The sequence below is a fragment of the Pseudomonas sp. 22490 genome (assembly GCF_052044465.1).
Taxonomy (GTDB): Bacteria; Pseudomonadota; Gammaproteobacteria; order Pseudomonadales; family Pseudomonadaceae; genus Pseudomonas; species Pseudomonas aeruginosa.
The window spans coordinates 1-55,097 of the sequence record NZ_JBQENS010000013.1 but is presented as its reverse complement, the minus strand read 5'-3'; the positions used below and the strand labels follow the sequence as shown (position 1 = coordinate 55,097).

The 55,097-nt window shown below is 67.2% G+C and carries 54 protein-coding genes and 2 pseudogenes (1 of these 56 running past the window's edge); 15 read left to right on the top strand and 41 right to left on the bottom strand.

Features of this window, described 5'->3' with window-relative positions; all coding sequences use genetic code 11:
- The 6 genes from ACTJJX_RS16280 to ACTJJX_RS16255 form a co-directional block, all read right to left on the bottom strand.
- A protein-coding gene (locus tag ACTJJX_RS16280; protein ID WP_010793575.1) for a TonB-dependent siderophore receptor crosses the window boundary here: on the bottom strand, positions 1-982 show its 5' end (the start). 1,406 nt of this gene lie to the left of the window's left edge; the window shows 982 of its 2,388 coding nt (coding positions 1-982); it begins with the start codon at positions 980-982; its stop codon lies off the left edge, out of view.
- Between the two features lie 147 nt (positions 983-1,129).
- The gene (locus ACTJJX_RS16275; protein WP_009875671.1) at positions 1,130-2,125 is read right to left on the bottom strand and encodes a FecR family protein; all 996 of its coding nucleotides are present in this window, start codon (positions 2,123-2,125) and stop codon (positions 1,130-1,132) included.
- Positions 2,122-2,667 (bottom strand): RNA polymerase sigma factor, encoded by a 546-nt coding sequence (locus ACTJJX_RS16270; RefSeq protein WP_003112642.1) that lies wholly within the window; start codon positions 2,665-2,667, stop codon positions 2,122-2,124. Before ACTJJX_RS16270 ends, ACTJJX_RS16275 begins: the two co-directional genes overlap by 4 nt.
- Positions 2,668-2,863: 196 nt before the next feature.
- On the bottom strand, positions 2,864-3,814 hold the full coding sequence (locus ACTJJX_RS16265) for an adenosine deaminase (protein WP_016852323.1): 951 nt from the start codon (positions 3,812-3,814) through the stop codon (positions 2,864-2,866).
- Between the two features lie 104 nt (positions 3,815-3,918).
- The gene (locus tag ACTJJX_RS16260; protein WP_009875670.1) at positions 3,919-4,881 is read right to left on the bottom strand and encodes an oxidoreductase; all 963 of its coding nucleotides are present in this window, start codon (positions 4,879-4,881) and stop codon (positions 3,919-3,921) included.
- Positions 4,882-4,953: 72 nt separating this feature from the next.
- Positions 4,954-6,051 carry a BMP family ABC transporter substrate-binding protein gene (locus ACTJJX_RS16255; RefSeq protein WP_003118576.1) on the bottom strand — a complete coding sequence of 366 codons (1,098 nt, stop codon included), beginning with the start codon at positions 6,049-6,051 and terminating at the stop codon, positions 4,954-4,956.
- A gap of 238 nt (positions 6,052-6,289) precedes the next feature.
- Here ACTJJX_RS16255 and ACTJJX_RS16250 point away from each other — a divergent pair, with 238 nt between their 5' ends.
- Both ACTJJX_RS16250 and ACTJJX_RS16245 read left to right on the top strand, forming a co-directional pair.
- Positions 6,290-6,805 (top strand): nucleoside 2-deoxyribosyltransferase, encoded by a 516-nt coding sequence (locus ACTJJX_RS16250; RefSeq protein ID WP_003162250.1) that lies wholly within the window; start codon positions 6,290-6,292, stop codon positions 6,803-6,805.
- A gap of 121 nt (positions 6,806-6,926) precedes the next feature.
- Positions 6,927-7,553 (top strand): nucleoside 2-deoxyribosyltransferase, encoded by a 627-nt coding sequence (locus ACTJJX_RS16245; protein WP_003117212.1) that lies wholly within the window; start codon positions 6,927-6,929, stop codon positions 7,551-7,553.
- A 27-nt stretch (positions 7,554-7,580) separates the two neighbouring features.
- Here the strand turns inward: ACTJJX_RS16245 and ACTJJX_RS16240 are convergent, their stop codons facing one another.
- Together ACTJJX_RS16240 and ACTJJX_RS16235 are read right to left on the bottom strand one after the other, a co-directional pair.
- On the bottom strand, positions 7,581-8,633 hold the full coding sequence (locus ACTJJX_RS16240) for a nucleoside hydrolase (protein ID WP_003106723.1): 1,053 nt from the start codon (positions 8,631-8,633) through the stop codon (positions 7,581-7,583).
- A gap of 107 nt (positions 8,634-8,740) precedes the next feature.
- Positions 8,741-10,090, bottom strand: coding sequence for an 8-oxoguanine deaminase (locus ACTJJX_RS16235; protein WP_016561478.1), 1,350 nt, complete (start codon positions 10,088-10,090; stop codon positions 8,741-8,743).
- Positions 10,091-10,547: 457 nt separating this feature from the next.
- On the opposite strand from ACTJJX_RS16235, the gene ppk2 reads away from it, so the two are divergent.
- The gene (gene ppk2, locus ACTJJX_RS16230; RefSeq protein WP_003121626.1) at positions 10,548-11,444 is read left to right on the top strand and encodes a polyphosphate kinase 2; all 897 of its coding nucleotides are present in this window, start codon (positions 10,548-10,550) and stop codon (positions 11,442-11,444) included.
- Positions 11,445-11,523: 79 nt separating this feature from the next.
- On the opposite strand, the gene ahpF is transcribed toward ppk2, so the two are convergent.
- From ahpF to ACTJJX_RS16205, 5 genes are all read right to left on the bottom strand, one after another.
- Complete coding sequence (gene ahpF / locus ACTJJX_RS16225) at positions 11,524-13,089, bottom strand: alkyl hydroperoxide reductase subunit F (RefSeq protein ID WP_003083830.1); 1,566 nt, start codon at positions 13,087-13,089, stop codon at positions 11,524-11,526.
- A 144-nt stretch (positions 13,090-13,233) separates the two neighbouring features.
- Positions 13,234-13,797, bottom strand: coding sequence for an alkyl hydroperoxide reductase subunit C (ahpC, locus tag ACTJJX_RS16220; protein WP_003083828.1), 564 nt, complete (start codon positions 13,795-13,797; stop codon positions 13,234-13,236).
- Between the two features lie 164 nt (positions 13,798-13,961).
- Positions 13,962-14,888 carry an ABC transporter permease gene (locus tag ACTJJX_RS16215; protein WP_003083821.1) on the bottom strand — a complete coding sequence of 309 codons (927 nt, stop codon included), beginning with the start codon at positions 14,886-14,888 and terminating at the stop codon, positions 13,962-13,964.
- A 21-nt stretch (positions 14,889-14,909) separates the two neighbouring features.
- Positions 14,910-16,007: an ABC transporter permease gene (locus ACTJJX_RS16210; protein WP_003107144.1), complete on the bottom strand. Its 1,098-nt coding sequence runs from the start codon at positions 16,005-16,007 to the stop codon at positions 14,910-14,912.
- Positions 16,007-17,578, bottom strand: coding sequence for an ABC transporter ATP-binding protein (locus tag ACTJJX_RS16205; RefSeq protein ID WP_014833854.1), 1,572 nt, complete (start codon positions 17,576-17,578; stop codon positions 16,007-16,009). Before ACTJJX_RS16205 ends, ACTJJX_RS16210 begins: the two co-directional genes overlap by 1 nt.
- A gap of 1,110 nt (positions 17,579-18,688) precedes the next feature.
- Between ACTJJX_RS16205 and guaD the strand changes: the two genes are divergently transcribed.
- The gene (guaD, locus tag ACTJJX_RS16200) at positions 18,689-20,059 is read left to right on the top strand and encodes a guanine deaminase (protein WP_003142418.1); all 1,371 of its coding nucleotides are present in this window, start codon (positions 18,689-18,691) and stop codon (positions 20,057-20,059) included.
- 112 nt (positions 20,060-20,171) lie between these two features.
- Here the strand turns inward: guaD and bauR are convergent, their stop codons facing one another.
- Positions 20,172-21,089, bottom strand: a complete 918-nt coding sequence (gene bauR / locus ACTJJX_RS16195; RefSeq protein ID WP_003083805.1) for an HTH-type transcriptional activator BauR — start codon at positions 21,087-21,089, stop codon at positions 20,172-20,174.
- A gap of 134 nt (positions 21,090-21,223) precedes the next feature.
- Here bauR and bauA point away from each other — a divergent pair, with 134 nt between their 5' ends.
- From bauA to gabP, 4 genes are all read left to right on the top strand, one after another.
- A complete protein-coding gene (gene bauA, locus ACTJJX_RS16190) occupies positions 21,224-22,570 on the top strand; it encodes a beta-alanine--pyruvate aminotransferase (protein ID WP_003083801.1) in 1,347 nt (448 codons plus the stop codon).
- Complete coding sequence (bauB, locus tag ACTJJX_RS16185; protein ID WP_003083790.1) at positions 22,570-22,857, top strand: beta-alanine degradation protein BauB; 288 nt, start codon at positions 22,570-22,572, stop codon at positions 22,855-22,857. Before bauA ends, bauB begins: the two co-directional genes overlap by 1 nt.
- Before the next feature lie 83 nt (positions 22,858-22,940).
- Entirely contained in the window at positions 22,941-24,434 is a 1,494-nt protein-coding gene (locus ACTJJX_RS16180; RefSeq protein ID WP_003083788.1) for a CoA-acylating methylmalonate-semialdehyde dehydrogenase, read from the top strand.
- A 168-nt stretch (positions 24,435-24,602) separates the two neighbouring features.
- Entirely contained in the window at positions 24,603-26,030 is a 1,428-nt protein-coding gene (gene gabP, locus ACTJJX_RS16175; RefSeq protein ID WP_003083784.1) for a GABA permease, read from the top strand.
- Between the two features lie 81 nt (positions 26,031-26,111).
- Here the strand turns inward: gabP and ACTJJX_RS16170 are convergent, their stop codons facing one another.
- Complete coding sequence (locus ACTJJX_RS16170; RefSeq protein WP_003101229.1) at positions 26,112-26,453, bottom strand: zinc ribbon domain-containing protein YjdM; 342 nt, start codon at positions 26,451-26,453, stop codon at positions 26,112-26,114.
- 72 nt (positions 26,454-26,525) lie between these two features.
- On the bottom strand, positions 26,526-27,026 hold the full coding sequence (locus ACTJJX_RS16165; RefSeq protein ID WP_003112629.1) for an LEA type 2 family protein: 501 nt from the start codon (positions 27,024-27,026) through the stop codon (positions 26,526-26,528).
- A 100-nt stretch (positions 27,027-27,126) separates the two neighbouring features.
- Here ACTJJX_RS16165 and ACTJJX_RS16160 point away from each other — a divergent pair, with 100 nt between their 5' ends.
- The 4 genes from ACTJJX_RS16160 to ACTJJX_RS16145 all read left to right on the top strand — a co-directional run bounded on the left by ACTJJX_RS16160 (position 27,127) and on the right by ACTJJX_RS16145 (position 29,636).
- Positions 27,127-27,747 (top strand): hypothetical protein, encoded by a 621-nt coding sequence (locus ACTJJX_RS16160; RefSeq protein WP_003101226.1) that lies wholly within the window; start codon positions 27,127-27,129, stop codon positions 27,745-27,747.
- A 175-nt stretch (positions 27,748-27,922) separates the two neighbouring features.
- Entirely contained in the window at positions 27,923-28,150 is a 228-nt protein-coding gene (locus tag ACTJJX_RS16155) for a CopG family ribbon-helix-helix protein (RefSeq protein ID WP_003112628.1), read from the top strand.
- Positions 28,147-28,428 carry a type II toxin-antitoxin system toxin ParE gene (gene parE / locus ACTJJX_RS16150; protein WP_003121619.1) on the top strand — a complete coding sequence of 94 codons (282 nt, stop codon included), beginning with the start codon at positions 28,147-28,149 and terminating at the stop codon, positions 28,426-28,428. Before ACTJJX_RS16155 ends, parE begins: the two co-directional genes overlap by 4 nt.
- 299 nt (positions 28,429-28,727) lie before the next feature.
- On the top strand, positions 28,728-29,636 hold the full coding sequence (locus ACTJJX_RS16145; protein WP_016561475.1) for a LysR family transcriptional regulator: 909 nt from the start codon (positions 28,728-28,730) through the stop codon (positions 29,634-29,636).
- Between the two features lie 31 nt (positions 29,637-29,667).
- On the opposite strand, the gene ACTJJX_RS16140 is transcribed toward ACTJJX_RS16145, so the two are convergent.
- The 7 genes from ACTJJX_RS16140 to ACTJJX_RS16110 form a co-directional block, all read right to left on the bottom strand.
- On the bottom strand, positions 29,668-30,078 hold the full coding sequence (locus ACTJJX_RS16140; RefSeq protein WP_003101225.1) for an aegerolysin family protein: 411 nt from the start codon (positions 30,076-30,078) through the stop codon (positions 29,668-29,670).
- A 179-nt stretch (positions 30,079-30,257) separates the two neighbouring features.
- Positions 30,258-30,992 (bottom strand): GntR family transcriptional regulator, encoded by a 735-nt coding sequence (locus tag ACTJJX_RS16135; RefSeq protein WP_003117208.1) that lies wholly within the window; start codon positions 30,990-30,992, stop codon positions 30,258-30,260.
- Positions 30,993-31,092: 100 nt separating this feature from the next.
- A complete protein-coding gene (locus tag ACTJJX_RS16130; RefSeq protein WP_003083762.1) occupies positions 31,093-31,779 on the bottom strand; it encodes a FadR/GntR family transcriptional regulator in 687 nt (228 codons plus the stop codon).
- Positions 31,780-31,827: 48 nt separating this feature from the next.
- Positions 31,828-33,177: a C4-dicarboxylate transporter DctA gene (locus tag ACTJJX_RS16125; protein WP_003119513.1), complete on the bottom strand. Its 1,350-nt coding sequence runs from the start codon at positions 33,175-33,177 to the stop codon at positions 31,828-31,830.
- Positions 33,178-33,406: 229 nt separating this feature from the next.
- A complete protein-coding gene (locus tag ACTJJX_RS16120) occupies positions 33,407-33,994 on the bottom strand; it encodes a 2-hydroxychromene-2-carboxylate isomerase (protein WP_003119512.1) in 588 nt (195 codons plus the stop codon).
- A 24-nt stretch (positions 33,995-34,018) separates the two neighbouring features.
- Complete coding sequence (locus ACTJJX_RS16115) at positions 34,019-34,747, bottom strand: SDR family oxidoreductase (RefSeq protein WP_003083755.1); 729 nt, start codon at positions 34,745-34,747, stop codon at positions 34,019-34,021.
- A 256-nt stretch (positions 34,748-35,003) separates the two neighbouring features.
- The gene (locus ACTJJX_RS16110; RefSeq protein ID WP_003083753.1) at positions 35,004-35,477 is read right to left on the bottom strand and encodes a winged helix-turn-helix transcriptional regulator; all 474 of its coding nucleotides are present in this window, start codon (positions 35,475-35,477) and stop codon (positions 35,004-35,006) included.
- Between the two features lie 131 nt (positions 35,478-35,608).
- Between ACTJJX_RS16110 and ACTJJX_RS16105 the strand changes: the two genes are divergently transcribed.
- Positions 35,609-36,061 carry a GNAT family N-acetyltransferase gene (locus tag ACTJJX_RS16105; protein ID WP_440782011.1) on the top strand — a complete coding sequence of 151 codons (453 nt, stop codon included), beginning with the start codon at positions 35,609-35,611 and terminating at the stop codon, positions 36,059-36,061.
- Between the two features lie 39 nt (positions 36,062-36,100).
- Here ACTJJX_RS16105 and senC read toward each other — a convergent pair whose 3' ends face one another.
- The 5 genes from senC to ACTJJX_RS16080 form a co-directional block, all read right to left on the bottom strand.
- Positions 36,101-36,736 carry a cytochrome c oxidase copper chaperone SenC gene (senC, locus tag ACTJJX_RS16100; RefSeq protein ID WP_003083748.1) on the bottom strand — a complete coding sequence of 212 codons (636 nt, stop codon included), beginning with the start codon at positions 36,734-36,736 and terminating at the stop codon, positions 36,101-36,103.
- 25 nt (positions 36,737-36,761) lie between these two features.
- On the bottom strand, positions 36,762-37,676 hold the full coding sequence (gene cyoE / locus ACTJJX_RS16095) for a heme o synthase (protein WP_003083746.1): 915 nt from the start codon (positions 37,674-37,676) through the stop codon (positions 36,762-36,764).
- A gap of 25 nt (positions 37,677-37,701) precedes the next feature.
- Positions 37,702-38,775, bottom strand: coding sequence for a COX15/CtaA family protein (locus ACTJJX_RS16090; RefSeq protein ID WP_003121617.1), 1,074 nt, complete (start codon positions 38,773-38,775; stop codon positions 37,702-37,704).
- 64 nt (positions 38,776-38,839) lie between these two features.
- Positions 38,840-39,418, bottom strand: coding sequence for a hypothetical protein (locus ACTJJX_RS16085; protein WP_016852321.1), 579 nt, complete (start codon positions 39,416-39,418; stop codon positions 38,840-38,842).
- Complete coding sequence (locus ACTJJX_RS16080; RefSeq protein ID WP_016852320.1) at positions 39,393-40,187, bottom strand: SURF1 family protein; 795 nt, start codon at positions 40,185-40,187, stop codon at positions 39,393-39,395. Before ACTJJX_RS16080 ends, ACTJJX_RS16085 begins: the two co-directional genes overlap by 26 nt.
- Before the next feature lie 15 nt (positions 40,188-40,202).
- On the opposite strand from ACTJJX_RS16080, the gene ACTJJX_RS16075 reads away from it, so the two are divergent.
- The gene (locus ACTJJX_RS16075) at positions 40,203-40,412 is read left to right on the top strand and encodes a twin transmembrane helix small protein (RefSeq protein ID WP_003110653.1); all 210 of its coding nucleotides are present in this window, start codon (positions 40,203-40,205) and stop codon (positions 40,410-40,412) included.
- A 15-nt stretch (positions 40,413-40,427) separates the two neighbouring features.
- On the opposite strand, the gene ACTJJX_RS16070 is transcribed toward ACTJJX_RS16075, so the two are convergent.
- From ACTJJX_RS16070 to coxB, 4 genes are read right to left on the bottom strand one after another with little or no spacing between them, the layout of a single operon-like run.
- The gene (locus ACTJJX_RS16070; RefSeq protein WP_003083728.1) at positions 40,428-41,315 is read right to left on the bottom strand and encodes a cytochrome c oxidase subunit 3; all 888 of its coding nucleotides are present in this window, start codon (positions 41,313-41,315) and stop codon (positions 40,428-40,430) included.
- 10 nt (positions 41,316-41,325) lie between these two features.
- Positions 41,326-41,880 (bottom strand): cytochrome c oxidase assembly protein, encoded by a 555-nt coding sequence (locus ACTJJX_RS16065; RefSeq protein ID WP_003083725.1) that lies wholly within the window; start codon positions 41,878-41,880, stop codon positions 41,326-41,328.
- Positions 41,881-41,890: 10 nt separating this feature from the next.
- Positions 41,891-43,483: a cytochrome c oxidase subunit I gene (gene ctaD, locus ACTJJX_RS16060; RefSeq protein ID WP_003083723.1), complete on the bottom strand. Its 1,593-nt coding sequence runs from the start codon at positions 43,481-43,483 to the stop codon at positions 41,891-41,893.
- Between the two features lie 9 nt (positions 43,484-43,492).
- Complete coding sequence (gene coxB, locus ACTJJX_RS16055; RefSeq protein WP_003101203.1) at positions 43,493-44,617, bottom strand: cytochrome c oxidase subunit II; 1,125 nt, start codon at positions 44,615-44,617, stop codon at positions 43,493-43,495.
- 371 nt (positions 44,618-44,988) lie between these two features.
- Between coxB and ACTJJX_RS16050 the strand changes: the two genes are divergently transcribed.
- Complete coding sequence (locus ACTJJX_RS16050) at positions 44,989-45,627, top strand: hypothetical protein (protein WP_016254346.1); 639 nt, start codon at positions 44,989-44,991, stop codon at positions 45,625-45,627.
- Here ACTJJX_RS16050 and ACTJJX_RS16045 read toward each other — a convergent pair.
- The 9 genes and pseudogenes from ACTJJX_RS16045 to vgrG1b all read right to left on the bottom strand — a co-directional run.
- Positions 45,614-47,185, bottom strand: a complete 1,572-nt coding sequence (locus ACTJJX_RS16045) for a SulP family inorganic anion transporter (protein ID WP_016852319.1) — start codon at positions 47,183-47,185, stop codon at positions 45,614-45,616. The two genes, ACTJJX_RS16050 and ACTJJX_RS16045, sit on opposite strands and share 14 nt — an antisense overlap.
- Positions 47,186-47,395: 210 nt before the next feature.
- Positions 47,396-48,124 (bottom strand): carbonic anhydrase, encoded by a 729-nt coding sequence (locus ACTJJX_RS16040; protein ID WP_003083701.1) that lies wholly within the window; start codon positions 48,122-48,124, stop codon positions 47,396-47,398.
- 375 nt (positions 48,125-48,499) lie between these two features.
- A complete protein-coding gene (locus ACTJJX_RS16035; RefSeq protein ID WP_016852318.1) occupies positions 48,500-49,747 on the bottom strand; it encodes a TIGR02270 family protein in 1,248 nt (415 codons plus the stop codon).
- Positions 49,729-50,649, bottom strand: a complete 921-nt coding sequence (gene tsi7, locus ACTJJX_RS16030; RefSeq protein WP_003083699.1) for a type IV secretion system immunity protein Tsi7 — start codon at positions 50,647-50,649, stop codon at positions 49,729-49,731. Before tsi7 ends, ACTJJX_RS16035 begins: the two co-directional genes overlap by 19 nt.
- Positions 50,650-50,670: 21 nt before the next feature.
- Complete coding sequence (gene tse7 / locus ACTJJX_RS16025) at positions 50,671-51,831, bottom strand: type VI secretion system effector Dnase Tse7 (protein WP_003083698.1); 1,161 nt, start codon at positions 51,829-51,831, stop codon at positions 50,671-50,673.
- Positions 51,831-52,857, bottom strand: a pseudogene (locus ACTJJX_RS16020) (hypothetical protein). The gene tse7 and the pseudogene ACTJJX_RS16020 overlap by 1 nt, the downstream one beginning before the upstream one ends.
- Positions 52,854-53,966 (bottom strand): DUF2169 family type VI secretion system accessory protein, encoded by a 1,113-nt coding sequence (locus tag ACTJJX_RS16015; protein WP_003161053.1) that lies wholly within the window; start codon positions 53,964-53,966, stop codon positions 52,854-52,856. Before ACTJJX_RS16015 ends, ACTJJX_RS16020 begins: the two are co-directional and overlap by 4 nt.
- Before the next feature lie 16 nt (positions 53,967-53,982).
- Positions 53,983-54,432: a DUF6484 domain-containing protein gene (locus tag ACTJJX_RS16010; RefSeq protein WP_016852316.1), complete on the bottom strand. Its 450-nt coding sequence runs from the start codon at positions 54,430-54,432 to the stop codon at positions 53,983-53,985.
- Positions 54,433-54,459: 27 nt separating this feature from the next.
- A pseudogene (vgrG1b, locus tag ACTJJX_RS16005) lies at positions 54,460-55,097 on the bottom strand (type VI secretion system spike protein VgrG1b); the annotation flags it as partial.

Here is a 55,097-nt window from a genome sequence, read left to right as displayed (position 1 = left end):
TCAGGTTGACCGTCGTGTCCTCGCCGTACCAGGCCAGCGAGGGCGCCACCAGCGTCTCGCGACTCTTGCCGAAGTCGCGCCAGTAATCCTCGTCCTCATGATCGAGGATCATCCGGTAGGCCAGTCCGCTGTCGCCCAGCGGGCCGGTGGAGTCGAGCTGGCCGCCGCTGCCGTTGCGCCCGTGGGCGTAGGCCGAGCCACGCAGGGTCAGGGCGTTGGCTTGTTGCAGTTGTGGCTTCTTGCTCACCACGTTGACCACCCCGCCCGGGTCCTGGATGCCATAGAGCAGGGATGCTGGCCCCTTCAGCACCTCGACGTGGTCGGCGGTGGCGGTGAAATTGCGGCCCTGCACCGAGGGCATGCCGTCGCGCATGATCGAGCCGTCGCGGTTGTCGCCGAAGCCGCGCTTCATCACCGCGTCCTGGGTACCGCCGAGGGTGTTGGCCTGGGTGATGCCGCTGATGTTGCCCAGCGCGTCGTCAAGGTTGCGCGGGCGCTGGTCCTGCAGCGCCTGTGCCGGGACCACGCTGATCGCCTGGGGGATTTCCAGTAGCGGCGCATCGCCGCGGCTGATCGAGGCGTTGGCCGCCGGCCGGTAGCCCTGCGCCGGGGCGGCGGCGGAGACCGTCGTGGCATCGAGGTCGAGCGCGCCGCTGGCGGGGATCGGCTCCAGGGTCAGGGTGCGCTCGTCGATCCGCCGCGCGCGCAGGCCGCTGCCCTGCAGCAGGCGTTGCAGCGCCTCCTCCGCGTCCAGCGAACCGTGCAATGCCGGAGCGGTCGCCTGCGGCGGCAGCTCGGCGGTGTAGAGCAGCGTCTGCCCGCTGGCCCGGCTGAACGCGTTGAGCGCCTGGGCCAGCGGCGCGGCAGCCTGGCTGAAGCGGTAGCGAACCGCCTCGGCGGCCTGCACGGTGGCGGCGAGACAGCCGAGGCTGAGGAACAGGGCGGGGAGAGTACGCAGGGCGAAGCGCGGGAACGGGGTCATGGGTTGCTCGTGTCGGTCGCTTTTCTAATGCGAATCAATCGCGGTCATGAGCACTACACGAAGCGGCGCCGGATTTACCTCACCCCGCAGGGCAAAAAAATTCTTCGCCGGGAAAGATTCCTGCGGCCAAACGGAGCGGGGCCGCCGTCAGCGAATCACCACCAGGCGTCCGAACAGGATCTGCTGGCGATAGCCGAGCACCGCCTGCAGCGACTTCAGCGCGGCTTCGGGATCGTCGCTGCGGAAGCTGCCGCTGACCGGCTGGCGGCCGAGCGCGTCGTCGAGCAGGAGAATGCGTCCGGGGTAGTAGCGAGCGAGTTCGTCGAGCACTTCCGCCAGCGGCCGCCGGTAGAAGCTCAGCCAGCCCTGGCGCCAGGCCAGCGCGGCGGCGGCGTCGATGGCCACGGGCCGGCCCAGCCTGCCGTCGGCGAAGCCGACCTGCTGGCCGGCGCCCAGCACTTCCTCGGCGGCGCCCGCGCCCGTGCCGGCGCTCACCGCGACCCGCCCTTGCAGCACGGTGACGCGGGTCGCCCCGGCGCCGCGACGGACCTCGAACTCGGTGCCCAGTACCCGCGCCCGGCCTTCGCCGGCCTCGACCACGAATGGCAGCGCGTCGCGCTTCACCCGCAACGCGGCGGCGCCGCGCAGCAGTTCGACCCGCCGCTGGCCGCCGTCGATACGCACGCGCACCGCGCTGCCGGCGTCCAGGCTCAGGTAGGAGCCATCGGCCAGCTTCCATTCGGCGACCTGTCCCGGCGCGGCGACATAGTCGGCACGCCAGTCCTGCAGCCAGTCGCCGGGCTGCCACCAGCCGCCCAGCCAGAGCATCGCCAGCAGGCAGGCGACGCTGGCCAGCGGGTAGGCCCAGCGCCGCGGGTTGCGCGACGCTCGGCGCGGCCGCAGGTAGGCTTCCAGGGCATCGGCCTCTTCGATGGCCAGGCGGCTCGCCGGTATTTCCGTCAGGCGCCAGAGCGCCTCGGCGCGGGCATAGGCCTCGGCATGCGCCGGCCGCTGCGCCAGCCAGTCCTCGAAGGCCCGCCGGGTCGCCGCATCCGGCGTACCGCGCAGGCGCACCAGCCAGGCCTGGGCGGTCTGCTCGAGGACGGGCTCGTAGGGCGCGGCGTCGCTATCGGGTCGGGTCATGGCTGGGCGCTCCTTGCCTGCTCGCCGGCCGGGCCGGCCAGGCTCGCCTTGCAGGCGTCGAGGGCGCGCATCATATGTTTTTCCACGGCGCTTTGGGAAAGCTGCATGGCCTGGGCGATCTCCGCGTAGGTGCGGCCGTGGATGCGATTGAGCAGGAAAATCCGCCGGGTCCGCTCGGGCAGGCCGCGCAAGGCGGCCTCGACCCGGCGCCACTGGTCGCCGGCCTCGAGCGCCTGCTCGGGACCGACCGGCTCGCCCTGGCGCTGCTCCGGCAGCCAATCGTCCAGTTGCCGTTGCCGCGATCCTTCGCCACGCAAGTGGTCGATGGCCAGGTTGCGCGCGCTGCGCAGGAGGTAGCTGCCAAGCTCCTCCACCGGGGCGGCCGGGCGCCGCCAGAAACGCAGGAACAGCTCCTGGACCAGGTCGGCGGCGGTCGCCCGGCAGCCGACCCAGCGGCTGACCAGGCTTTCCATGCGCTGGCGCTGGGCCAGGAAGGCCTTGAGGAGATCCGCGCGGCGCGCCGCCTCGCCGTCTGCCGGCAAGGCATCCGGGCGCGGGCCGGGAGGTAGGTCGCGGTCGGGCATCGGTGAGGACGGCTGCACGAAAGCCGGCGCCGGGGCGGCGCCATGGGAATGCTGAGCAGGCCCGCAAATGATAATGCTTATCATCAATACCGAGAAGCCGGCGACGACGAAACGCCTTGCGGGTCGCGCGCCGGGCTACCCGGCACGCCGCCCCTCACTTCACCAGGCGCGCATCCAGGCTGTTCTGCGCCAGGCGCCTGGCCTGCTCCTCGGTCATTCCCAGGCTCTGCTGCAAGGCATGGAAGTTCTCGGTGACATAGCCGCCGAAGTAGGCCGGGTCATCGGAGTTCACCGTCACCTTCACGCCGCGTTCGAGCATGTCGAGGATGGTGTGCTGGCTCATGTCGTCGAACACGCAGAGCTTGGTGTTGGACAGCGGGCAGACGGTCAGCGGGATCTGTTCGTCGATCAGCCGCCGCATCAGCCGCTCGTCCTCGAAGGCGCGTACGCCGTGGTCGATGCGCTCGACCTTGAGCAGGTCGAGGGCTTCCCATATGTACTCGGGCGGCCCCTCCTCGCCGGCATGGGCGACGGTGAGGAAGCCTTCGCTGCGGGCCCGGTCGAAGACCCGCTGGAACTTGCTCGGCGGATGCCCTACTTCCGAGCTGTCGAGGCCGATGGCGATGAAGGCGTCGCGGAACGGCAGCGCCTGGTCGAGGGTTTTCTGCGCCTGTTCCTCGCTGAGGTGGCGGAGGAAGCTGAGGATCAGCCCATGGCGGATGCCCAGCAGCTTCTCGCCGTCCCGTAGCGCGGCGCGGATGCCGGCGAGCACCACCTCGAAGGGAATGCCGCGATCGGTGTGGGTCTGCGGGTCGAAGAACGGCTCGACGTGGACGACGTTCTGCGCCTTGCACTTCTGCAGGTAGGCCCAGGTCAGGTCGTAGAAGTCCTGCTCGGTGCGCAGCACGTCGGCGCCGGCGTAGTAGAGGTCGAGGAATTCCTGCAGGTTGTTGAAGGCGTAGGCCTTGCGCAGGGTCTCGACGTCGTTCCAGGGCAGGGCGATGCGGTTGCGCTCGGCGAGGGCGAACAGCAGCTCCGGCTCCAGGGTACCTTCCAGGTGCAGGTGCAGTTCGGCCTTGGGCAAGGCGTTGAGCCATTCGTACATGGGGTGGGTTCTCGATCAGGCTGGTCTTGGCCGGCAAGTTTAACCTGTCCCGGGAGTCAGGCCCGCGGCAAACCCGCGAGCCGCTCCCGCGCGCGACGGGCGGCTCAGGCCGTTTCGCCGCGCCGATAGGCATAGGTCTGCGCGAAGCGCGAGGTCAGCCAATCGCCACAGGTGGTCGGCGGATACTTCGGCGGGTTGTCCGCGTCGAAGCAGCCCGGCAGGCAGCGGATCTCGGTGTCCATGTGCGGTTCGGCGAAGAACGGCATGGAGTAGCGGTGCACCCCGCGCGGGCTGATCACCCGGTGCGGGGTCGAGCGGTAACGGTCGTTGCTCCAGCGCGCCATCATGTCGCCGATGTTGACCACGAAGGTGCCGTCGATGGGCGGCGCGTCGATCCATTCGCCCTGGCGGTTCTGCACTTGCAGGCCACCGGCGGCGTCCTGGTAGAGCAGGGTCACGCAGCCGTAGTCGGTGTGCGCGCCGGCGCCGGGCTGGTCGGCGCTCTGCCGGGCCGAGGCCGGCGGATAGTGGATCAGGCGGAACACGCTGACCGGCTGCTCGAAGCGGCGATCGAAGAAGTCCTCCTCGATCCCCAGGGCGATGGCCAGGGCGCGCAGCACGGTACGGGCCAGCGTCAGCATGTCGGCATAGTGTCCTTCCAGCAGGGCCTCCCAGCCGGGCAGGTCGGGGTGTCGGTTGGGCCCGTAGAAGGACTTGCCGGCGCGCACGTCGGGATGCTCCGCCGGCAGGTGCAGGGCCATGTCGAAGGTCTCCTTGAAGTCGCTGGGCAACGCCGGGTCGAGCTGCTCGGTGGCGATCGCGCCATAGCCGCGATGATTGCGGCTACGGGTGATATCGATCTTCAGCTTCTCTTCGACGGGCAGCGCGAAGAACTCCCGCGCCGCCGCCAGCAGGGCTTCGAAGCGCGCGGCCGGCAACGGGTGTCCGGCGATGTAGAAGAAGCCCCACTCGCGGCAGGCCTGGTCGATCCGCCGCGCCACGTCGTTCCAGGCGCCACGGTCGGCGCCGTAGAGCGGGGCGATGTCGATGATGGGTAGACGGTCCAATCGCGCTCTCCTCGATGGGTCCTGTACGGAAAGTGCCTGCGCTCGGCGACTTTTTCCATACAAGGCCAGGGCTCACTTCGGCAGGTCGGCCTTGATGCCTTCCACGTAATAGTTCATCGACGCCAGGTCGGCATTGGTCGCGCTGACGCCGGCGGCGAAACGCTCCTTGCCGGACTGGTCGCGGATCGGCCCGGTGAAGGGGTGGAAGGCTCCGCTACGGATCGACTCGATCAGCCTGCCCGCCTCTTCCCGCACCGGCGCCGGCAGCACCTCCTGGTTCAGCGGCAGGACCACCGTACTCTCGGCCAGGCCACCCCAGAAGTCCTCGGATTTCCAGGTGCCGTCCATCACCGCCTGGGCCGAGCGGATATAGTGCGGGCCCCAGTCGTTGACGATCGAGGTGAGCACGGTCTTCGGACCGAAGTGCTGCATGTCCGAGGCGTAGCCCACGGCGTACACCCCGCGACGCTCGGCGGCCTGGATCGGCGCCGGGCTATCGGTGTGCTGGAACACCACGTCGACGCCCTGGTCGATCAGCGCGTTGGCCGCGTCGGCCTCCTTGCCCGGATCGAACCAGGTGCTCACCCACATCACCTTGAGTTCGGCCTGCGGGTCGTATTTGTCCAGCGCCAGCTGGATCGCGTTGATGTCGCGGATCACCTCGGGAATCGGAAACGAGGCGATGTAGCCGATCTTGTGGCTGCGGGTCATCTTCGCCGCGAGGAAGCCGCCGACGTAGCGTCCCTCGTAGGAGCGCGACAGGTAGGTGCCGAGGTTCCTGTCGCGCTTGTAGCCGGTGGCGTGCTCGAAGGTCACCTTGGGAAACTGCCGGGCCACCTTGGCGGTAGGGTTCATGTAGCCGAAGGAGGTGGTGAAGACCAGGCCGTAGCCGTCTTTCGCCAGGTTGCGGATGACCCGCTCGGCGTCGGCGCCCTCGGCGACGTTCTCGACGAAGCTGGTCTTCACCTTGTCGCCGAAGTGCTCCACCAGTTCGCGGCGGCCCAGTTCGTGCTGGTAGGTCCAGCCGTGGTCGCCGACCGGGCCGACATAGACGAAGCCGATCTTCAGTGGTTCGGCGGCCTCGGCGGCGAGAGCGCAGGCGCCGAGGCCGAGGACGGCGGCAAGGCGGCGCAGGACGGACATGCGGGATTGCGTGCGACGGTGTTTCATGGATGGGCGTGCTCCGGTGAGTGCAGGGTTGGCCATCGGGCGTGGCTTCGCGTTCAGCCCGCCCGCCGATGCAATTACCTGACCACCCGGACAACTCCGCTCAAGCTCGCGCTTCTGCGCGCCGCGTCATGCCGGCGCGGCTGCAGGACGGTGCAGCGCGCCATCGCTTGGTGCATGCCGGCGCCGCCACGATGGCGCTACCATGGGCGCTGGCTTTCCGTAACAAGGCACGCACGCGATGACCGCGATCTACCTGGCCGGGCCGGACGTCTTCCGCCCCGACGCCGAAGCCCATGGCGAAACCCTCAAGGCGCTCTGCGCCGAGTTCGGCTTCGTCGGCCTCTACCCGCTCGACCACGCCCTGCCCGCCGACATCCGCGAGCCAGCCGCACAGGCCGCCTGGATCTACCGCGCCAATGTCGGCCTGATCGAGCGCGCCGACTGCGTGCTGGCCAACCTCGAACCGTTCCGCGGCAGCGAGCCGGACAGCGGCACCGCCTTCGAAGTGGGTTACGCCCTGGCCCTGGGCAAGCCGGTATATGCCTACCTCAGCGATGCCGGCGCCTACACCGAGCGCCTCGCCCGGCTGGCCCCGGAATGGCTCGGCGAGCACCCCGGCGAGGACCGCGACGGTTGGCAACTGGAGGGTTTCGGCCTGCCATTGAACCTGATGCTGGCGGTGCCTTCGCGGCTGGTCGCCGGCGGCCCGCGCGAGGCTCTGCGACGCCTCGCCGAGGAACTCGAGCGCGCCTGACATCGCGGGAAGGCCGTCGCCTAGCTGCTGGCAGATAGCCGCCGCCCGGCCCGTCGCTTGCCGGCCATAATCCTGGACAACAACGGCCCCATCCGGGAGGCCGGCCTGCAAGAGGCATCCGATGAACCGATCCAAGGGTTCCAGCAGCCGTCGTACCTTCCTGCGCCTGGCAGCCCTGCTGCTGCCCGCCGGCGCCCTGCTCGGCAGCCTGCCGGGTGTACGCGCCGCGGCCAGGCCGCGGAAACTCTATCTGGCCGGTCCCGATGTGTTCCGCGCCGACGCCGTCGCCCACGGCGAAGCACTCAAGGCACTGTGCGCACGCTACGGTTTCGAGGGCCTCTACCCGCTGGACAACGCGCTGCCGAAACAGCTCGCCGAGCCGCGCGAACAGGCGGCCTGGATCTACCGCGCCAACATCGGCCTGATCGAACGCGCCGACGCGGTGCTGGCCAACCTGAACTTCTTCCGCGGCGCCGAGCCGGACAGCGGCACCGCCTTCGAGGTCGGCTATGCCACCGCCCTCGGCAAGCCGGTCTATGGCTACGTCGACGACGCCGGCAGCTACGCCGAGCGAATCCGCCGGCACGCCCCGGAGCTGATCGGCGAGGATCCGACCCGCGACCGCGACGGCATGACCCTGGAAGAGTTCGGCCTGCCGCTCAACCTGATGCTGGCGGTGCCGGCAACGCTAGTCGTCGGCGACGCCGAGCAGGCCCTGCGCCAACTCGCCAGCCGGCGCCACGGCTGACCCGGCGCCGGCCGTACGACGAGAGACTCAGGGCAGGCGGGCGATACGCTCGGTGAGCAGGTCGAAGAACCCCTGGGCGTCGCCCTCGTTGATCCACTCGACGTTGGCCGGCTGCTTGAGGCCGCCGTACCAGTCGGCCACGGTCTGGCCGAAGGTGATGCCCTCGCGGCTGTCGACCTGCACGTTGATCCGCTTGCCCTTGAACAGCGAGGGCTTGAGCAGGTAGGCGACCACCGTGGCGTCGTGCACCGGGCCGCCCTTCAGGCCGTAGTACTTGATGTCGTACTGGACGTAGGCGTCGAGGATGTCGGCGACGGTCTTGCCGGCCTGGTTGCCGAGGTTGCGCAGCTTGGCGATGCGCTCGGGGCTGGTGAGGATCTTGTGGGTCACGTCGAGCGGCAGCATGGTGATCGGCGCCCCGCTCTTGAGCACGATTTCCGCCGCGTGGGGGTCGGCGAAGATATTGAATTCGGCGGCCGGGGTGATGTTGCCGCCGTTGAAGTGGGCGCCGCCCATGATCACGATCTCGCGGATGCCCTTGACGATGTCCGGGGCCTGGGTCAGGGCCAGCGCGAGGTTGGTCTCCGGGCCGAGCATGGCCAGGGTCACGCTCTTCTCCGGCGCCGCACGCAAGGTGCGGATCAGGTAGTCCACGGCGTTACCTTCGGCCAGCGGCTGCTTCGGCTCATGCACCTCGACGCCGCTGATGCCTTCGCTGCCGTGCACGTCGGCGGCGTAGATCGGCGTGCGCAGCAGCGGTCGCGGAGCGCCGGCGTAGACCGGGATATCCGGGCGCTTGCCCCACTCGCGGGCCAGCCGGGCGTTACGCGCGGTCTTTTCCAGCGGCACGTTGCCGGCGACGGTGGTCAGCGCCTGGATCTTCAGCTCCTTCGGCGAGGCCATGGCGAACAGCAGGGCGATCACATCGTCGGCGCCCGGATCGGTGTCGATGATCAGCGTCCGCGGCGATGGCGGCGCCACCGTTTCGGCAGCGGACAGAGGAAGGCTGGCGGGCATCAGCAGGGCGAGTCCTAGCAGAAGGCTGCAAAAGCGATTGCATGGGCGGGCGGCGCGTGACATGGGGCGGCTCCTGGTGGGGAATGCCACAGTCTAGCCAGTTGCGGGCCACGCGCCGACCTATGCGAACCGACAGAGGAAGCACGGCGCTTCCCCTACCGGAACCCGCATCAACCGGCGATCAGGGCACTCGCCGCAGCGCGGTGGCGGGCGATCAGGGCGGCCAGGTCGAGGCCCTCCACGGCACCGTCGACCACTCGCCAGGCGCCGCCGACCATTACCCGGTCGGCGCGGTCGGCAGCGCACAGCAGCAGCGCCGAGAGCGGGTCGTGGCTACCCGAGAAGCGCAGCTCGTCGAGCTTGAACAAGGCCAGGTCGGCCTGCTTGCCGGGGGCCAGCTCGCCGATGTCGCTGCGCCCGAGCAGGCGTGCCGAGCCACGGGTTGCCCAGCCCAGGGCGAGTTCCGGGGTGATCCGCTCGGCGCCGTAGCGCAGGCGTTGCAGGTACAGGGCCTGGCGCGCCTCGAGGATCATGTTCGAGGCGTCGTTGGAGGCCGAGCCATCGACTCCCAGGCCGATCGGCGCGCCGGCCGCCTCCAGCTCCACGGTCGGGCAGATGCCCGAGGCCAGGCGCATGTTCGAACTCGGGCAATGGCAGATACCGGTGCCCGCCTCGCCGAGCCGGCGGATCTCCTCGGCGTTGAAGTGGATGCCGTGGGCCAGCCAGGTGCGCGGGCCGAGCCAGCCGACGCTATCCAGGTAGTCCACGGTGCGCAGGCCGAAGCGCTGCAGGCAGAAGTCTTCCTCGTCGAGGGTCTCCGCCAGGTGGGTGTGCAGGCGTACGTCGTGGCGCGCCGCCAGTTCGGCGCTGGCGCGCATGATCTCCGGAGTCACCGAGAACGGCGAGCAGGGCGCCAGGGCGATCTGCACCCGGGCACCGTCTCCGCGCTGGTGGTAGCGGGCGATCAGTCGCTCGCTGTCGGCGAGGATGGTCTCGGCCTCCTGCACCGTCTGCTGCGGCGGCAAGCCGCCGTCCTTCTCACCGAGGCTCATCGAGCCGCGGGTGAGCATGGCGCGCATGCCCAGTTCCTCGACCACCCCGGCCTGCACGTCGATGGCCTGTTCGAGGCCGCCGGGAAACAGGTAGTGGTGGTCGGCGGCAGTGGTACACCCGGACAACAGCAGCTCGGCCAGCGCCACCTTGGTGGCCAGTTCGAGTTTCTCCGGGGTCAGCCGCGCCCAGACCGGGTAGAGGGTCTTCAGCCAGGGGAACAGCGGCTGGTTGACCACCGGCGCCCAGGCGCGGGTGAGGGTCTGGTAGAAGTGGTGATGGGTGTTGACCAGCCCCGGCAACACCACGTGCCGGCTGGCGTCGAACTGGCTGGCGCAAGGTTGTGCGGGCTGCTGGCCAGCGCCGAGCAGCTCGACGATGCGGCCGTCTTCGACGACCAGGCCGCCGGCGGCGTCGAGACCGTTGGCGGTGAAGATGGCGAGGGGATTGCGAATCCAGGTGCGGGACATGTGCGGACCTTCGTCGGATCGGCGGGCCGGCGCAAACGCTGCCGGCCCTCGGTTGATGAGAGCCAGCTCAGTGTTCACCCTGTCTGCTGATCCAGGTCCGCGGGGCGACGACGGGGCGCCACGCGCGTGGCGATATCCTACAAGGGATTTCTGGAGAGGTGTAAGGCTTTCCTCCCGGTGGCGGCCGGGCGCGGTTTGATGGGGGTCAACGGACGCCTCCCGGCAGGGGCATAGAGTGGGGGACTGCATAGCTGAAAACGTAGAACGGAAGGAGTCCCGCATGAGCGAAGAACCCACTGTCAGTCCCCCCTCCCCCGAGCAACCCGCCGCGCAGCCGGCCAAGCCGGCCCGGCCAGCCGCCCGCCGCGCCCCGCGCAAGCCGGCGACCCGCCGCCCGCGAGTGGCCAGCCCGGCGCAGAAGGCCCGCGAGGAGATCCAGGCAATCAGCCAGAAGCCGGTGGCCCTGCAGGTCGCCAGTGCGCCCCACGGCAGCAGCGAGGACAGCACCTCGGCGAGCCTGCCGGCGAACTATCCCTATCACACGCGGATGCGCCGCAACGAGTACGAGAAGGCCAAGCACGACCTGCAGATCGAACTGCTCAAGGTGCAGAGCTGGGTGAAGGAGACCGGCCAGCGCGTGGTGGTCCTGTTCGAAGGCCGCGACGCCGCCGGCAAGGGCGGCACCATCAAGCGCTTCATGGAACACCTGAACCCGCGCGGCGCGCGGATCGTAGCCTTGGAGAAACCGTCCTCCCAGGAGCAGGGCCAGTGGTATTTCCAGCGCTACATCCAACATCTGCCCACCGCCGGCGAGATGGTCTTCTTCGACCGCTCCTGGTACAACCGCGCCGGCGTCGAGCGGGTCATGGGCTTCTGTTCGCCGCTGCAATACCTGGAGTTCATGCGCCAGGCGCCGGAGCTGGAGCGCATGCTCACCAACAGCGGCATCCTGCTGTTCAAGTACTGGTTCTCGGTGAGCCGCGAGGAACAACTGCGGCGCTTCATCTCGCGCCGCGACGATCCGCTCAAGCACTGGAAGCTGTCGCCCATCGACATCAAGTCTCTGGACAAGTGGGACGACTACACCGCCGCCAAGCAGGCGATGTTCTTCCATACCGACACCGCCGACGCGCCGTGGACGGTCATCAAGTCCGACGACAAGAAGCGCGCACGACTCAACTGCATCCGCCACTTCCTGCACTCGCTGGACTACCCGGACAAGGACCGGCGCATCGCCCATGAGCCGGACCCGTTGCTGGTGGGGCCGGCCTCGCGGGTGATCGAGGAGGACGAGAAGGTCTACGCCGAGGCGGCCGCCGCGCCGGGCCACGCGAACCTGGATATCCCGGCCTGAGGCGGGCGGTCGCGCCAACGAAAACGCCCGGGGCGCTTTCGCGCTCCGGGCGTCCCTGGTTCGACGGTCGCTGGCCGGGTCACTCCGGCGCGGAGGTCCGGATCAGGTGGTCGAAGGCGCTCAGCGAAGCCTTGGCGCCCTCGCCCACGGCGATCACGATCTGCTTGTACGGCACCGTGGTCACGTCGCCGGCGGCGAAGATGCCGGGCAGCGAGGTCTCGCCACGGGCGTCGACGATGATCTCGCCGCGCGGCGACAGCTCGACGCTGCCCTTGAGCCACTCGGTGTTGGGCAGCAGGCCGATCTGCACGAAGATACCTTCCAGCTCGATCGACTTGAACTCCTCGGAGTTGCGGTCCTTGTACACCAGGCCGGTGACCTTCTGGCCGTCGCCCTTCACTTCGCTGGTCAGGGCACTGGTGATCACCTCGACGTTCGGCAGGCTGTAGAGCTTGCGTTGCAGCACGGCGTCGGCGCGCAACTTGCTGTCGAATTCCAGCAGGGTCACGTGGGCGACGATGCCGGCCAGGTCGATGGCCGCCTCGACGCCAGAGTTGCCGCCGCCGATCACCGCCACGCGCTTGCCCTTGAACAGCGGGCCGTCGCAGTGCGGGCAGAAGCACACACCCTTGGCCTTGTACTCCTGCTCGCCGGGCACGCCCATTTCGCGCCAGCGAGCGCCGGTGGCGAGGATCAGGGTCTTGGCCTTGAGGCTGCCGCCGCTCTCGAACTGCACCTCGTGCAACTCGCCGGTGTTCTTCGCCGGAACCAGCTTGCTGGCGCGCTGCAGGTTCATGATGTCGACCTCGTAGTGACGCACGTGCTCTTCCAGCGCCCGCGCCAGCTTCGGCCCTTCGGTCTCCTGCACCGAGATGAAGTTCTCGATGGCCATGGTGTCCAGCACCTGGCCGCCGAAGCGCTCGGCGGCGACGCCGGTGCGAATGCCCTTGCGCGCGGCGTAGATCGCCGCCGCGGCTCCGGCCGGGCCACCGCCGACCACCAGCACGTCGAAGGCGTCGCGGGCGGTCAGCTTCTCGGCGTCGCGGGCGGCGGCGCCGGTGTCGATCTTGGCGAGGATCTCTTCCACGCCCATGCGGCCCTGGCCGAAGACTTCGCCGTTGAGGTAGATGCTCGGCACCGACATGATCTGGCGCGCCTCGACCTCATCCTGGAACAGCGCGCCGTCGATGGCGACGTGACGGATGTTCGGGTTGAGCACGGCCATCAGGTTCAGCGCCTGGACCACGTCCGGGCAGTTCTGGCAGGACAGCGAGAAGTAGGTTTCGAACTCGAAGGTGCCCTCGATGCCCTTGACCTGCTCGATCACGTCCGCGTCGAGCTTGGAGGGGTGGCCGCCTACCTGCAGCAGGGCCAGCACCAGCGAGGTGAATTCGTGGCCCATGGGGATACCGGCGAAGCGCAGGCCGATGTCCGCACCGGGGCGGTTCAGCGAGAACGACGGTTTGCGCGCATCGCTGCCGTCGGTCTTCAGGGTGATCTTGTCGGTCAGGCCGACGATGTCTTGCAGCAGGCCCAGCAACTCGCGGGATTTGTCGCTGTCATCGAGGGACGCGACGATCTCGAACGGCTGGCTGACCTTTTCCAGGTAGGCCTTCAACTGGGTTTTAAGATTGGCGTCCAACATGGTTCAGCTCCTCGAAATTCGGGCAAACGTATCCCCGGCGGATGGGACATCCGCCCTGCACGGCGCGTTGGCTGGGTGAAGGGCGGACGATCCGCGAGGGATCGTCCGCCGGAGAGGCTGGCGGCGAATGCCGCCGGCGCGGTCTTAGATCTTGCCGACCAGGTCCAGGGACGGAGCGAGGGTCTTCTCGCCTTCCTTCCACTTGGCCGGGCAGACTTCGCCCGGGTGGGCGGCGGTGTACTGGGCGGCCTTCAGCTTGCGCACGGTCTCGCCGACGTCACGGGCGATCTCGTTGGAGTGGATCTCGACGGTCTTGATCACGCCTTCCGGGTTGATCACGAAGGTACCGCGCAGGGCCAGGCCTTCTTCCGGGATGTGCACGCCGAAGGCGTTGGTCAGCTGGTGGGTCGGGTCGCCGATCAGCGGGAACTGGGCCTTGCCGACTGCCGGGGAGGTTTCGTGCCAGACCTTGTGCGAGAAGTGGGTGTCGGTGGTCACGATGTAGACCTCGGCACCGGCTTTCTGGAACTCGCCGTAGTTGTTGGCGGCGTCTTCGATCTCGGTCGGGCAGTTGAAGGTGAAGGCAGCCGGCATGAAGATCAGGACCGACCACTTGCCCTTCAGGGATTCCTCGGTCACCTCGATGAACTTGCCGTTGTGGAAAGCGTTGACCTTGAACGGTTGGACTTGAGTGTTGATCAGGGACATCAGTCGTTCCTCTCTCAGTTGAATGGGGTGTTTCAAATCGACTGGGAGAATCTTAACGGGGTTCGGCAAAAATGCCCCATTGATTTAGGCCATCAGTGAAATTATCTAAATCTATCGAAGAATATATAAATAGTTAAAACAACTAATCGAAGAACCTGCCCTCGTCAGTGCCCGGCCTTCCACGGCTGGCCCAGGGAAACCGGGGCATACAGCCGGGTGCGCAGGGCATCGCGGGAGAGCAGGACCAGCACCAGGATGGTCGCCGCATAGGGCAGCATCGCCAGCAGGTTGGCCGGAATCGACAGCCCGATCCCCTGGGCCACCAGGTGCAGGATGCTGGCCAGGCCGAACAACCAGGCACCGAGCAGCACGCGGAACACCCGCCAACTGGCGAAGACCACCAGCGCCAGGGCGATCCAGCCGCGTCCGGCGGTCATGTTCTCCGCCCACATCGGCGTGTAGGCCAGCGACAGGTAGGCACCGGCCAGGCCGGCCATGGCGCCGCCGAAGAGCACCGCCAGGGTGCGCACGCGCAGCACCGGCAGGCCCATCGCGCTGGCCGCGTCAGGGTTCTCGCCGACCGCCTGGAGAACCAGCCCGGCGCGGCTGCGCAGGAGCATCCAGGCGACCGCGGCGAACAGCGCCAGGCTCAGGTAGACCAGCGCGTCCTGGGCGAACAGCATGCGCCCGAGCAGCGGCAACTCGCCCAGCACCGGCAGCGCCAGCGGGGCGAACCCTTGCAGCGGCTTGCCGACCCAGGCGGCGCCGACGAACGACGAAAGGCCGACGCCGAAGATGGTCAGCGCCAGGCCGCAGGCCACCTGGTTGGCGTTCAGGTACAGGGCGACCCCGGCGAACAGCGCCGCCAGCAGCATGCCGGCGAGCACCGCGAGGAGCACGCCGAGCCACAGGCTGCCGCTGGAGAAGGCGACCATGAAGCCGATCACCGCGCCGAACAGCATCATCCCCTCCTGGCCCAGGTTGAGCACCCCGCTTCTCTCGCAGACCAGTTCGCCCAGGGCCACCAGCAGCAGCGGAGTACCGGTGCGGACCATGGCGAACAGCAGGTTGTCGAGCAGATCGATATCCATCGTGGTTCCTCGGCGGTTCGGTCAGGCCAGGGCGTCGCGCAGCGCCGGGCGCTTGCGCCAGCGTCCGTGCAAACGTGGGCGGTAGAGGATCAGCACGTCACAGGCGAGGAGGAAGAACAGCATCATCCCCTGGAACAGCCCGGTCAGCGCCAACGGCAGGTTGAGGCTCATCTGCGCGGCCTCGCCGCCGAGGTAGAGCAACGCCATCAGCAGGCTGGCGCAGAGGATGCCGAACGGATTGAGACGGCCAAGGAAGGCCACGGTGATCGCCGCATAGCCGTAGCCCGGCGAGACCTGCGGCACCAGTTGGCCGATCGGCCCGGCGACCTCGCAGACGCCGGCCAGGCCTGCCAGCGCGCCGGAGAACAGCAGCACGAACCAGACCAGGCGCTTCTCGCGGAAACCGACGAAACCGGCGGCGCGGCGGTCGAGGCCGAGCACGCGGACCTGGAAACCGAGGAAGCTGCGCTGCGCCAGCACCCAGACCGCCGCCAGCGCCAGCAGGCCGAACAATGCGCCAAGGTGCACCCGGCTGTCCTCGAACAGCGCCGGCAGGCGGCTGGCCTCGCCGAACAGCGCCGACTGCGGGAAGTTGAAGCCATCCGGGTCCTTCAACGGCCCGTGCACGCCGTACAGCAGCAGGTTCAGCGCGATGTAGTTGAGCATGATGGTGGTCAGGATCTCGTTGGCGTTGAAGCGCGTTCGCAGCCAGGCGGCGAACCCGGCCCAGAGCGCCCCGGCAGCGGTGCCGGCGAGCAGCACCCAGGCCAGCGCCCAGCGGCTCTGCCAGTCGAGCAACTGGATCGCCACCGCGCTGCCGGCCAGGGCGCCGACCAGCAACTGGCCCTCCGCGCCGATGTTCCACACGCGCGCCTGGTAGGCCAGTGCCAGGCCGAGGGCACAGAGCAGGATCGGCATGGCCTTGACCAGCAGCTCGCCGAGCCCATAGAGGTCGCTGAGCGGCTGTACCAGCACGGTATGCAGGGTCTGCCAGGGATCGTGGCCGAGACAGGCGAACAGCAGCGCGCCGCAGACCAGGGTCAGCAACCCCGCCAGCAGCGGAGAGGCCAGCAGCATCCAGCGCGACTGCCGGCCGCGCGGTTCCAGGGACAACAGCATCACAGGCTCCCTTGGGCAACGGCGCCGGCGACCGCCGCCGGCGCCTCGAATTGACCGGCCATCCAGCCGCCGACCTGCTGCGGCGAAGCGCTCGCGGTGGCGACCGCCGGGCACAGCCGACCCGAACACAGCGCGGCGATGCGGTCGCTGAGCAGGAACAGCTCGTCGAGGTCCTCGGAGACCACCAGGATCGCCGTACCGGCATCGCGCAAGGCGATCAGCGCGCGGTGGATCAGCGCCGCCGCGCCGACGTCCACGCCCCAGGTGGGATGCGCCGCCACCAGCAGGCGCGGGGCCTGGAGGATCTCGCGGCCGAGAATGAACTTCTGCAGGTTGCCGCCGGAAAGGCTGCGTGCCGGCGCCCCGGCACCCGGGGTCTTCACGGCGAAACGGCGGATGATCTCCTCGGCCAGCGCCAGCACCTTGCGCCGCCGGACCAACCCGCGCTTCACCAGACCCTGCTGGAAGGCGGTGAGCAGCGCATTGTCCGCCAGGCTCATCTCCGGCACCGCGCCGTGCCCCAGCCGCTCGGCGGGCACGAAGGCCTGGCCGGCGCGGCGCCGCGCATCCGGCGCCAGGTGCGCGCCGGCGCAGCCGCCGAGGCGGATGCGCTCGGCCTGGGCGCGCGGCAGGCGCACTTCGCCGCTGAGCAGAGCGAGCAACTCGTCCTGGCCGTTGCCGGCGACCCCGGCGATACCGAGGATCTCGCCGCTGCGCACCTCCAGATCGAGGCCGGTGAAGGACACGCCGAAGGGGTCCGGGTTGCGCCAGTGCAGGTCGCGCACCTGGAGGAAAGGCGCGCCGCCGGTAGCCTTCGGATACTCCGCCGCCAGGCCCTCGGCGTCGCCCACCATCAGCCGCGCCAGCTCGAGATCGGAACATTGCGCCGGCACGCACTGTCCGGCCACCCGTCCGCCGCGCAGCACCGTGGCGCGCTGGCAGAGCGCACGGACCTCGGCCAGCTTGTGGCTGATGAAGAGGACACTGCAGCCCTCCTCCGCAAGACGGCGCAGGGTGACGAAGAGATCCTCGGCCTCGCGCGGGGTCAGCACCGAGGTCGGCTCGTCGAGGATCAGCAGGCGGATGTCCTGCATCAGGCAGCGCACGATCTCCACCCGCTGGCGCTCGCCGATGGACAGCCCATGGACCAGCCGGCGAGGCTCCAGCGGCATGCCGTAGCGCTGCGACACCTCGCGAATACGCGCCTCCAACCGGCGCGGGCTGCCCGCCTCGGCGCCGAGGGCGAGCGCGATGTTCTCCGCCACGCTGAGCGTCTCGAACAGGGAGAAATGCTGGAACACCATGCCGATCCCCAGCGCCCGGGCGCGAGCCGGGTCGCGTACCTGCACCGGCTCGCCCTGCCAGCGGATCTCGCCGGCATCGGGACGGGTCACGCCGTAGATGATCTTCATCAGCGTGCTCTTGCCGGCGCCGTTCTCACCGAGCAGGGCGTGGATCTCGCCGGCGTCGATGCACAGGTCGATGCGGTCGTTGGCCAGGCAACCCGGATAACGCTTGCTGATCCCGCGCAGTTCGAGGCGCGGCGGCGCGAAGGAGGAAGGTGCGGACATGGCGGACCCGATCGGTTGCTCGACGATGCGGCGGCCGGTGCAAATACCTGGCCAGGAGGTCAGGAAAGCCCTGGAACGCGGCTTGCACCGGGAGCCACGGGCCAGGCTCCCGCGCCGAGCGGCACCAAGCCGGGGCACGCCTGGGACGCCGCGGCACATTTGCGGGCAACCCTGCGGCGCACCCACGTGAGCATTTGTCGCAAAGCAGTCATCACCACCTTGCTCACAGAGTTATCCACAGCGTGTCGGGAGCCCATCCGGGACCTTGGGAAGCCTCCCGCGCCGATCGTCCCGGCGATTTTCGCAACATTGGCGATGGACAGAAAACAGCCAACCCGGCAGGCCATGGGCGCGACCTGGCAAGGCATTTTCTCCAACACTTTGCCAACAGCTTTATCCACAAGATATCGACAGCCGTTCGGAGGAGCACGGCAGGACGATCTCTCCCGGCCAAGCCACGGGTCGGCCGAATCCCTGGGGCAGCCCCGGCGGCCCGCTTCCGGCACAGTTTGCCAACAGCTTTTCCACAGGAAACCCGCGGAACGGGAATGCCCGTGAAAATGTCTCCAGGACTTCCCCTTTAGACGCCATGATGCCCATGAATACTGGGTTTTCCGGCTTTCCAGGAAAGTCCGCGGCGATCGACGGAAGCATGCTCGGCGGCGCCATGGGTGGATCCGCTGTCCACAGTTTCGCGATGCACCGTCGTGGCGCATTCCACAGCACCTTTTCCCTGGCTCTTTCGCCAACCGGGAGAAATCCTGCGGCTCCGTCCAATGCCTTTCCCCCGACCGCCGAAGGCATTTTTTCAACGGGGAATGCGAACAGCTTTTCCACAGACAAACCCACAGAAGCGCCAGTTGCCGACCGGGCATTTCGCAAGGCGGATTCAAGGTGCCGGAACGCTTTCCGCGGATCGCCTGCCGGAAGCCAGATGGGCACATCCCGCAATGGCTCGTGCAATCTTTCCGCACACGCGCTACACACAGACTTATCCACAGCATGCGCACAGTGCATAATGGCGGAAGCGAGATCACGCGCCAAAGACGGGATATTTCCGTCGATTTCCCGGACTAAAGAGGCGAAAGCGCCATTCCGGCAGCAGAGGAGATGAACGATGCAGTACCTGCTGGCAACTTCGTCCCCCCACTTATCCTGCACTCCGACCACGGCGGGAGCGCGATGAGCAGTTCGGCTCATCGCGGGCGGATCCTGCATTTCCTCGGCGACCCGGCGAAACTCGGCGACAAGGCCTGGGAGTATTTCGAGGACGGCCTGCTGTGGATCGAACACGGCCACGTGCGCGCGCTCGATCACGCAACCTACCTGCTGCCGCAACTGCCCGCCGACCTGCCGCTGGAGGAGCATCCGCAGCGCCTGCTGCTGCCCGGCTTCGTCGATTGCCATGTGCATTACCCGCAACTCGGAGTGATCGCCTCCTACGGCACCCAACTGCTGGACTGGCTGGAAACCCACACCTTTCCCGCCGAGCAGCGCTTTGCCGATGCCGGCTACGCCGCCGCCCAGGCCGAGCTGTTCCTCGACGAACTGCTGCGCCACGGCACCACTACCGCGCTGGTGTTCGGCACGGTCCATGCGGTATCCGCCGAGGCATTCTTCCAGGCCGCGCAGAAGCGCCGCCTACGGATGATCGCCGGCAAGGTGCTGATGGACCGCAACGCGCCGCCGGCGCTGTGCGATACCGCGGCCAGTGGCTACGCCGAGAGCCGCGCGCTGATCGAGCGCTGGCACGGCAACGGGCGCCTGCAATACGCGGTCACCCCGCGCTTCGCGCCGACCTCCTCGCCCGAGCAACTGGCCGCGGCGGCGCGCCTGCTGGACGAGTATCCCGGCGTCTACCTGCACACCCATCTTTCGGAGAACCTCAAGGAAGTCGCCTGGGTCGGCGAGCTGTTTCCCCAGGCGCAGGACTACCTGGACGTCTATCATCGCGCCGGCCTGGTCGGCGAACGCAGCGTGTTCGCCCATGGCATCCATCTCTCCGAACGCGAATGCCGCTGCCTGGCGCACAAGAACGCGGCGCTGGCGCACTGTCCCAGTTCCAACCTGTTCATCGGCTCCGGCCTGTTCGACCTTGGCCGCGCCCAGCAATACGGCATCCGCGTCGGCATCGGCAGCGACGTCGGCGGCGGCACCAGCCTGTCGCTGCTGGCCAACCTCGCCGACGCCTACAAGATCCAGCAATTGCGCGGCACCAGCCTCGATCCGTTCCAGGCGCTCTACCTGGCCACCCTCGGCGGCGCCAGGGCGCTCGACCTGGACGGCCTGGTCGGTAACTTCCTGCCCGGCCGCGAAGCCGACTTCGTCGCCCTCGACCTGGCCGCCACGCCGATGATCGCCCAGCGCATGGAGCATGCGCGCGGCCTGGCCGATACCCTGTTCGTGCTGAACACCCTGGGCGACGACCGCGCGGTGGCGGAGACCTGGGTGATGGGGGAGCGGCGCCATGTGAAGGGGTGAGAGTCTCTTTCCCGCGTTGGCTCGGCCCGTCGCTGCATGCCACCTCCTCGCGCCGTAGAGAAAAGACGCCGTTCGGCGGGCGGCCGAAGCTCGCGTTACTCCATCCGCGCCCTCACGACACCGCCACCGCCTCCAGGAAGCGCTCCAGCACCAGGTTCGGCCGGCGTCCCTTGCGGGTCACGATGGTCAGCGCGATGGCATAGTGGAAACGCTCCGGCAGCAGGGGCCGCAGCATCCCGGCGGCGACCCAGTCGGCAGCGTAGTGCGACGGCAGGTAGCCGATGAAGTTGCCGGTCAGGATCAGGAATGCCATGCCCTCACGGTCCGAGGCGCTGGCGCTGTTGTTCAGCTCCTGGTGGCGCGCCTGGGCTTCGGCGGGCAGGCGGTAGCTGGGCGCCACGGCGTCCGCGGCGAGCACCTCGTCCACCGCGATATCGCCGTCGGCGCGCTCGAACAGTGCGTGGCCGCGGCTGCAATAGAGCTGCGCGTGCTCGTCATACAGCGGCAGGTACTCGAGCCCCGACAGCGGACTGATCAACGGCACCACGCCGACATGCAGGTGGCCGTCGAGCACGCCCAGTTCGATCTCGTTGGGGGTGGTCATGCCGATGTTGATCCGCACCTGCGGTCCCTGCCCCTTGAGCGCGCTGAGAGCGTGGGTGATGCGCATCTGCGGCAGGGTCACCAGGTTGTTGATGATGCCGATGTTGAGTTCGCCGCGCAGGTGCTGGTGCAGGTCGTTGACCTCGGCGCGGAACCCCTCCAGCGCCGCCAGCAGGGTCTGGGTCGCGCGATAGACCTCGCGGCCCTCGTCGGTCAGGGCGAAGCCGGCGCGGCCGCGCTGGCACAGGCGCATGCCCAGGCGCTTCTCCAGGTCGCCCATGTGCAGGCTGATCGCCGAGCGGCTGAGGCCGAGAGTGCTCTCCGCGGCGGAGAAACTGCCGCACTCGACGATGGTCTTGAAGATGCGCAGCAGGCGGATATCGAAATCGCTGACCTGGCCGAGCGACGGGTTGCGGGATTTGGCCATTATTGTTTTACCCAGTCGAAACTAAACGTGAGAAGAATAAGCTTTATCTAACCTTTCGTCAGGGCCAAGCTTGATCCAACGCTCCGCCGCCGCGTGCGCGGAACCTTCCAACAAGAAAGCCCGAGGATCGAACGATGAACCAGCCGCTCAACGTGGCCCCGCCGGTTTCCAGCGAACTCAACCTGCGCGCCCACTGGATGCCCTTCTCCGCCAACCGCAACTTCCAGAAGGACCCGCGGATCATCGTCGCCGCCGAAGGCAGCTGGCTGACCGACGACAAGGGTCGCAAGGTCTACGACAGCCTGTCCGGCCTGTGGACCTGCGGCGCCGGCCACTCGCGCAAGGAAATCCAGGAGGCGGTGGCTCGCCAGCTCGGTACCCTCGACTACTCGCCGGGCTTCCAGTACGGCCATCCGCTGTCCTTCCAGTTGGCCGAGAAGATCGCCGGGTTGCTGCCAGGCGAACTGAACCACGTGTTCTTCACCGGTTCCGGCTCCGAGTGCGCCGACACCTCGATCAAGATGGCCCGCGCCTACTGGCGCCTGAAAGGCCAGCCGCAGAAGACCAAGCTGATCGGCCGCGCCCGCGGCTACCACGGGGTCAACGTCGCCGGCACCAGCCTCGGCGGGATCGGCGGCAACCGCAAGATGTTCGGCCAGCTGATGGACGTCGACCACCTGCCGCACACCCTGCAACCGGGCATGGCGTTCACCCGCGGGATGGCCCAGACCGGCGGCGTCGAGCTGGCCAACGAGCTGCTCAAGCTGATCGAACTGCACGACGCCTCGAACATCGCCGCGGTGATCGTCGAGCCGATGTCCGGCTCCGCCGGCGTACTGGTACCGCCGGTCGGCTACCTGCAGCGCCTGCGCGAGATCTGCGACCAGCACAACATCCTGCTGATCTTCGACGAGGTGATCACCGCCTTCGGCCGCCTGGGCACCTACAGCGGCGCCGAGTACTTCGGCGTCACCCCGGACCTGATGAACGTCGCCAAGCAGGTCACCAACGGCGCCGTGCCGATGGGCGCGGTGATCGCCAGCAGCGAGATCTACGACACCTTCATGAACCAGGCGCTGCCCGAGCACGCGGTGGAGTTCAGCCACGGCTACACCTACTCCGCGCACCCGGTCGCCTGCGCCGCCGGCCTCGCCGCGCTGGACATCCTGGCCAGGGACAACCTGGTGCAGCAGTCCGCCGAGCTGGCGCCGCACTTCGAGAAGGGCCTGCACGGCCTGCAAGGCGCGAAGAACGTCATCGACATCCGCAACTGCGGCCTGGCCGGCGCGATCCAGATCGCCCCGCGCGACGGCGATCCGACCGTACGTCCGTTCGAGGCCGGCATGAAGCTCTGGCAACAGGGTTTCTACGTGCGCTTCGGCGGCGATACCCTGCAATTCGGCCCGACCTTCAACGCCAGGCCGGAAGAGCTGGACCGCCTGTTCGACGCGGTCGGCGAAGCGCTCAACGGCATCGCCTGATGAGCGGCCGCCCGCAAGCCGTACCCACCGTGCAGGTGGACAACGCCGAGGTGATCGTGACCGAATGGCGCTTCGCCCCCGGCGCGGAAACCGGGCGCCACCGCCACGGCCACGACTATGTGGTGGTACCGCTGACCGACGGCACGCTGCTGCTGGAAACCCCCGAGGGCGACCGCCACGCGCCGCTGGTCGCCGGACAGGCCTACTTCCGCAAGGCCGGCGTCGAGCACAACGTGATCAACGCCAGCGCACACGAAGTGGTCTTCGTCGAGACCGAGATCAAGTAATCCGCACCCGCTCCCCAGGGAGCGGGTAAAGGGAAAGGGCCACGGCCCTTTCGTCACCCCTAGCGAAGAGAGAACAAGACAAGATGGGCACCCTCCACCACCTGATCAACGGCGAAATGGTCGCCGACAACGGCCGCAGCGCCGACGTCTTCAACCCCTCCACCGGCGAAGCCATCCACAAGGTCCCGCTGGCCGACGGCAAGACCCTGCAGAAAGCCATCGATGCCGCCAAGGCCGCTTTCCCGGCCTGGCGCAACACCCCGCCGGCCAAGCGTGCACAGGTGCTGTACCGCTTCAAGCAACTGCTGGAGCAGAACGAGGCGCGGATTTCCAAGCTGATCAGCGAAGAGCACGGCAAGACCCTGGAAGACGCCGCCGGCGAACTCAAGCGCGGCATCGAGAACGTCGAGTACGCCTGCGCCGCCCCGGAAATCCTCAAGGGCGAGTACAGCCGCAACGTCGGCCCGAACATCGACGCCTGGAGCGACTTCCAGCCGATCGGCGTGGTCGCCGGGATCACCCCGTTCAACTTCCCGGCGATGGTGCCGCTGTGGATGTACCCGCTGGCCATCGCCTGCGGCAACACCTTCATCCTCAAGCCCTCCGAGCGCGACCCCAGCTCCACCCTGCTGATCGCCGAGCTGTTCCACGAAGCCGGCCTGCCGAAGGGCGTGCTGAACGTGGTGCACGGCGACAAGGAAGCCGTGGACGGCCTACTCCAGGCGCCGGAAGTGAAGGCCATCAGCTTCGTCGGCTCGACCCCCATCGCCGAATACATCTATGCCGAGGGCACCAAGCGCGGCAAGCGCGTGCAGGCCCTGGGCGGCGCGAAGAACCATGCGGTGCTGATGCCCGACGCCGACCTCGACAACGCCGTCAGCGCGTTGATGGGTGCCGCCTACGGCTCCTGCGGCGAGCGCTGCATGGCGATCTCGGTGGCGGTATGCGTCGGCGACCAGGTGGCCGACGCGCTGATCGCCAAGCTGGTTCCGCAGATCAAGGCGCTGAAGATCGGCGCCGGCACTTCCTGCGGCCTCGACATGGGCCCGCTGGTCACTGCCGCCGCGCAGGCCAAGGTCACCGGCTACATCGACAGCGGCGTGGCCCAGGGCGCGGAGCTGGTGGTGGACGGCCGCGGCTACCAGGTCGCCGGCCACGAGAACGGCTTCTTCCTCGGCGGCAGCCTGTTCGACCGGGTGACCCCGGAAATGACCATCTACAAGGAAGAGATCTTCGGCCCGGTGCTGTGCGTGGTTCGCGTCAACAGCCTGGAAGAGGCCATGCAGTTGATCAACGACCACGAATACGGCAACGGCACCTGCATCTTCACCCGCGACGGCGAGGCCGCACGCCTGTTCTGCGACGAGATCGAGGTCGGCATGGTCGGCGTCAACGTCCCGCTGCCGGTGCCGGTGGCCTACCACAGCTTCGGCGGCTGGAAGCGCTCGCTGTTCGGCGACCTCCACGCCTACGGCCCGGACGGCGTGCGCTTCTACACCCGGCGCAAGGCCATCACCCAGCGCTGGCCGCAGCGGGCCAGCCACGAGGCCTCGCAATTCGCCTTCCCCAGCCTCTGAAGGCTGACGACGACAGGCATGGTCGGTAACGACCATGCCTTTTTTCTTTTTCCGCAATCAGGAGTCCGCAACGTTCCACCGCCGTGAAACCTCACCCACGGCCGCACCCATGGCGTCGCCCACAAGGCGGCCCAGACCTTGCCCAAGAACAATTAAAGGGTCTCAACGATGTCCAAAGTCGTACTGGCTTCACAACTGCCGAACAAGCGCAACGCCTCGCTCGCGCCCGGCCTGAAACAACGCCACGTCACCATGCTGTCGATCGCCGGGGTGATCGGCGCCGGCCTGTTCGTCGGCTCCGGCCATGCCATCGCCGCCGCCGGCCCGGCCGCCCTGCTCGCCTACCTGATCGCCGGCACCCTGGTGGTGCTGGTCATGCGCATGCTCGGCGAAATGGCGGTCGCCTCCCCCGATACCGGTTCCTTCTCCACCTACGCCGACCGCTCCATCGGCCGCTGGGCCGGTTTCACCATCGGCTGGCTCTACTGGTGGTTCTGGGTGCTGGTGATCCCACTCGAAGCGATCGCCGCCGCGGCCATCCTCAACGCCTGGTTCCCGGCCATCGACACCTGGATCTTCGCCCTCGCGGTGACCTTCCTGCTCACCGTCACCAACCTCTTCAGCGTGGCCCGCTACGGCGAGTTCGAGTTCTGGTTCGCGCTGCTCAAGGTGATCGCCATCATCGCCTTCATCGTGCTCGGCGCGGTGGCCATCGTCGGCGGCCTGCCGGAGCGTGAGGTCAGCGGCCTGTCCAGCCTGATGGCGAGCCACGGCGGCTTCGTGCCGAACGGCTACGGCGCGGTGCTCGGCGCCCTGCTGACGACCATGTTCAGCTTCATGGGCACCGAGATCGTCACCATCGCCGCCGCCGAGTCCAAGGACCCGGCGAAGCAGATCACCCGCGCCACCAACTCGGTGATCTGGCGGATCGGCCTGTTCTACCTGGTGTCGATCTTCATCGTGATCTCCATCGTGCCGTGGAACGACCCGCTGCTGATCCAGGTCGGCTCCTACCAGCGCGCCCTGGAGCTGCTAGACATCCCGCACGCCAAGCTGATCGTCGACCTGGTGGTACTGGTCGCCGTGGCCAGTTGCCTGAACTCGGCGATCTACACCTCGTCGCGGATGGTCTTCTCCCTGGCCAAGCGCGGCGACGCCCCGAGCGTGCTCAAGCTGACCAACACCGCCCACGTACCACGCCCGGCGGTGTTGGCCAGCACCGCGGTGGGCTTCCTCACCACCATCGTCAACTACTTCGCACCGGAGAAGGTCTTCACCTTCCTCCTCGCCAGCTCCGGCGCCGTGGCGCTACTGGTGTACCTGGTGATCGCCGTGGCCCAGTTGCGCATGCGCAAGCAATTGCAGGCCAGCGGCCAGCCCATCGAGTTCCGCATGTGGCTATATCCCTGGCTGACCTGGGCGGTGATCCTGTTCATCGTCGCCGCGCTGAGCATCATGCTGATCATGCCGGAGCACCGTCACGAGGTGTTCGCCACCGCTCTGCTGACGATCTTCACCGTCTGCCTCGGGCTGCTCAACGCGCGACGCAAGCCGCGCCTCGGCGAGGACTACGCCGGGAAGACGGCGCGGGTCTGAGTCCACCACCGGGGGAATAACCCAGACAGCCCTCCAAAGAAAAGCCCGGCCAATGGCCGGGCTTCTTCAGGCAAGGTCGTCTCAGACCTTCCTGACGAATTCCGATTTCAGCTTCATCGCGCCAATGCCGTCGATCTTGCAATCGATGTCGTGGTCGCCGTCCACCAGGCGGATGTTCTTCACCTTGGTGCCGACCTTCACCACCAGCGAGGAGCCTTTCACTTTCAGGTCCTTGATCACGGTGATGGTATCGCCGTCCTGGAGAACGTTGCCCACCGAATCCTTGATCACCTTGCCATCATCGGACGCCGTAGCGGCCTCGTTCGGCGACCATTCATGGGCGCACTCCGGGCAGACCAGCAGCGCACCATCCTCGTAGGTGTATTCGGAGTTGCATTGGGGACAGGGCGGCAGCGTGCTCACGGCATTCTCTCTTCAGCAGGGGGACGAAAACCGCAGATTATATAGGGTTTCTCGCTCCCCTGCCGAACCGCCTCAGAGCCCCTTGGTCTTCGGCGCGCCGACGGCCGGCCCGGAGAAGTCGAGGGTGCCCTTTTCGCTGAAGCGCACGGTGCCGAACAGGCCTCCGGCGAGCTTGCCCTTCACCACGTAGGGCATGCCCTGGGTCGGAGCGTTGTTGCTCAGGCCCCAGGCCTGGCGGAAGGCGGAAAAGGCGGAGACGGTCAGCGGCACGCTCACCACCCGCTCGCCGAAGCGCGGCACCTCGCCGGTCTGGTCGCTGACGCCGCTGGCCAGGGGCTGGCCGTTGACGTCGAGGTCGAGGGCGATGCCGTTGTATTCGATCGGCTCGTCGTTGGGGTTCTGTACCCGCAGCTTGACCATGAAGCGCATCTCCATGCCTTGCCCCGGCAGGGGTTCCAGGCCGACCAGGTCGATACGCAACGGATCGCGCTGGCCGAAGGTGCTGCAGGCGCTCAACAGGACGCCCAGGCACAGGGCCGGCAGCAGGCGGCCGAGGTTCGCAGGCAGGCGCATGGGTTCTCCTCCTTGGGTCGAATGTGCGCCCATGGTGCCACAGCCGCTAGAATTCGCCGCGCAGCCGATCCGGCTGCGCCAATGGACAAAGGACATGCCCATGCCTACACGCGTTCTGCGCGGCCTCGTCGCCGCCCTCCCACTGTTCCTCGCCGCCTGCTCGGACTCCGCTCCGTCCAGCGAGGAGATCGCCCGCCTGCTCGCCGAGCGCGGCTTCGACAAACCCGCCTGCGCCAGCTCCACCCTGTTCAAGACGTTCCCGGTGACGCTCTCCGACAGCTTCTCCGGCCCCGGCCCGGCGAAAGGCAACGCCGCGGTCTACGACGCGCTGGTCGGCGTCGGCCTGCTGCGCCGCGACGGCGATTCCTACGACCTCACGCCCGCCGGCCGCGAGGACTACAAGCCCGAGTCGAAGGCCTTCTGCTACAGCAGCGGCTTCGACGTCAGCGTCCGTTCGGTGGACCCCGCCAAGCCCGACGACTACGGCCCGGCCGTGGAAAAGGGCTGGTTGGTCACCGTCGAGGTCAAGCCACGCGAAGTGAAGGACTGGGCGAAGAACCCCGAGGTGCTCAAGCAGGCCAGCCTGACCACCCTGCAACAGATCACCCAACCGCAGGTCGGCCAGGTCTCGCTGGTCAAGCCACGCGGCGAGGAAGGCTACAAGCTCGTCAACACCCGCTTCTCGCCCAGGCAGGGCTTCCACTTCAACCAGGCCTGGTAATCCCACGCCGTCCTTCCGCCCGCCCCGCTCGGGGCGGGCTCCTCATTCAACCCACTGATCGATAAAGGTTTTTTCGACGGACGAAACAGCCGGGCGATTGCTCGCCCGAAAGCTTTCGTATACATTCGTTTTCACTGTAAACACCGTATACATCGAAAACGAAGTTGATCAGAAAATGAGCACCGTAGTCTCGTTCCGCGCCGATGACGCCCTGGTCGCGGCCCTCGACGAACTGGCCCGCGCCACCCACCGCGACCGCCCCTACCACCTGCGGCAGGCGCTCGCGCAGTACCTGGAAAGGCAGCAGTGGCAGGTCGCTGCCATCGATGAAGGCTTGGCCGATGCCAATGCCGGTCGCCTGCTGGAACACATCGAGATCGAGAAGCGCTGGGGGCTGCAATGAGCCTGAAGTGGACCCGCAAGGCGGCCGCCGACCTGGACACCATCTACGACCATTACGTCGTGCTGATCGGCCCGGAAAAAGCTCTGAAAGCCGTTCAGGACATCGTCGAGCAGGTGAAACCGCTGCAGCAGGTAGCCAACCAGGGGGCAGGGCGGCCCAGCGAGGTGCCAGGCGTACGCACCCTGACCCTGGAGCGCTGGCCGTTCAGCGCCCCGTTTCGGGTTAAAGGCAAGGAAATCCAGATTTTGCGCATCGACAGGGTCGAAATTACCCCCTGAAAGTGGTCACACGGTTACAAGATGTTTCAAAATGAATATTTCCCTTGACTTGTACTGAGTAGCTTACTTCGGACAAAACATCCATAACTTACAAAAAATGGACATTTTTCGACCGGGCCAATGAGGGCGACCAACTTGCGACCACTGCGACCTGATTAGTTCTTTGGCTGACTCATGCTTCGCTCCCATACGCGTCCGTATTTTTCCGTAACTCGACGACCTCGCCCGCTGGGCATGCTTTCTCGCGCTTTTTCCGGTGATTTTTCCCCAGGCGCAGTCTCCCGCAAGGAGGAACCGGCATGGATTCGCTGAAAGGCATGGCGATCTTCGCCACTGTGGTGGACAAGGGCTCGATGGCAGCCGCGGCCCAGAGCCTGGGCATGACCCCTTCGGCAGTCAGCCAGCAGATCCGCAAGCTGGAGAGCCGCGCCCAGGTCACTTTGCTGCATCGCACCACCCGCCGGCTGACCCTGACCGAGGCCGGCGAGGCGTTCTATCGCAGTTGCGCGCAGATGCTGGCGATCGCCGAGGAAGCCGAGCGGCGGCTTGGCGAATGGCGCGATGCGCCGGTGGGTGAGTTGCGCCTGGCGGCGCCGGTGGGGTTCTCCGGCACGCTGATCACCCAGGCGCTGAAGCCGTTGCTGGAGAACCACCGCCAGTTGCGCCTGCAGCTGTTCTTCCAGGACGAGCGCATCGATCTGGTCGCCGAGCGCATCGACCTGGCGATACGCGTCGGCCATCTCGCCGACTCCAGCCTGGTGGCGCGCCACCTCGGCGATTGGAGCAGCGTGCTCTGCGCGGCGCCGGCCTATTTGCGCCAACGGGCGCCCATCAACCGTCCGGAGCAGTTGACCGAGGTCGACTGGATTTCCCTGAACACCTCGAACCACCTCAACCACCTGACGCTCAGCGGGCCGGGCGGGGAAGTCTGCAAACTGCGCCTGGAGCCACGGGTGGCCGCCAACGGGATGCTCGCGGTGCGTCAGTTCACCCTCGACGGACTCGGCGTGTCCTACCAGCCGCTGCCGGAGGTGCGCGACGCGCTGAACGACGGGCGCCTGCAACAGCTATTGCCGGAGTGGAGGATTCCCGGGCTCGGCATCTATGCGGTGACGCCACGGCGCGAGGCCCAGCCGGCCAAGGTGAAGGTCGCCATCGAGGCGCTGCGGCGAGCGTTCGCCACGGACGGGGATGAGCGCTGGAGCTGACCGACGGACTGCCGGCCAGCTCCAGGTACCGTCAGGAGAAGCGGCCGAGGGTCAGGGTGACCTCGCCGATGTCCGTGCCCGTGGCGTTGCCGCCGCTGGTGATGCCAGCATAGTCCGCCGATGCCGGCGTGAAGCTCCAGGTGTTGGTGGCGCCGGATTTCCACGGGTCATCCCAGCTGAAGGTGCCCATCTTGGTGTTGCCGTCGTAGCAGTCGAAGCTGCCCTGGGTGCCGGACGAAGCGTTCTCCCGTCCGCAGGAGGCGATCCATTGCGGGCTGCCGGCCTGCACGTTCATGCTGCTGACTTCCTCGGTGGAAATCTCGTCGTCCTTGTTGGTGTAGCGGTAGAACTTGCCCCATTGCAAGGTGGCGTTGCGGATGCCCACCGTGCCGATGGATTTGGATACCACGACCTTCACTGCGATCCATTCTGCGTATGCCATGTCGATCTCCGTTAACCATGCGTTCACAGCTTCCTGTAGGACGTCACGGACAGGACCGGGCGCTCACAACGGACCCTTGGCTACTTCGACCAGCACGGCGCCATCCCTGACCCGCTTCACTATAGGCTGGCCACCAGCCACCACCGCCTGCCAGATCTGCTAGGCGGCGGCCGGGGAGGTCAGGCCCTCCGGCGTTTTTCCCCGCGAGGGGCCTTCATGCCGAATGCCTCGCGCAGGTCGGTGGTGGGTGGAGGCAGGAAGCGCATGCGGGCGAACAGGCCTCGCAGGTAAGCGTCCATCAGCGCAGCCGCCGCCGCGCTGTCGCCGTCCTCCAGGGCATCGAGCAGGGCGCGCTGCGCGGCGCAGGCCTCGGCGGTATAGACCGCCCCCTTGTTCAGCGCGATGTCCAGCGAGGCGCGTGCCACCAGGCCACGGACGAAACCCTGCAGCAAGGGATTCTCGGTCAGTTCGGCCAGGCGCAGGTGGAAGCGCCCGGCGAGACGGATCAGCCCGGCGCTGTCGCGGGCCGCGAGGCAAGCCTGCTCCTCGTCGACCAGCGCCCGTAGCTCGGCAAGGGCGGCGGGATCCAGCCCCGCGGGCAGTTGCCGCACCACTTCGCTTTCCACCAGCAGGCGCGCGTCCAGCACCTGCCGCGCCTGGCGCTCGTCCGGGCGGGCGACGCTGGCGACCTCCTTCGGCGGCATCACCACCGCGCCGTCCTCGGCGAGACGGGTGAGGGCACGCTGGATGGTGCCGTTGCTGACCCGGAAGATCTGCCCGAGGGTTTCCTTGCTCAGCTTGGCGGCCGGCGCCAGGCGCTTTTCCAGGATTGCCGTGTAGATGCTTTCGTAGACGAAATGGCTGGTGGGGCGCAGCGCGGCGCCCTGCTGGGTACGTGCTTCGAATCCGACCATGTTCACACCTGTCGAGTCGTGCTTGTGGGCCTTCGCAGGCGGCGGACGAAAGCCGTCCGGGCGCCGCGACGGTCCCGGGTTGGAACCCTGGCGCGGGCGATCAGACCTGCGGCAAGCGCAGGTCGATGTTCAGGCGCGCGCCTTCGTTGAGGATGTGCTGGCGCATCGCCTGGCTCGCCCGCTCGCTGTCGTGCTGGCGGATCGCACGGAGGATGGCGTCGTGTTCCTGGAGGATCTCCTCGGCGTATTCCGGCTGGCGGCGCACCAGGTTGTCGCTGCGTTCCAGGGCGCTGCCGATCTGTTCGGAAACGCTGAGGAAGATCGGGTTCGAGGTGAGCTTCACCAGGCGCCGGTGGAAGGCCGTGTAGGCCTCAACCAGAGCCTGCGGGTCGCCATCCTCGACCGCTTCGCGCAGGTCCAGCAGCAACAGCCGCAGTTCGCTGATCTCCGCCGCCCCGGCGCTCTGCGCGACGATGCCGACGATGAACGGCTCCAGCGCATAGCGCAGTTGCAGGACGTCTTCCATGGTCGCCTCGCCGGGCGCCGCGACCTCGCGCAGCGGTTCGCTGCGTTCGAGGACCATCACGCCCTTGCCCGGCAGCGAACGGACCACGCCCAGGGTCTCCAGGACCATGATCGCCTCGCGCAGGCTCGGCCGGCTGATTTCCATCTGCTCAGCCAGCTCGCGCTGGCCGGGCAACATCTGGCCGGCGACCCAGCGACCCTGCTCGATGGTGTCGAGCAGGCGCTGGGCAACCGCGTTGACCAGCTTGGACGAAGAAAACATGTCGCCTCCCTTTACTTGCCAATCGGACGTGCAACGCGCCTCGGCGCGTCAGCCATGCAGCTTGCCTTCCCCGGCCACCGCGCTGCGCTTGAGCGGCTCGCCGTCGGCCTTGGCCGGCGCCTCCAGGCGCCCGTCGAGTATGGCCTGCGCGCGCGGCATATCGATGTCGTTTTCCCAGCGGGCGATGGTCACGGTGGCCACGCAGTTGCCGATCAGGTTGGTCAGCGCGCGGCCGATGCCCATGAACCAGTCCACCGAAAGCACCAGCACCAGGCCGGCCACCGGGATCGCCGGCACCGCGGTGAGGGTGGCGGCGAGGATCACCAGGGCCGAGCCGGGAATGCCGTGGGCGCCCTTGGAGGTGACCAGCGAAACCAGCAGGATGGTGACCAGGTCGGTCATCGCCAGCGGCGTGCCGGTGACGTGGGCGATGAACACCACCGCCAGGGTCAGGTAGATCGAGAATCCGTCGAGGTTGAACGAGTAGCCGGTGGGAATCACCAGGCCTACCGTGGAGCTACGGATGCCCATGTGCTCGAGCTTGCGCATCACCTGCGGCAGCACCGCGTCGGAGGAGGCGGTGCCCATCACGATCAGCAGCTCTTCGCGGAAGTAGCGCAGGAACGGCAGCATGCGCACCCCGGAGAGACGCAGGACGCTACCGAGCACCGCCATGACGAAGACCAGGCAGGTGGCGTAGAACACCAGCACCAGCGCGCCCAGGTGGCTGAGCGAGTCGACGCCGTAGCGGGCGGTGGTGAAGGCCACCGCGCCGAACACGCCGAGCGGTGCCAGGCGCACGATCATGCCCATGATGCGGAACACGATGTGGCTGAATTCGTTGATCAGGCGGGCCACGCCGCTGGCCTGCTCGCCGACCAGGTTCAGGGCGCTGCCGAACAGCACGGAGAACAGCAGGACCTGGAGGATGTCGTTCTCGGCGAAGGCGCTGAACACAGAGGTCGGGATCAGCCCCATGAGGAATGCCACGGGGCCGTGGATCTCCTGGGTGCGCCCGGTATACAGGGCGACGTCGCCGGCGGGCAGTTCGTTGAGATGGATGTTGGCGCCGCTGCCCAGGCCCAGGCTGTAGGCGACCACCAGGCCGAGGACCAGGGCGATGGTGGTGAGGATTTCGAAGTAGATCACCGACTTCAGGCCGATGCGGCCGACCTTCTTCAGGTCGCCGGCGCCGGAGATGCCGTTGACCACCACGCAGAAGACGATCAGTGCGATGAGCATCTTGATCAGCTTGATGAAGCCATCGCCCAGCGGCTTCATCTGCACGGCCAGGTCGGGAATGCCGACCCCGCAGATCACGCCTATCACCAGGCCAATCACGACTTGCAGGAATATCGAGCGGGAACAGCGCTTGATGAACATCGCAGGAGTCTCCATTCGGCGCTTCCATCGGGCCTCGCGGAGGCGGGCGATGAACGCATTTTTATTGTGGTATTACCGGTCTGACCAGTTCAGCCTATACGCAAAGAAGTCAGCCTGACAAGCCGCTATCGGCGGGCGCGACGAATGGCCAGGAACCACGGCACGCGCGGGCCGCAGCCGGGAGGAGGGCGCTCGGATGGCGCAAGGCGGCGGGCCAGAGCGGCTCGCCGCGGGGAAGGGGAGGTCAGCCGGCGAGGGCCTCGGCGACGAAATCGAGGCGATCCTGGCCGAAGAACAACTGGTCGCCGACGAAGAAGCTGGGCGCGCCGAAGACGCCGCGCCGCACCGCCTCTTCGGTGGTCGCCTTGAGCCCCTCCTTGACCTGCTCGTCGCCAACCAGGCGGAGGAACTCATCCGGATCGAACCCAGCCTCCGCCAGCACCTGGGCGACCACCTCGGGCTTGCCGAGGTTCTGCTGTCGTACCCACAACGCTTCGAACACCGCTTTCAGGTAGGGCTGGAACCCTTCGCCGCCGAGATAGCCCTGGGCGCCGCGCATCAGCGTCAGGGTGTTGATCGGGAAGGCCGGGTTGAAGGCCAGCGGCACGCCGTAGCGTTTCGCATAGCGCGCCAGGTCGTGGAGGGTGTAGCGCCCCTTGGCCGGCACCTCGATCGGCGAATGGTTGCCGGTGGCCTTGAACACGCCGCCCAGCAGCATCGGCCGCCAGGCGATGCTCGCGCCATGGGCGGCGGCGATGCGCGGCAGTTGGGTCCAGGCGAGGTAGGTGGTGGGACTGCCGAAGTCGAAGAAGAACTCGATTTGCTTGCTCATGCGTGGCTCTTTCCGTGGCGGGGATCAGAAGGTTTCCATCCAGGGGCGCAGGTCCAGTTCGTGCACCCAGCAGTCGCGCGGCTGGCAGTGGATCTGCCAGTAGGTCTCGGCGATGTGCTCGGGATCGAGGATGCCGTCCTGCTCCTTGCGCTTGTACAGCTCGGGCAGGGTTTCGCGGATGAAGTCGGTGTCGATGGCGCCGTCGATGATCGGGTGGGCGACGTGGATGCCCTTCGGCCCCAGCTCGCGCGCCATGCTTTGGGCCAGGGCACGCAGGGCGAACTTGGCGCCGGAGAACGCGGCGAAATGCGCGCGGCCGCGCAACGAGGCGGTGGCGCCAGTGAAGATGATCGTTCCGCGCTGCCGCGGCAGCATCACCCGCGCCGCCTCGCGGCCGGTGAGGAAGCCGCCGAAGGCGGCCATCTCCCAGACCTTGCGATAGACCCGTTCGGTGGTTTCGGTGATCGGGAACCAGACGTTGGCGCCGACGTTGAAGATCACCGCCTCCAGCGCACCGACCTCACCCTCGATGCGGGCGAAGAGGTCGATCACCTGCTGCTCCTGGCGTGCGTCGCAGCCGCAGGCCAGGGCCTCGCCGCCTTGGTCGCGGATGGCCTGCACCAGCGGCTCCAGCTTCTCCGCGTTGCGCCGGGCGACGCACGCCACGTAGCCCTCGCGGGCGAACCGCCGGGCGATGGCGCCACCGGTGGCGTCGCCGGCGCCCATTACCAGAACCGCTTTGCGCTGGGTCATTGCAGAGGCCTCTCTTGTTAGTTCTTTTTTAGAACCCAATAGAGACGATAGTTAGTTCTTAAAAGGAACTTGTCAACTGGCAAGGGCTCGAGTGATATCCGCGCACCAATTACTCTGCCTGTCCCGGCCTGCCCGGCACGTCCTCTCCCTGAAGAGAGGGGACCGGTCGGCGGAGCCTGGTACGACAGCGTCCTTCCTGCCGTAACGCCATCGGCGTTTATCCGCCGATTCGCGTCGGCGGCCAGGCCTGGAACGCTCAGCCGCGCCGCAGCAGGCGCCCCTTCCAGAACAGCCCCTCGCGTACCGTCACGTCCCGCGCGTGCAGCGGCTCACCGCATTCGGAACAGACCAGCACGCCATGCATGTGCTGGCCGCAATGCTTGTGCACATGCTCGAGTGGCGGCCCCTCGACGCCGGCGAGGTGGCGGTCGCCCCAGTTCACCAGGGAAAGGATGGCCGGGTACAGTTCCATCCCTTTCTCGGTAAGCCGGTATTCCTCGCGCAGCGGCCTTTCCTGGTAGGGCACCTTGGCCAGTATCTCCGCTTCGACAAGGCGCTTGAGGCGGTCGGCGAGGACGTGACGGGTCACGCCGAGGCTGCGCTCGAAGTCGTCGAAACGGCGCACGCCGAGAAAGCAGTCGCGCAATACCAGCAGGGTCCAGCGATCGCCGAGGATCGCCAGCACCCGCGCCAGCGAACAGGGTTGTTCGCTCAGTTCTTCCCAACGCATGAGACACCTCCAGCCGTTCGGCAAAGGATAGTCGCGTGGGTTCTGAAACGAAACCGACCGGCCACGCCTTTCCAGCGGCCCGCCGCCCATGGCATAACCGCGTTCCTGTCTCCTGTCCCGGAATCCCGACCATGTCGCTCGACTGGACCTGCAAGCACCACGCCGACCTCACCCTGAAGGAACTCTACGCGCTGCTGCAATTGCGCACCGAGGTCTTCGTGGTGGAACAGAAATGCCCCTACCAGGAAGTCGACGGCCTCGACCTGGTCGGCGATACCCATCACCTGATGGCCTGGCGCGACGGCCAGTTGCTCGCCTACCCGCGCCTGCTGGACCCGGTTCGCCACGAGGGCCAGGTGGTGATCGGCCGGGTGGTCAGTTCCTCGGCCGCGCGCGGCCAGGGGCTTGGTCACCAGTTGATGGAACGCGCGCTGCAGGCGGCGGAGCGCCTCTGGCTGGATACCCCGGTGTACCTCTCGGCCCAGGCCCACCTGCAGGCCTACTACGGCCGCTATGGCTTCGTCGCGGTCACCGAGGTCTACCTGGAAGACGACATCCCGCACATCGGCATGCGCCGGGCCTGAGGCCCGGAACGCCGCGGACGGTGGAGGAAGGAAAGGGAATCAGGCCTGCGGCTTGAGCACGCCGGGCAGTTGGGCTTCCAGCTTGGCGTTGTTCAGCGGCGCGCGGATGAAGCCGTGCTGCTCGCCGTCCGGGCCGATGATCACCAGGTTGCCGCTGTGGTCGACGGTGTAGTTGGGCTTGCTGGTGTCGGCGGGGATGTAGGGGATGCTCATGGCGTTGGCCAGCTTCTGGATGTTCTCCGGAGTGCCGGTGAGCCCCTGGAAGCCGGCGTTGAAGTAGCCCAGGTATTGCTTGATCTGCTGCGGCGTGTCGCGGTTCGGATCGACGCTGACGAATACCACCTGCAGGTCGTCGCGCACCTCCTGCGGCAGCTTGCCCTGCAATTCGCGGAGCTGGGCGAGGGTGGTCGGGCAGACATCGGGGCAGAAGGTGTAGCCGAAGAACAGCAGGTGCCAGCGACCCTTGAGACTGGCAGTGCTGACCGCCTGGCCGTCCTGGTTGGTGAACTCCAGCGCCGGCACCTTGCGCGTCTGCGGCAGGATCACGATGCCGGCGTCGAGCAGCACGGTGGGATCGGCCTGGCGCTGGGCGGTGAGCACCTTGTGCACGGTGAGGCCGAGGACCAGGGCGACCAGGGCGACGAGGACGAGGACGGTCTTGTTGACTCGAGTCATGGGTGGGCAAGGCTCTAGAGTGGGATCAGAGAAGCAGCTTCAGCGGCAGATAGTGGTCCACCAGCAGCGCCATGAACAGCAGGAACAGGTAGACGATAGAGTACTTGAAGGTCTTTATCGCCGCATGTGGCCGGCTGTCACAGTAGAGCGCCCAGGCCCAGTCGAGGAAGCGCGCGCCCAGGGCCAGGGCGCAGAGCAGGTAGACCAGCCCACTCATGTGGATGACGAACGGCATCAGGCTCACCGCGAACAGCACCAGGGTATAGAGCAGGATGTGCAGCTTGGTGTAGCGCTCGCCGTGGGTCACCGGCAGCATCGGGATGTCGGCCTTGGCGTATTCGTCCTTGCGGTGGATGCATAGCGCCCAGAAGTGCGGTGGGGTCCAGGCGAAGATGATCAATACCAGCAACAGCGGCTCGGCGCTCAGGTGGCCGGTGATGGCGACCCAGCCGAGCAGCGGCGGCGCCGCCCCGGCGAGCCCGCCGATGACGATGTTCTGCGGCGTGGCGCGCTTCAGGAAGCCGGTGTAGAGCGCCGCGTAGCCGAGCAGCGAGGCGAGGGTCAGCCAGGCCGTCAGCGGGTTGGTGAAGGCCAGCAGCACGGCCATCCCGGCCAGCGCCAGGAGCAGCGCGAAGCCCAGCGCCATGCTCGGCGACACCCGACCCTCGGCCAGCGGCCGCTTGTGGGTCCGCGCCATGATCGAGTCGATGCGCCGGTCCACCACATGGTTGACCGCCGCCGCCGCGCCGGCACAAAGGCCGATGCCGAGGTTGCCGAAGATCAGCACCTGCCAGGGCACGAAGCCATCCAGCGGCGCCTTGGTGGCGAGCAGCATGCCGATCAGCGAGGTGATCAGCATCAGCACCACGACCTTGGGCTTGGTCAGTTCGAGGAAGTCGCGCCAGGTCGGCTGGCTGTGGCGATCGATGACGGTGGCCATATCCTTACCTCCATCCTTCTGTCTGTCAGGCGGCCTTCAGCCGCGAACCTTGCGCCGGCGGCAGCGTGCGGCGCACGCGCTGCGGCGACGGTGCCGGCGCGCGGACGCTGGCCGGCGCGCGCAGGCGATAGTTGACCAGCACCAGGCTGAGCAGCAGCAGGGCGCCACCGCCGTTGTGCGCCACCGCCACCGGCAGCGGCAGGTGCAGCAGCACGTTGCTGATGCCCAGGCCGATCTGCAGCGACAGGCCGAGCAGCATCAGCGCGGTCGGCCAGACCAGGCCGCTGCGCTGCAGGCGCCAGGCGAGCAGCAGGAGGACCAGGGTCACGCACAGCGCTCCGATCCGGTGGGTCATGTGGATCGCCGTGCGCGCGTCGCTGTCGAGCTGGCCGCCGAGGTAGTTGGGGCCGATGTGCTGGGTCAGGTGGAAGCCGTTGGCGAAGTCCATCCGCGGCCACCACTCGCCATGGCAGGTGGGCAGGTCGATGCAGGCCACCGCCGCATAGTTGCTGCTGACCCAGCCGCCGAGGGTGATCTGGCCGATCACCAGGAGCAGGGCCAGCCCCGCCAGTCCGCGGGTCGCCGCCGGGTAGCGCCGCGCCGCGAAGCGTCCGGAGAGGCGCAGGGCGAGGAGAAAGAGCAGCGCCAGGGTGGTGAAGCCGCCGAGCAGATGGGCGGTGACCACCTGCGGCCAGAGCTTGAGGGTCACCGTCCACATGCCGAAGGCGGCCTGCGCGATCACCACCGCGAGCAGCAGCAGCGGCAGCTTCAGCGGTTGGCCGTCGCGCCCGCGGCGGACCAGCGCATGCAACGCCAGGCCAAGGATGAGCAGGCCGAGGGCGCCGGCGAAATAGCGGTGGATCATCTCATTCCAGCCCTTCTGTGCCTCCACCGGGGCGTCGGGGAAGTGCAGTTCGGCGTGGGCCAGTTGCGCCTCGCTCAGCGGCACGTGGACGAAACCGTAGCAGCCTGGCCAGTCCGGACAGCCGAGGCCGGCGTGGGTCAGCCGGGTATAAGCGCCGAGCAGGACCACCACGGCGGCCAGCAGGGTCGCCAGCACGGCGACGGTGAAACCGGGTTTGCGGGTTGCGCCTGTCATTCGCGGGCCCCTTTTTCTTGTCGTTCTGTCCTCATCGGGCCGGGAACCGCGCCGGCCACGCCGATCAACCGATATGCGAGAGCTTGAGCAGCAGTTGCACGTCCTTCAGCAGCTTCTTGCCGTTGGCCTTGGCGTCGTAGCGCAGCACCAGGTTGCCGTGCGGGTCGACCACCCACAGCAGCGGCCGCTCGCCGCCGCCGGCCTTGTCGTACAGGGCCGGGTCCAGGCCGTAGCGCTGCAGGCGCGGGTAGTCCTGCCTCACCAGGTTGGCGAAGTCCGCCGGCAGCTCGCCACTGGCGGCCAGGGCGTGGCCGGCGCGCGAGGCTTCGCGGCCGAGGGCGATGTTGACCTGGCGGGCCAGGTAGACCAGTTGCTGGCAGTCCTCGCCGCAAGTACTCGGCGCGGTCACCAGCAGTTGCCACTGCTCGCCCTGGCTGCGTCCCTGCACGCCGAGGTCGGCGGGGGTCTGGCCATTGCCGATCAGCGCGCCGCTGTAGCTGCGCCCCTGCGGAACCCAGAAATTCCATTTGTACATGGCGCTGGCGAGCAGCATCGGCCCCACCACCAAGCCGATGATCGCCAGCAGTTGCAGGCGGCCACGGGCGCGGCGCGGACGTTCAGGCATCGGAATCGCGAGACTCATGGTTTTTCTCCCGTGCGCGGCGCACACCGAGGTAGAGGTAGAGGGCGAGCAGGGCCGTCGCCAGGGCGAACCACTGCACGGCGTAGCCGGTGTGCCGCTCCGGCGGCATCGAGACCAGGGGCCAGTCGGTGTCGAAGCTGGCGTCGCCCGGTTCCAGGCGGATTTCCCAGGGCAGCCCGGCGCGACCGAAGGCCTGCCACAGCGCCGGGATGTCGAGCTGGGTCACCAGGCGCGGCCAGCCGCCGGCCGGCGCGTCGGCCAGGTGCAGGCCGCCGGGTGGCGGCAGGTAGGTCAAGGCATCGAGCAGGAGGACGCGGTCGGGGGTTTCCAGCGCCGGCGGCGAGCGTCGGTCAGTCCATGCGACCCAGCCGCGGTTGACCAGCAGCCAGAGGCCGCTGGCCTGGTCGTAGAAGGGTTGCAGCACCTCGACCCCGGCCTGCCCGTTGCGCAGCCGGTTATCCAGCAGCAGCGTATGCCGCTCGTCGAAGCGGCCGTGCAGGCGCACGCGGACGTACGCCGGGTCGCGCAGCCCCTCTAGCTGTCCGGGCGACACCGGCTCGGCGCCGCGCCGGGCCTCGTAGCTGGCCAGCAGGGCGCGCTTCTCGTCGGCCCGCTGCAACTGCCAGGTGCCCAGCCAGAGCAGCACCGGCAGCAGGCCGAGGACCACCAGGGTCGGCAGCAGGCCGGGGCGGAACGCGCCACGCATGCTGCGTCTGTCATTGCGTCCGGCCTCCCCGAGGCGCTGGCTATACTGCATGAATCCCCCCATCGCCGGAGTCCCACCATGTTGAAAGTGGCGATCGTCCTGCTACTGCTGGCTACCCTGGTGAGCCTGTTCAGCGGCCTGTTCTTCCTGGTCAAGGACCAGGGCCATGGTTCCCGCGTGGTCAATTCGCTGACCGTCCGCGTGGTGCTCGCCGCGGCGACCCTGGCGCTGGTCGCCTGGGGCTTCTACAGCGGCGAGCTGAACAGCCACGCGCCCTGGCATTTCTGATTCCCCCGGTGGCGGTCAGATCACGTAGACGAAGATGAACAGGCCGATCCAGACCACATCGACGAAGTGCCAGTACCAACTGGCGGCCTCGAAGCCGAAGTGGTGCTCGGCATCGAAGTGACCGCGCAGGATGCGGATCAGCATGATGCTGAGGATCAGCGCGCCGAGGGTCACGTGGGCGCCGTGGAAGCCGGTGAGCATGAAGAAGGTCGAGCCGTAGATACCGGCGCCGAGGGTCAGGCCCAGCTCGTTGTAGGCGTGCACGTACTCCTCGGCCTGCAGGATCAGGAAGGCGATCCCCAGCAGCACGGTCAACGCCAGCCAGGCCTTGAGCGGGCCGCGCTTGTTCTTCTTCAGGGCGTGGTGGGCGAAGGTCACGGTGAAGCTGGAGGTGACCAGCAGGATGGTGTTGATCAGCGGCAGCTTCCACGGCTCGATCACCGCGCTCGGCGGCGGGAACAGCTTCGGGTCCGGGGTCTGCAGCAGCGGCCAGCTGTACTGGAAGTTCGGCCAGAGCATGTGCGCCACGCCCTTGGCACCCTCGCCGCCGAGCCAGGGACCGGCGAAGTGGCGGACGTAGAACAGCGCGCCGAAGAAGGCGGCGAAGAACATCACCTCGGAGAAGATGAACCAGCTCATGCCCCAGCGGAACGAGCGGTCCATCTGCGCGCTGTAGAGTCCGGCGCGGCTCTCGCGGATGACGTTGCCGAACCAGCCGAACAGCATGTAGGCGATGATCAGCCCGCCGACGAAGAAGATCCACGGGCCATGGGATTCCTTGTGGCCGGCGGTGAGGTCGTTGAACCAGGTACCCAGGCCGAACACCGTCACCAGCAGGCCGATGCTGGCGATGATCGGCCACTTGCTCTGGGCGGGGACGTAATAGTGTTCGTGGCTTGCCATGTTGTTCTCCTTATCGTCCCGCAACCGGTACGGGCGGCTTCCGCGCAGTGATATCGAAGAGGGTGTAGGCCAGCGTCACGTGCCGCACATCCTTGGGCAGATCGCGGTCGACGATGAAGCGCACCGGCATCTCGATGCTCTCGCCGGGTTGCAGCACCTGCTGGGTGAAACAGAAGCATTCGGTCTTGTGGAAGTAGGCGGCAGCCTCGGCCGGGGCGATGCTCGGGATGGCCTGCGCGGTCATCGGCTTGTCGCTCGGGTTGCGCGCGTAGAACACCATCTGGTTCACCGCGCCGGGATGCACCACCAACTGGTCGCCGGCGGAGCGGAACTCCCAGACCATGTCGATATTGTTCGAGGTCATGAACTGCACCTTCACCTCGCGCCCGACATCCACCTGCTGCTCGCCGCTGTAGGCGCTGCCGGCGGTCTTGCCGTTGATCCCCAGGGCGCGGCACATCACGTCGTAGAGCGGCACCAGGGCGAAGCCGAAGGCGAACATCAGCACGGTCACCAGCAGCAGGCGGCCGACCAGGCGGCGGGTATCGACCTTGGCATCGCTCATGGCGCGCTCCTCACTTGACCTCGGGCGGGGTGCTGAAGGTGTGGTAGGGCGCCGGCGAAGGGATGCTCCACTCCAGGCCCTCGGCGCCGTCCCAGGGCTTGGCAGGGGCCGGCTTGCCGCCGCGGATGCACTTGATGACGATGAACAGGAACAGCAGCTGGGTGGTGCCGAACATGAAGGCGCCGATCGACGAGACCATGTTGAAGTCGGCGAACTGCAGGTTGTAGTCGGGGATCCGTCGCGGCATGCCGGCGAGGCCGACGAAGTGCATCGGGAAGAACGCCAGGTTCATGCCGATGAAGCTCATCCAGAAGTGCAGCTTGCCGAGGGTCTCGTCGTACATGTGGCCGGTCCACTTCGGCAGCCAGTAGTAAGCCGAGGCGAAGATGCCGAAGATCGCGCCGGGCACCAGCACGTAGTGGAAGTGGGCGACCACGAAGTAGGTGTCGTGGTACTGGAAGTCCGCCGGGGCGATCGCCAGCATCAGTCCGGAGAAGCCGCCGATGGTGAACAGGATGACGAAGGCCACGGCGAACAGCATCGGCGTCTCGAAGGTCAGCGAACCCTCCCACATGGTGGTCACCCAGTTGAACACCTTCACCCCGGTGGGCACCGCGATCAGCATGGTGGCGTACATGAAGAACAGCTCGCCGGTGACCGGGATGCCGACCACGAACATGTGGTGCGCCCAGACCACGAAGGAGAGGAAGGCGATGCTGGCGGTGGCGTAGACCATCGAGGTGTAGCCGAACAGCGGCTTGCGCGCGAAGGTCGGGATGATCGCACTGACCGCACCGAAGGCGGGCAGGATCATGATGTACACCTCGGGGTGGCCGAAGAACCAGAACACGTGCTGGAACAGCACCGGGTCGCCGCCGCCGGCGGCGCTGAAGAAGCTGGTGCCGAAGTGGATGTCCATCAGCATCATGGTCACCACGCCGGCCAGCACCGGCATCACCGCGATCAACAGGAACGCGGTGATCAGCCAGGTCCAGACGAACAGCGGCATCTTCATCAGGGTCATGCCCGGGGCGCGCAGGTTGAGGATGGTGGCGATCACGTTGATCGCGCCCATGATCGAGCTGATCCCGGCCAGGTGGATGGCGAAGATGAAGAAGGTCACGCTGTGCGGGGCGAAGGTGGTCGACAGCGGCGCGTAGAAGGTCCAGCCGAAGTTGGGACCGCCGCCGGGCATGAACAGGGTGCTGACCAGCAGGCCGAAGGCCGCCGGCAGCAGCCAGAAGCTGAAGTTGTTCATCCGCGGCAGGGCCATGTCCGGCGCGCCGATCATCAGCGGGATCATCCAGTTGGCCAGGCCGACGAAGGCCGGCATCACCGCGCCGAAGACCATGATCAGGCCGTGCATGGTGGTCATCTGGTTGAAGAACGCCGGCTCGACGATCTGCAGGCCGGGCTGGAACAGCTCGGCGCGGATCACCATGGCCATCGAGCCGCCGAGCAGGAACATCATGAAGCTGAACCACAGGTAGAGGGTGCCGATGTCCTTGTGGTTGGTCGTCAGCACCCAGCGCATCAGGCCCTTGGCCGGTCCGTGGTGGTGGTCGCCGGCATGGTGGTCGGGCGTATCGATCACAGCACTCATGGCGGTCTCCTATTGTTGTTTCTGCTTGTAGGCGACGACGTCTTTCGGGGTGACCATGTCGCCATCGTCGTTGCCCCAGGCGTTGCGCTCGTAGGTGATCACCGCGGCCAGGTCGACCTCGTTGAGCTGCTTGCCGAAGGCCGCCATGGCGGTGCCGGGCACGCCGTTGAAGACCACTTCCAGGTGGTGCTCCTTGGGCCCGGTGACGATCTTCGAACCCTTCAGCGCCGGGAACATCGGCGGCATGCCCTGGCCTTCGGCCTGGTGGCAGGCGGCGCAGATGGTGTGGTAGACCTTGTCGCCGCGCGCAACCAACTCTTCCTTGGTCCACTCCTTGCTGGTCAGTTCCTTGACCTTCGCCGCCTCTTCCTTGCGCTTGGCCAGCCACTGGTCGAACTCGGCCTTGGGCTTGACGTCGACCACGATCGGCATGAAGCCGTGGTCCTTGCCGCACAGCTCGGCGCACTGGCCGCGATAGATGCCGGGCTCGTCGACCTTGGTCCAGGCCTCGTTGACGAAGCCGGGGATGGCGTCGCGCTTGACCGCGAAGGCCGGCACCCACCAGGAATGGATCACGTCGCTGGAGGTGATCAGGAAGCGCACCTTGGTGCCCACCGGCAGCACCAGCGGCTCGTCCACCTCCAGCAGGTAATGCTCGTCCTTCGCCTGCCGGTTGTGGATCTGATCCTGCGGGGTGGCCAGGTTGCTGAAGTACTCGACGTCCTGGCCCAGGTACTTGTACTGCCACTTCCACTGGTAGCCGGTGACCTGCACGTCCAGCTCCGGCTCGGAAGTGTCGTAGATGTGGATCAGGGTGCGGGTGGCGGGCACCGCCATCACCACCAGGATCACGAACGGCACCACCGTCCAGAGGATTTCCACCGTGGTGCTCTCGTGGAAGTGCGCCGGCTGCTGGCCGGTGGAGCGGCGGTGGACGATCATCGACCAGAACATCGCGCCGAAGACCAGCACGCCGATCACCACGCAGATCCAGAAGATGGTCATGTGCAGGTCGAAGACGGACCGGCTCACCTCGGTAGCGCCCGGGGCCATGTTGACCGTCCAGGCGGCATTCGCCTGGCTGATCGCCGAGAGCAAAAGGAAGCCCATCCAGACTCGTGGATGTCGCAGCATTCGGGTTCCCCTTATCGTTGTTTTTATCCCGCCGGCAGACGCCAACGGCCAAGGGGTGGACCGCCAAGACAACGAACTTTGACCGTCGCACCTCGGCACACAGCAAGGCAGGCCGGGTTCATCAGGTTCAGCATTCGAGTGGGAGTATAGACAGCGGCTGCGACATAACAACGCAGCGTAAAAACGTCGCTGGAAAGTGCCGATTCTTCTCTAAAAGCCGCGAGCGGCGTGGCTTTGCAGGCGAATGGTGGCCGCCTGATATATCATCCTCGCATAACCACGAAGCGATTATGACAATCGCGTCTTAGCCGGCGCGCGCCGCCGGCTATGTTTCTCCTCTTCTTCACCATCCCCGTTGTATGGGAGACCCCATGAACACCGCTGCCCTCCGTGAACTCATCCAGCAGGCGCACCTCAGCGAAGCCCGCCACGGTCACCTGGCTGATCTGATAGCCAGCTGCCTGCCCCGCCTGCATCGCACCATCCAGCCGCAAGGCGAGAACACGGAAGACATACTCACCCGCTTCGTCCACGCCTACGTCGAACAGGTACCGGACCTGCTCGACGCCGCCAACAGCGTGGCCCGCGAAGCCGGCATCGAGGAACGGATCAAGCCGGTGCTGAAGGTCGCCGAGCAGTTCTTCCTCACCCCGCCGGCGTTGCTCGCCGGCCACGACGGCCTCGACGCCCTGCTCGACGAAGCCTACCTGGCGCACCGCCTGGTGGAAGAAGTGAACGACCGCTACATCGCCCACTTCGGCCAGGCACTGATCCCACTGGACACCACCGTAGCCAACCTGGTGGCCCACCAGTTGATCGGCGAGCCCTTCGCCAACCGGCTGGACGAAGCCGTCCACCATGCAGTGGAGAACATGCTCGACGCCACCACCTTCGACGCCGACTCGGCCCGCGCCTATCGTGAGAACCTGAAGAACCCGCGGGTGGTCGCCGCCTGGCAGCAGTGGCCGTGCCTGTCGAAGCAGCTCGGGGTGGAACTCAGCCTGGGCTGACCGCCCCGCCACTGCGCGCGCCGCCCAACCCGACGCTGCCGCGCAGGCGCCCTTCCAGGCGACGCTTCAAGGCGCGCGGTTCGATCACCAGGCGCGAGCCCTGCACCGGTGCCATCCGCCCCCAGTCCTCGAGCAGCTCCATGCAGGCATGGTCGACATAGCTGAGGTTATCCATCGGTACGTGCAGGGTGGTGCCCGGCTTGACCTCGTCGAGCACCCGCGACAGCGCCGGCACCTTGAGGAAAGTCGCGGCGCCGCTCAGGCGCAGCTCGGCTTCATGCTCGCCGGTGTAGCGCAGGGCGATCTTCAGCCGCGCCGCCTTCAGCACCAGCTTCAGCAGGGTCAGGGCGAAGCCCACCAGCACGCCGGTCAGCAGGTCGGTGAAGACGATGGCCAGGGCGGTGGCCGCGTACACCAGCATCGGCATCCGGCCGTAGCGAGAGAGGTTGCCGAGGGCCTTGAAATCGACCAGCTTGACCCCGGTATAGACCAGCACCCCGGCCAGGCTCGCCACCGGAATCTGCCGCAGCAGGCTGCCGAGCAGGAGGACGAAGGCGAGCAACCAGAGGCCGTGGAAGATCGCCGAGGCGCGGGTTCGCGCACCGGCATTGACGTTGGCCGAGCTGCGTACGATCACCCCGGTCATCGGCAGCGCGCCGAGCATGCCGCAGAGCATGTTGCCGACCCCCTGGGCGGACAACTCGCGATCCATGTCCGAGCGCGGGCCGTCGTGCAGGCGATCCACCGCCGCCGCCGAGAGCAGGGTCTCCGCACTGGCGATGAAGGCCACCACCACCGCCGCCAGCAGCAGGGAGGGATCGGCCAGGGCCAGCAGGTCGGCCGGGCGTAGCCAGTCGATGGCCTCGCCGAGGTTGGCCGGTACCTCGACCCGCCGCACGTCCAGCGCCAGCCAGAGGCTGGCCAGGGTCGCCAGGCTCACGCCGAGCAGCGCGCCGGGTAGGAAGCGCAGGCGTTGCGGACGCAGCTTGTCCCAGCCCCACATCACCGCGATGGTGCCCAGCCCGAGCAGCGCCGCGTCGAGGCCGCTGTCCATGCCCAGCGAACCGAGCGCGGCGAACGCCGCCTGGGGGAATGCCAGCAGGTTGTCGAGGCCGGACGCCTTGGGCGCCAGGTCGAGCATCACGTGCAATTGCGAAAGGACGATGAGGATGCCGATGCCGGCGAGCATCCCGTATACCACCGCCGGCGAGGTGACCCGGAACCAGCAGCCCAGGCGCAGCCGCCCGGCGAGCAGCTGGATGGCGCCGGCGAGCAGCAGGATCGGCCCGAGCATGGCCACCCCGTAGGTACGCACCAGTTCGAAGACCAGCACCGCGAGGCCGGCCGCCGGGCCGCTGACCTGTAGCGGCGAGCCGGCCAGGAAGCCGACCACCAGGCCACCGACGATGCCGGTGAGCAGGCCCTTGGCCGGCGGCATCCCGGAGGCGATGGCGATGCCCATGCACAGCGGCAGGGCGACGAGGAACACCACCACGGAGGCCATCAGGTCCCGCGGCAACGTGTCCCGGAGGGACGGAAACACCTTTGAAACATGCATGGCACAGTTCTCCTGCGAATTTTTTCCACGACGAGGGAGCGACGCCAGGACCAGGCCCGGCGCCGGTTGTGTGTGCGCAGTGTGTTTTTTCTTGTAATAGCGACCCGTTCAGCCCCGGAACGGGGCTTCCCAGAGGTCGTCCATGGCAGGAACGGCGAAAGGTGACGCGAAAACGCTGTTGTTATCCGGCGGCCCGCACGGCCGCCGCTATCACGAGTTCAGGTAGCGCGGCGCGGGCGTGGCCATCGGCACCGGATGCTCGCCGTCGAGGGGCAGGAAGCGACCCTGCTTGGCGTCGTAGGCGCGGATCTGCGCACTCTCGATGTCGTACACCCAGCCGTGGATGAACAGTTGCCCGCTGGCCAGGCGCGAGGCCACCGAGGGGTGGGTGCGCAGGTGATCGAGTTGGGCCACCACGTTCTCTTCGGTGAGCACCCCGAGGGTGTCGTGGCTGGCGCCGCAGTCGCAGTTGTCCGCCACCACCGTGCGTGCCACCTCGGCGTGCCGCAGCCAGGCCTTGACCGTCGGCATGCGTTCCAGGGTCTGCGGGTCGAGCACGGCGCGCATCGCCCCGCAGTCGGAGTGGCCGCAGACGATGATGTGGTGCACGCCCAGCGCCAGCACAGCGTATTCGATGGCGGTGGAGACGCCACCGTTCATCTGCCCGTAGGGCGGCACCACGTTGCCGACGTTGCGGGTGACGAACAGGTCGCCGGGGGAACTCTGGGTGATCAGCTCGGGAACGATGCGCGAATCCGCGCAGGTGATGAACATCGCCCGCGGCCGCTGGCTATTGGCGAGCTTCTTGAACAGCGCCTGCTGCTCGGGAAAGACCTCCCGGCGGAAATGCTGGAATCCATCGACAATCCTTTTCAATGCATCGTCAGCGCTTTCCTGCTCTGGAGAATCGGACTTAACGCCCCGCATACGGTCTGGCATGGTTCGGAACCTCGATGAGTGGATCGATTGAATTTTCCCACGTCTGCCGACGCTTTCCCCATAGGAAAAAGGCACAACAAACGCAGAGCGACCTACGTGACCGATCGGTCACTTCTGGTGCTCAACGCTAATGCCCGAAGCTTAACCATAAATTAAAAAATCCCTCTATCTCGCACGTTGCCAGCTTTTTTCACGATATTTCCAGAGGATGTCGACAGGCTATCATGGCAAACGAGTGGCATTTCCATTCGCCCCGCATAAGTGGTGAAAGGTTTCAGTCAACCGGTTGGCTACGTGCAGGGAAATTCGTCGAATGGGAAAACCCGGCGCACCGCGCCAGCGGCCATGACCTGGCCGCCCGGTGCCAGCCAGCTATCAGAACAGGTCCAGTTGGCGGCGCACCGGCGCACCGGTGGGGAACAGCGGCAGGTTCGGCACGAAGCGCGCCAGCAGGCACGCCGCAGCCATTCGCTGGCGTTGCTGGCCGTCGCGCAGGACCTGGCGGCAGCGCGCCTCGCCCAGCGGTTCGCCGAGCAGGTAGGCGCGCCCGGCGACGAAACGCGCGCCGTTGTCACGCCACCAGGCGGAGACTCGCTCCGCCTCCGGCCAGCTAAGGTTCTCGTCGTCGTCGAGGGCGACGTTGTCGTCGTCGGGATCGTCGTTGGGGCCAGGGTCGTAGTCGGGCAAGACCTCCAGCTCCAGGTCGAGCAACGCCAGGTCGGCGCCGGTGATCAGGCTGAAGGCCTCGCCGGCGACCCGCGCCAGACTCTCGTCACGCATCTGCTGGATCAGCCAGGGCACCGCCACCGGATCGCCGAACAGGCCGGTGGCCTGGATGCCGATCCGCCGCGTGTCCGCCGCCTGCATCAGTTGGCGAATCCAGGCCATGCTGGTGTCGCGCGGCTGCCAGGCGAGCAGCACCATGGTCGCCGGCAGCTGGAACGGGCCGGGCTGCCCGGCGAACGCACGCAATGGCCCCAACGCCTCCTCGTCGCCCATCTGCGCGGTGGCCCAGTTGGCCCAGAAGCGCAGGCTCGGGTCATCGTGGGCGCGATAGGCGCGAATATTCGCCATCAGGTCGCGCCGACGCAGCTCGCCGGCGGTGCGCGCGGCGCGCGCCAGCACCGCCGGGTCGGCGTGGCCAAGGGCGGACAGCAGCGCCGGCCCCGGGTCATGCCGGTGCATGCCGCAGGCGGCCAGGCCAATGGCGCGGAACAGCGGCTCGGGCGAGGCCAGCAGGCGCTCCACCCAGGGCCGCGCCTGGTCCCAGTCGAGCCAGCCGAGGGCTGCGGCGAAACCGCGCCGGGCTTCCGGAGACGCCGCAAGACAGGCGCGCATCCGGCCGATCAACGCATCGTCTCCTGCCTGCATGGCCAGTACCGCGAGGGCGAACGCCTCGCCCTGGGCGTGCGCGTCGAGTTGCTCGAGCAGGGCGTCATGGCCGGCCTGGCCGGCGATCGCCAAGCCGTCCAGGTGCGCCTCGATGCGCTGATCGAGCTCGGCGAGCTCCTCCAGGTCGTAATGGGGCGCACGCACGGCGTAGTCGCGGAGCAGGGCAAGGAAGGCGGCTTCCTCGGCGTGCTGGTCGACGATCGCTGCGATGCTCAATCTATGCGCGTCCATTGCTGGCCGTCGAAGCTGAAGATGTCTTTCGCGGCGATGCTCCACAACACGCCGTCGGCAGCGCTAAGGTGGAAGCAGCGTTGGGGTTGCTCATCACCGAAGTCCACCTCCTTGAGATGGCCACCGACCAGCGTATAGACCGCCGTTGCGCTCGACACGTAGAGTGCGCCGTCGAACCACGCGAGGCTCCACAAGTCTTCATCGACATCGTCCTGGGCGATGATCTCCCAGTGGTCGTTGCGTCCACGCAGCAGCGTTCCCGCCTGTCCACAGGCGTAAACCGAGCCATCTTCCGCGCAGCAGATCGCCGTCAGGATCAAGTTCGTCGGGCTCTCCCGGGGCTGCCAGCGCTTGCCGTCGTACTGCCAGATCTCCCCGTCCCAGCCGACGGCATAGATTTCCCTGGCACCGAAGCCGCCGATGGCCTCGAATCCGACCACCGCTTCGCTGCCTGCCGGAGGCCGAGCGCCGCTGTCGATGGCACGCCAGTCGTTCTCGTCGAAGCGCCGGTAGACCTGTCGATCCATCCCGCAGGCATAGGCCACCCCGTCGATACAGGCAACGCCGCGCATATTGCCCCGGCCACCGATGGCATCGTCGCCGTCGGGCAACTGCTCTTCATGGATGTCGCCGGAGCCCATGCAGAATACCTGGCCCCGAGCGCCCAGAAACAATGCTTGTTCCACTGGCTCGTGCACTACCGTGGCCGACACGATCTCCCAGGGCAGCATGTCGTCATCCTCGCCAGCAACACACCAGGTTCCGCAGTCCCACTCCGTGACATAGCTGTGCGCTATGTTCTGCTCCTGGATCTCGTCGGATACCGAGGCCACGTACGCCAGGTCCTGATAGCGGACGACGCCGGTGATGTTCGAGAAAATCGGCGAGAGTTTCTTCAACATTTCAATCTCCTGTAACGGTCACTAGCGGACTCGACTCCTCGTGGCGCCAAGACGCGCATTGCGGGTCTTTATCGCCTGCGTCGCAGCCGTGACGTCGGTCTGGCCGGTTTCAACGGCCTTGATGGGTGTTCTGGCGTTGATTCCGCACTGCTTGTGATAGTTGTCGAGCTGAGCGGACAGACATTCCTTCGAGCATTTCGACTGCGGAAAGACCTTGCCCATGGCAGCCATGGATTGACGTTTCGCCGTTCCGTAGGTGGTCTTCTTCGCGGAGATGGAGCTGCCATTGGACAATTGCAGGGTTCCACTGCGCGACTTCGCGGCAGCGGCGCTCTGGAACGTGTGCATGAGGCCGTGGGTACCCACGTTCTGATTGACGCCCTCCGCGCAGACGCAAGGAGCCTTGTTCTCCGAATAGTTGGATATCCCCTTGAGGGGTACCGAGCCTTTTCCACCACGTCCCTTGTCGTGCAAGGCGCTGGCCTCGATCAGGTGGTGAGCGGTCTGCTGCGGGCAGCAACTGTTCGGCTTGTACGGTTGCAGGGCACACCGGCGCGCGGTCAGGCATTTTCGGGCAGCGACCTTGTCTGCCAGTCGGTCAGCTTCGTTGCTGGTCTTCTTGCCGGAAGGCTTGCCCGCACCAAGGCCAGCGCAGGCATCCTTGCTGCCATGCGGCTTGAAGTCAGCGCAATCCTTCTTCTCCTTCTTCACTTCATTGCTGCACGGTCCACCACCAGCATCGACGGTGGCCTGGTCGAGGTAGGGCCAGACCGGCGTATTGCCAGGAAAGGACGCGTGGTTGTGGGTGGTCAGGTCGAGGTGGCGAACCACGTTCTTGCTTTCGAACTTGACGTTCATCGACCAGGAGGTGAAGTACACCTTGCCCTTGATCTTGCTGGTGACGATGCCCTTCTTCGGCGCCCGCCCCGGCTCGTCGCCGTAGCTGGTCTTGTAGTAGCTCTTGTTCTTCAGCATCACCTCCTTGCGGGTGATGCGAATGGTCCGGGTGCCTTTGGTGGTGTCCTTGGACAGGCCGGTATTGGGGTAGGGGATCGGTACCCCCAACGGCGTCGGCGGCGCCTGCGGCGGGGTGAAGCAGACATCCGGGAAGGCCGCGATGGACTTGCCGCTCGCCGCCTTGCAGGAGATCTCCATGTTGTTGGCGTACACCTCGTTGGCCATCAGGCAGCCCTCACCCGTCGATAGCTGAGCAGCGCGGCGGCGCGTTCGCCGGCGTCGTTGCCCAGGTGGCAGAACACGTTCGGCCCGTCGCCGTAGCCCTTGCGCGAAGCGGCCAGGGCCACGGCGAGCAACGCCGGGCCGATGGCGGCGCCGCATTCGCCGATGCAGTCGGCGGGGTGCCAGAGGTCGAACTTCGGCTTGAGCACGCGCAGGTTGCGACTCAGGGTCAGCGAGGCCTCCTTGAAGTAGTACTGCTCGCCGGAAATGTCGGTGAGCCGGTAGTCCATCTGCTCCAGGCCGCAGCCAGCCTCGGCGAGGGCGGCGCGCACGGCCTGGCTCAGGCCGTCGGCGCGCAGCGGCAGGTCCTCGCTCTCCACCGTGGCCTTCTCGACGCCGAAGCCGAGGCCGATGCAGAGCAACTGCGGCGCCTCCTCGTGGAGCGGCGCGGCGACCAGCACGGCGGCGGCGCCCTCGCCGGGAATGAAGCCGTTGGAGTTCTGGCTGGTCAGCAGCCGCTCGCGGGCCTCGTAGGCGGCCAGGGTCGGGCCGCTGACGAAGGAGTCGACGCCGGCCACCAGGACCTGCCGGCAGCCGCCCTGGATCAGCTTGCGCGCGTTGAGCAGGGCCACCGCGCCACCGACCCGGCCACGGGCGATGAGTGCCGAGGAGGGATGGAAGCGTCGTCCCAGCTCGCCTTCCAGGTCACGCAGGAAAGACTCGTCGAGCCCCGCGCAGCGTCCGGGACGGTCGCCCTCGGCGACGCAGAGCAGCAGCGGCAGCTCCGTGCAATCGAGATCGGGCTGGCCGCGCAAGGCCTCGTCGATGGCTCGCGCAGCCATCTTCAGCAGCTTGGCGNGGCTGCTCCAGCGGCACGCTGGCGGCAAGCAACCATTCGCCGCCCTGGTCGATGAAACGGGTTTCCTGGAAGTTGTCCAGGGCGCAGCGGATCGCCGCGCAGCTGGCCGGCGCGCTGAGACCGACCGCGCTGACCATGCCGGAGGCGACGATGCTCAGGGCCTGGCTCATGCCTCGTCCTCCTCGGCCTGGCGGCTGCGTGCCAACGCGGCAAGCGAGGGGTAGTAGTCCTTGCCCAGCTCGCGGGCGCGCCACCAGGCGGCGGACTTGCTGCCGACCAGCACCTGGGCGATCTCGAACAGGTTGCGCTTCAACGGCCGGCGAATGCGCCAGGTGACTTCCACGCGACGGGCGTCGCAGTCCACCAGCAGGGTATCGATCCGTGCCTGCGCGGTTTCGTGGCCACCCTTTTTCAGGAAGAAGGTCACCGGGACCTCCCTGCGCGGCACGCGGAAGGCCGCGCGCTCCTCGCCGGTGAGGTTGAGCAGCAGGACCTCCTCGCCGCCGCGCAGATGGTCGGTCCACTGGTCGGCCGGCGCGGACTGGAAGTAGCGCTCGTCGAAGTCGGCGGGCAGGAACGGGAAGCGCTCGGCCAACCAGGCGTCGTCGTAGCGGCCGGCGAAGCCGACCCGGGCCTGCCAGTGGCGGCCGAGCGGGCCGAGCGCCATCGGCGTGAAGCGGCCGTGGGGGCTGTCCACCGGCTCGCCGAGCTTTTCCGTGGCCGGCATCGGCGTGCCGACGATCTCGGCGGTGTCGGCGCTGCGCGGAAACCAGCCACATCCGGCCGGATTGGCCATGTAGCAATCCATGAAACCGGGGTTGTCCGGCGAGGCATGGCTGCCGCCGAAGGCACTGGCGTAGGAAATGTCCTGGCTCTGGAACGGCTGCGCGACGCCCGCGCCGGCACCGAGCAATCCCGGTTCCCACTGGCGCGGCCCATGCACCGCCAGCGCCTTGCTCACCCGGCCGACGCGGATGCCCGCGGTCAACTGCTGTACCGGCCGCCCGCCGGGCGCCTGGGCGCTGCCCAGCACCAGCACATCGCAGAACGGCTTGAAGGGAACGAACTCGCACTCCCGGCGCGGCGCGGAAAACCCCGGCTCGCCATAGAATTCATCGACCATCAGCAGCGTCTGCTGCTCGTCCAGCAGGCGCGCCTCGCGACCGTCCAGCGGCAGGTCGAAACTGCCCTTGGCGATCACCACCAGCGACTCCCGGCCTTCGGCGTCGAGCCCCTGGTTGTAGGCGGCGGCCAGCGGGGTGGCGTTCAACAGTTCCATGTCGGGCCCGCCGCGCTCAGTTGATCTGCACCGAACCGCCCTTGATCCGGTTGACCCCGGTGGAGCGGCTGGAAAGATAGGCGCCACGGATGATCACCTTGCCGGCGCGGGTCAGGGTGATGCTGGCCTTGCCACAACGCAGGACGATCTCGCGTTCGGCACTGAACTCCAGGCGCTCGCCGTCCAGTTGCGCCAGCGCTTCCTGCGGCAGGCGCTGGATGCGGCCGATCAGCAGCGGCTGGCGCGGATCGCCGGCGACGAACATCAGCGCTACCTGGGCGCCGATGTCGGCGCGACTGAGCTGGGTGGTGGTGGCCGCCGCCAGGCCGTGCTCGCTCGGGCAACCGGGATAGGCGACCACCGGAGCGGCGGCGTCCGGCACGTCGAGGAGGACGCCGATGACCACACCGTCCAGGCGCGCGGGAAGGGCCGTCGCGGCCCCGGGTAGATGGATCTCGACACTCATGCGCTGACTCCCTGGCTCTGCGCCGCTTCAGTTCTGGAGGATCTTGCGTCCCTTCACCACCACGTTCTTGTCGGCCTTGACGTTGATCGCCCCGGATCCGTCGATGGTGATGTTCTTGCCGCTGATGACGATGCTGCCGTCCTTCTTCATGCGGATGCTGGCGGCACCGGTGACCAGGGTGATCGAGTCGCCGGCGTTGAGCGTGAAGCTCTTGCCCACGTCCAGGCTATCGTCCTTGCCCACCGAGGTATCGCGGCCCTGGCCGACGCTGCGCGACTCGTTCTTGCCGATGCTGGTGCTCTGGTTGCCGCCTATGTCGATGGTCTCGTTGGCGCCCACCGACTCGCTGCGGTCGGCGCCGATGCTGATCGTCTCGTTGTTGCCCACCGACTCGCTACGGTTCGCGCCGATGCTGATGGTCTCGTCGTTGCCGACGTCCTCGGTGCGATTGGCACCGATGCTGATCTTCTCGTTGCTGCCGACCTTCTCGGTGCGGTCGACGCCGATGCTGATGGTCTCGTTGCTGCCGACGTCCTCGGTGCGGTTCGCGCCGATACTGATCTTCTCGTTGTTGCCGACCTTCTCGGTGCGGTCGACGCCGATGGTGATGGTCTCGTTGTTGTCCACGGTCTCGGTGCGATCGTGCTTCACATGCACCGTCTCGT

Bases quoted from the DNA above. Each gene is read 5' to 3' on its own strand.
- ahpF (WP_003083830.1), bottom strand. From the start codon at position 13,089: ATGTTGGACGCCAATCTTAAAACCCAGTTGAAGGCCTACCTGGAAAAG.
- ACTJJX_RS16125 (WP_003119513.1), bottom strand. From the start codon at position 33,177: ATGGAGACTCCTGCGATGTTCATCAAGCGCTGTTCCCGCTCGATATTC.
- ACTJJX_RS16105 (WP_440782011.1), top strand. From the start codon at position 35,609: ATGTCGCTCGACTGGACCTGCAAGCACCACGCCGACCTCACCCTGAAG.
- ACTJJX_RS16130 (WP_003083762.1), bottom strand. From the start codon at position 31,779: ATGTTTTCTTCGTCCAAGCTGGTCAACGCGGTTGCCCAGCGCCTGCTC.
- ACTJJX_RS16120 (WP_003119512.1), bottom strand. From the start codon at position 33,994: ATGAGCAAGCAAATCGAGTTCTTCTTCGACTTCGGCAGTCCCACCACC.
- ACTJJX_RS16070 (WP_003083728.1), bottom strand. From the start codon at position 41,315: ATGGCAAGCCACGAACACTATTACGTCCCCGCCCAGAGCAAGTGGCCG.
- gabP (WP_003083784.1), top strand. From the start codon at position 24,603: ATGTCCAAAGTCGTACTGGCTTCACAACTGCCGAACAAGCGCAACGCC.
- ACTJJX_RS16080 (WP_016852320.1), bottom strand. From the start codon at position 40,187: ATGGGGGGATTCATGCAGTATAGCCAGCGCCTCGGGGAGGCCGGACGC.
- ACTJJX_RS16210 (WP_003107144.1), bottom strand. From the start codon at position 16,007: ATGCTGTTGTCCCTGGAACCGCGCGGCCGGCAGTCGCGCTGGATGCTG.
- ACTJJX_RS16235 (WP_016561478.1), bottom strand. From the start codon at position 10,090: ATGTCCCGCACCTGGATTCGCAATCCCCTCGCCATCTTCACCGCCAAC.
- ACTJJX_RS16065 (WP_003083725.1), bottom strand. From the start codon at position 41,880: ATGAGCGATGCCAAGGTCGATACCCGCCGCCTGGTCGGCCGCCTGCTG.
- ACTJJX_RS16010 (WP_016852316.1), bottom strand. From the start codon at position 54,432: ATGAGTGTCGAGATCCATCTACCCGGGGCCGCGACGGCCCTTCCCGCG.
- ACTJJX_RS16040 (WP_003083701.1), bottom strand. From the start codon at position 48,124: ATGCCAGACCGTATGCGGGGCGTTAAGTCCGATTCTCCAGAGCAGGAA.
- ACTJJX_RS16045 (WP_016852319.1), bottom strand. From the start codon at position 47,185: ATGCATGTTTCAAAGGTGTTTCCGTCCCTCCGGGACACGTTGCCGCGG.
- bauB (WP_003083790.1), top strand. From the start codon at position 22,570: ATGAGCGGCCGCCCGCAAGCCGTACCCACCGTGCAGGTGGACAACGCC.
- ACTJJX_RS16255 (WP_003118576.1), bottom strand. From the start codon at position 6,051: ATGAAACACCGTCGCACGCAATCCCGCATGTCCGTCCTGCGCCGCCTT.
- ACTJJX_RS16135 (WP_003117208.1), bottom strand. From the start codon at position 30,992: ATGGTCGGATTCGAAGCACGTACCCAGCAGGGCGCCGCGCTGCGCCCC.
- ACTJJX_RS16240 (WP_003106723.1), bottom strand. From the start codon at position 8,633: ATGTCACGCGCCGCCCGCCCATGCAATCGCTTTTGCAGCCTTCTGCTA.
- ACTJJX_RS16160 (WP_003101226.1), top strand. From the start codon at position 27,127: ATGCCTACACGCGTTCTGCGCGGCCTCGTCGCCGCCCTCCCACTGTTC.
- ACTJJX_RS16085 (WP_016852321.1), bottom strand. From the start codon at position 39,418: ATGAGTCTCGCGATTCCGATGCCTGAACGTCCGCGCCGCGCCCGTGGC.
- ACTJJX_RS16165 (WP_003112629.1), bottom strand. From the start codon at position 27,026: ATGCGCCTGCCTGCGAACCTCGGCCGCCTGCTGCCGGCCCTGTGCCTG.
- ACTJJX_RS16205 (WP_014833854.1), bottom strand. From the start codon at position 17,578: ATGTCCGCACCTTCCTCCTTCGCGCCGCCGCGCCTCGAACTGCGCGGG.
- ACTJJX_RS16180 (WP_003083788.1), top strand. From the start codon at position 22,941: ATGGGCACCCTCCACCACCTGATCAACGGCGAAATGGTCGCCGACAAC.
- ACTJJX_RS16250 (WP_003162250.1), top strand. From the start codon at position 6,290: ATGACCGCGATCTACCTGGCCGGGCCGGACGTCTTCCGCCCCGACGCC.
- ahpC (WP_003083828.1), bottom strand. From the start codon at position 13,797: ATGTCCCTGATCAACACTCAAGTCCAACCGTTCAAGGTCAACGCTTTC.
- bauA (WP_003083801.1), top strand. From the start codon at position 21,224: ATGAACCAGCCGCTCAACGTGGCCCCGCCGGTTTCCAGCGAACTCAAC.
- guaD (WP_003142418.1), top strand. From the start codon at position 18,689: ATGAACGATGCAGTACCTGCTGGCAACTTCGTCCCCCCACTTATCCTG.
- ACTJJX_RS16015 (WP_003161053.1), bottom strand. From the start codon at position 53,966: ATGGAACTGTTGAACGCCACCCCGCTGGCCGCCGCCTACAACCAGGGG.
- ctaD (WP_003083723.1), bottom strand. From the start codon at position 43,483: ATGAGTGCTGTGATCGATACGCCCGACCACCATGCCGGCGACCACCAC.
- ACTJJX_RS16110 (WP_003083753.1), bottom strand. From the start codon at position 35,477: ATGCGTTGGGAAGAACTGAGCGAACAACCCTGTTCGCTGGCGCGGGTG.
- ACTJJX_RS16140 (WP_003101225.1), bottom strand. From the start codon at position 30,078: ATGGCATACGCAGAATGGATCGCAGTGAAGGTCGTGGTATCCAAATCC.
- ACTJJX_RS16035 (WP_016852318.1), bottom strand. From the start codon at position 49,747: ATGGACGCGCATAGATTGAGCATCGCAGCGATCGTCGACCAGCACGCC.
- ACTJJX_RS16090 (WP_003121617.1), bottom strand. From the start codon at position 38,775: ATGACAGGCGCAACCCGCAAACCCGGTTTCACCGTCGCCGTGCTGGCG.
- cyoE (WP_003083746.1), bottom strand. From the start codon at position 37,676: ATGGCCACCGTCATCGATCGCCACAGCCAGCCGACCTGGCGCGACTTC.
- tsi7 (WP_003083699.1), bottom strand. From the start codon at position 50,649: ATGTTGAAGAAACTCTCGCCGATTTTCTCGAACATCACCGGCGTCGTC.
- ACTJJX_RS16215 (WP_003083821.1), bottom strand. From the start codon at position 14,888: ATGGATATCGATCTGCTCGACAACCTGCTGTTCGCCATGGTCCGCACC.
- ACTJJX_RS16275 (WP_009875671.1), bottom strand. From the start codon at position 2,125: ATGACCCGACCCGATAGCGACGCCGCGCCCTACGAGCCCGTCCTCGAG.
- ACTJJX_RS16050 (WP_016254346.1), top strand. From the start codon at position 44,989: ATGAACACCGCTGCCCTCCGTGAACTCATCCAGCAGGCGCACCTCAGC.
- ACTJJX_RS16145 (WP_016561475.1), top strand. From the start codon at position 28,728: ATGGATTCGCTGAAAGGCATGGCGATCTTCGCCACTGTGGTGGACAAG.
- bauR (WP_003083805.1), bottom strand. From the start codon at position 21,089: ATGGCCAAATCCCGCAACCCGTCGCTCGGCCAGGTCAGCGATTTCGAT.
- coxB (WP_003101203.1), bottom strand. From the start codon at position 44,617: ATGCTGCGACATCCACGAGTCTGGATGGGCTTCCTTTTGCTCTCGGCG.
- ACTJJX_RS16115 (WP_003083755.1), bottom strand. From the start codon at position 34,747: ATGACCCAGCGCAAAGCGGTTCTGGTAATGGGCGCCGGCGACGCCACC.
- ACTJJX_RS16245 (WP_003117212.1), top strand. From the start codon at position 6,927: ATGAACCGATCCAAGGGTTCCAGCAGCCGTCGTACCTTCCTGCGCCTG.
- ACTJJX_RS16155 (WP_003112628.1), top strand. From the start codon at position 27,923: ATGAGCACCGTAGTCTCGTTCCGCGCCGATGACGCCCTGGTCGCGGCC.
- ACTJJX_RS16075 (WP_003110653.1), top strand. From the start codon at position 40,203: ATGTTGAAAGTGGCGATCGTCCTGCTACTGCTGGCTACCCTGGTGAGC.
- ACTJJX_RS16265 (WP_016852323.1), bottom strand. From the start codon at position 3,814: ATGTACGAATGGCTCAACGCCTTGCCCAAGGCCGAACTGCACCTGCAC.
- tse7 (WP_003083698.1), bottom strand. From the start codon at position 51,831: ATGGCCAACGAGGTGTACGCCAACAACATGGAGATCTCCTGCAAGGCG.
- parE (WP_003121619.1), top strand. From the start codon at position 28,147: ATGAGCCTGAAGTGGACCCGCAAGGCGGCCGCCGACCTGGACACCATC.
- senC (WP_003083748.1), bottom strand. From the start codon at position 36,736: ATGACTCGAGTCAACAAGACCGTCCTCGTCCTCGTCGCCCTGGTCGCC.